This is a genomic window from Butyrivibrio sp. INlla18, from assembly GCF_900103635.1.
In the GTDB taxonomy this organism is placed as follows: domain Bacteria; phylum Bacillota; class Clostridia; order Lachnospirales; family Lachnospiraceae; genus Butyrivibrio.
In genome coordinates this window covers 230686-288356 of record NZ_FMXK01000004.1, presented here as the reverse complement: position 1 = coordinate 288356, position 57671 = coordinate 230686, and the positions used below count along the sequence as shown (strand labels likewise).

The following is a 57671-nucleotide window of genomic DNA, read 5'->3' as shown; positions in this document are numbered from 1 at the left end:
GATGTACCTTGAGTGGATGGCTCAGCCAGACAACCTCTTCACAATGCAGTGGGGTATCGAAGGTAAGAACTTCAACTATGAAGATGGCAAGCCAGTTGCAGTTGGTGATCAGTCAGGTCTTGAAGAGCAGCAGGGTCACAACAACAACGTTGACTATTGGATGGTTGTAACAGCTATCAAGGTTCTTGGAAACATCGAAGATGATATCGCAGCAATCAATCCTCAGGGACTTCCTCAGGACTTCTACGATCAGATCCTTGCTAACTACAACGGACAGATGGCTATCTACAACGCTGGCAAGTGCAATGTTGACTGTATGTTTGGTGCAGCTCTTGAGTCTGTAACAGAGTATGGTAACACACTTAAGGAAGAGCTCTATCCAGAGTATCGTGACCAGCTTGTAATGTGCAAACCAGAAGAGTTTGATGCTCTTTATGATGAACTTTCACAGAAGTATCTTGATGCAGGATACCAGGAGATCATCGACGAGAGACAGCAGCTTCTTAATGATGGTCTTTCAACAAGACTTCAGTAATAAATAATCTTTTAGATGAAGAGTGCCGCTTGGGAAACCAGGCGGCACTTTCTGTATACAGAAGTTCTCCGGAATGTATTATAATAAGTAAAGTAGCGTTAGCAGAAAGGGGGACTTATGGAGGAAGAAGCAAAAAAACTCATAGAGTGGATGGACGATTCTAAAAGTGTTGTATTCTTTGGCGGCGCAGGAGTTTCTACAGAAAGTGGAATTCCTGACTTTAGAAGCAAAGATGGATTATACAATCAACATGATGTCAGGTTTGATAAATATCAGCCAGAATATCTTTTGAGCCATAGCTGTCTTGTGTATGAGCCAAAGGTATATTACGAGTTCCATAGACAAAAGATGGACACTCGAAGTATTGAGCCAAACAACGCTCACAAGTATCTCGCGGCCCTGGAAGAGACTGGGAAGCTAAAGGGGATAGTAACTCAGAACATCGATGGACTTCATCAGAAGGCTGGCAGCAAGGTTGTATATGAGATTCACGGAAGTGCGCTTAGGAACTATTGCATGAGCTGTGGCAAAGAGTATCCTGACGACTATATCTTTGAATCTGATGAGCCAATTCCAAAGTGCTCATGCGGCGGAACCATCAGACCAGATATCACTCTTTACGAAGAGGGACTTCCAGAGGATCAGGTAAGTGGGGCTATAGATGCTATTTCTAAGGCCGACATGCTCATAATCGGCGGCACATCACTTACAGTTTATCCTGCAGCTTCATTTATCAACTATTTTAGAGGAAGGTATCTCGTAATAATCAATGAGAGTGATATTCCTGTTAAAAGAGCTGAGAACACTCTTATAATTAAAGAAAGAATCGGAAAATTATTTACCGAAGTAGCAAAGTTACAAGGAATAACATTATAAAGAATGGATATTCAGGTAGGAAATATAGTTAAATTAAAGAAACAACATCCTTGCGGTAGCTTTGAATGGGAAGTTCTGCGCGTTGGAGCCGACTTTAGACTCAAATGTACAGGCTGCGGGCACCAGATCATGATCCCTAGAAAAACCTTAGAAAAAAGTGTTAAAGGGATACGATAAAAAGCTTGCAATTATCACGTGGATATGATAACATACCATTCTGTGATAAATTCCTTGCTGCCTGACTGATACAGGTAGCCAGAGACCAAAAGGAGGTAACAAAGCATGAACAAATACGAATTAGCCGTTGTTGTTAGTGCAAAGATCGAAGACGATGCCAGAACAGCAGTCATCGAGAAAGTTAAGAAGACTATCGAGAAGCATGGTGGTCAGATTACTAACGTCGATGATTGGGGAAAGAAGAAGCTCGCTTATGAGATCGAGAAAATGACAGAAGGCTTCTACTATTTCATCCAGTTCGACGGTGAGTCAACTTCTCCAGCAGAGATCGAAGCTCGCATGAGAATCATGGACGGCGTCATCAGATATTTATGCGTTAAGAACGAGGCTTAAATAGAAGAGGACGAAAATATGAATAAAGTTATACTATGTGGACGTTTAACAAGAGACCCTGAAGTAAGATATTCACAGGGAGAGAATTCAATGGCAATCGCAAGATACACTCTTGCAGTTGACAGAAGAGTTAATAGAAGCAACCAGCAGGATGGACAGACAGCAGATTTCATTGGAATCGTTGCTTTCGGTAAGTCAGGCGAGTTTGCTGAGAAGTATCTCAAGAAGGGCACTAAGGTTATCGTAACAGGACGTATCCAGACTGGTAGCTATACCAACAAGGATGGCGTTAAAGTATACACAACTGACGTAGTTGCAGAGGACCAGGAGTTTGCAGAATCCAAGAATTCATCTGCTGGTAACGGCGGAAGCTTTGGCGGATCTGCTCCATCAAATGAGCCTGCACCTTCTGCAGCAGGGGATGGCTTCATGAACATTCCAGACGGAATTGACGAGGAGCTTCCTTTCAATTAATTAGGAGGTAAAATAACATGGCTTTCACAAAGTCTGAGAAGTCCGATGCTCCTGTAAGGAGAAAGGGCGGAATGCACAGAAGAAAGAAAGTTTGCGTATTCTGTGGCAAGGATAATGTAATCGATTATAAGGATACAGCTAAGCTTAAGAAGTTTGTTTCTGAGAGCGGCAAGATTCTTCCTAGAAGAATCACAGGAAACTGCGCTAAGCACCAGAGAGAGCTTACATCAGCTATCAAGAGAGCAAGACATCTTGCACTTATGCCTTACGTAGCTGAGTAATTCAGTTATCCGATAAAGATAATAAATAGGACACTTTTTAGAAGAAATTCTAGAAAGTGTCTTTTTTTGTGTGTTAAAATAGTTGCTGTAAATGGGGAGTATGGCAAAAGTAATGCCTGGCAAGGCATAGGGGACTACAATATGCATTCTAAAAAGATTACTGACTATATTTATGGATGGCTAAATGGCTTAAGTATCAGAAATAAGCTGATTCTAGTTTATGTCATATGCATGGTGATACCTCTTGTTTTAACTGATGGTATCGTATTTGGGCTTCTGGAACATTATGAAAAGATAGAAGAAAATTATCGAATGCAGAGTGTGGCAGATTCAGTTCGCTACCTGGTAAACAGCTCTTTTGATGAGGCGGTTACAGCCATCAATAAGATATATCTGGATGAAAATGTCTATAAATTCCTTGATGATGATTTTGAGTCAGAGTATGACTTTTTTGAAAAGAGGATCAAGATTCAGGAGAATATAATCAAACCTCTTGATGGCGGTAGAGAATCTGCCCTAAGTAGCATCATTCTTTGTAGTGATAATGATGGAATAGTCAATGGTGGCAATTTCTATAACATCAAGGATCTCCAATTCATCAAATGGGATGATCTCTTGGCATCTAAGAATTCAATAATAGTTTTTTTCTATTATCCCAAGGATGCTATCAAGAATATTTCAAATAAAAAGAAAGTTGCTGTCATCCGAATGCTGGATCATTACTCTTGGTATGACAGAGATATGATGGTATACGTGGATCTGGACTTCAGTGTTCTTCAGCGCAAGATGAAGGCGATGACTTATGAGTACTCAGTATATTTGTGTGAAGACGACAGAATACTTCTCTCTAGTCCATTGCAAAAGAGTATTAATGTAGATTATGAAACTTTAAGTGATGACGTCAATATCGGATTGGAAGTACCCTGGGACATATATGGAAGGAATTTAAGGATCATCGTATCAGGCGATGGCACAAGCTTTAAAAAGGTCTTTAGCGATCATGTTTCTTTGATAGTACTACTGATCATATTTAACCTCTTGGCGCCTATCATAGTGATATGGTTTATCAATAGGTCTTTTGCTGTGAGACTATATAGGATCTCTAAGGCATTTGATGAAGCGGACATTGATAACAACAAAGGAATTGATGAGGAAAATCCTGGTGGCGACGAGATAGGTCTTTTGATAAGAGGTTATAACCGAATGGTTGAGAGGCTTAATACTCTTATAAGGACTAACTACACTGCCAGATTGGAGCGGCAGGAAATTGAGCTTGCAAGGCAAAACGCGGAGCTGTCGGCACTTCATTCTCAGATCAACCCACACTTCCTGTTCAATATGCTTGAAAACATCAGGATGAGAAGCGTTATAAAGAGCGAAAGAGAGACTGCTTCAATGATAGAGAAGCTGGCAGTTCTCATAAGGCAGAATGTAAGCTGGTCTACGGACAGATCGACTATAGAAGATGAAGTAAACTTTATAAGGTCATATCTGGAACTTCAAAAGTATCGATTCGGAGAAAAGCTTAAGTTTGATATCAGCTTGAGAGAAGACTGTAAGGATTTCCTGGTACCGAAGCTTACGCTTGTAACGTTCGTTGAGAATTCATGCGTGCATGGAATGGAAGGGAAGACGGCGGCTTGTTACATATATGTAAGAGTATATAGGAATGAAGACAAGCTTGTCATGGAGATAGAAGATACAGGAAGCGGAATGCTCGATGAAGATGTCATGTATCTAAATGACAGGATGAATAATTGCACTTTCGAAGACGTAAAGAAAGGCTCACATGTTGGTATCTTGAATGCGTGCCTTAGACTTCGCATGAATACAGGTAATGCGGCTGTCTTTAGTCTTGAAAGTGAGAAAGGTGTTGGAACGTATATCACGATCACGGTTCCTACAGACAGGCTTAAGATAAACGATGATAAGAGTGATGCTAGTAGATGATGAACCATTCATATTGGAAGGACTTTCGGTTCTCATTGATTGGGAAAAATACGACTGTATGATAGTTGCCAAGGCCTCCAACGGTGAAGAGGCCTTTGAGTATCTAAAGCAGGGCGATATAGATCTTGTGATCACAGATATCAAGATGCCGGTAATGACAGGTATGGAGCTGTTACAAACGGCTCGCGAGGAAGGATTATCCTCTGCTTATTTTGTGATATTAAGTGGTTACAATGACTTTCAGTATGCGCAGACGGCTATTAAATACGAGGCTCTCGACTATCTCTTAAAGCCAGTAAGTGCTGATGGACTCATAGAGGTCATTGAAAAGGTAAAGAACAAGAAAAAAGCTGCCCAGGGCGGAGATCTTGCTGATTATGAGAAAAAGGATAAGTCCGAGGCTGCAACAGCTCTTTTCAAGGATGAGCTTGATGGAATGACCTCAGGAATAGAGCACAATGACAAAGATGTGATCAACAAGAATATTGACGAGCTCTTTATAAAAATGGGCGGAGATGGAACGGCTCTTTCTAAAAAAGCTCTTGATGTGAACAAGAACTACCTTGTTTTCAGGCTCCTTCACTTGGCTGTAGAGCTTGATAAGACCATAGATCAGGAAGTTGTCATGATGTACATCTCTGATAATATCCTGATGAGCGGCACAGAAATGGGAACTATACTTCACTTAAAGCAGTTTGCCAGTGAATATGCAGGGTACCTTGCGAGTCTTCGCGGCACAGTTTCCAAGGGCGTTCTTCATGACATAGAAAAAGAGCTTGATGTAAATTATGCACAGAATATAACTCTTAAGGACTTTGCAGCAAAATACTATGTGAACAGTTCTTATTTGGGACAGCTTTTCCGTAAGCAATATGGTATGTCTTTTAGAGAATATCTGAACATGGTCAGGATAAATAAGGCAGCTACCATGCTGATCAAGACTGATGAAAAGATAGGCCGCATAGCGGAAGAGGTTGGCTATCACGACACGGACTATTTTATCAATAAATTTATCTCTATTAAGGGCTGTACACCGTCAAAATACAGAAAAAATGGAAATGGTCAGACAGAAGTGTAAATTGACAGGACAAATCACTAGAATTTGTCCTGTTATATTTTTGAGTTTGTAGGGGGAAAAGATAAGTCGTCAGTATTAGACTTGAAAGTAACAGATGGTATGCCCTTTGTGGGGGGCAAATAAAAAATGGGAGGATTACAATGAAATTCAAAAAAGCAGCATCACTATTGTTGAGTGTCTTGATGATGGCATCTGTTGTCGCAGGTTGTGGCAACGCATCAGAAGGCACAACATCAGGTGGAGACACAACAGCGTCAACAGAGACTGGCAGTGAATCAACAGATTCTGCAGCTTCAGGTGAAGTATCAGAGTTCACAATGTTCATCACAATGCCAGGTTCAGAGATCAACGATGATAACGAGATCGCACAGATCATCGCTGACAAGTATGGGGTTAAGGTAAAAGAGACATGGCTTACAGGTCAGACAGCATCTGAAGCAACTGGTACACTTATCGCTGGTGGTGAGTACCCAGACTTCATCGATTCTGATGAAATGAACCTTTTGATAGACGCAGACGCACTTGTTCCTCTTGATGATTACATCGACAAGTATCCTGAGTTCAAGAATACTTGGTTCACAGAGGAAGAGTGGGAGAAGTTCCGTCAGCCAGACGGACACATCTATTGGATCAATCCTTTCGGTAACACAAAGGGTGAGTCCAAGCAGACAACTCACAATGACGAAGCTTTCTGGATTCAGGTAAGAGTTCTTGAGTGGGCTGGATATCCTAAGATTCAGACATTAGATGAGTACTTCAAGCTTATTGAAGATTACATTGCTGCTAACCCAACTATGGATGATGGAACAGAGAACATTGCATATACTATCCTTTGCGAAGACTGGAGATATTTCTGTCTTGAGAACGCAGGTCAGTTCCTTGCAGGATATCCAAATGATGGTTCTGTAATCGTTGACAAGACAGATATGACAATTAAGGATTACAACACATCAGAGGATACAATCGCTTACTTCAAGAAGCTCAACGAAGAGTACAACAAGGGCTTTGTAGATCCTGAATCATTCACACAGACATATGATGAGTACATCGCTAAGCTTTCAACAGGTCGTGTACTTGGTATGGTTGACCAGTGGTGGGATTTCGCTAACACAGTTAACGATTCATTCAAGCAGACAGGCCTTGATGCAAAGGGATGCAACTACGTTCCTTTAGGACTTACAACAAAGGCTGGTATGGAAAACAGATGGCACACATATGATGACACAGTAAACCAGGCTTCTGGTATTGCTATCACAAAGGATTGTAAGGATCCTGAGAAAGCATTCAAGTTCATCGTTGATTGTGCTATGGATCAGGAACTTCATGATCTCAGATTCTGGGGTGTTGAAGGTGTAGATTATCAGGTTGATGAGAACGGATTATACTATCGTACAGATGAGCAGAGATTGAACTGGGCAGACACTTCTTATCAGGCTTCACACAGATGCCAGTATTCATACTTCCCACAGTGGAGTGGAACATCTGATGATGGCAAGAACGCTAACAAGCCAGAAGAGCAGCCTTCAGAGTTCATGATCGATATGGCAGCTCCTCTTAAGGCATGCTTCGATGCTTATGGAGTAACAACATATCCACAGATGATCAATTCTGTAGTAGAGACAAACGGACCTTGGTTCCCAATGTACTCATATTCAAACAACTTCACAACAGAGACACCTGGTGGTGTAGCTTGGGCTAAGATGGGTGAGTGCAAACACGAGTGGCTTCCTAAGGTAGTTATGGCTAAGGACTTCGAGCAGGGATGGGCTGAGTACATGGAAGCATACAATGCTTGCAAGCCTGAGGACTTCCTTGGAGAAATGCAGGAGATCTTAGATACTTTTAAGTAATCAGTTAGCGAGGTTTTTTCGAGCTTACTGTACTACTTAGTTCGATCGAGCGATAGCGAGAGTCGAACTTCCTTGTAAATACTTGGCGAGGTTTTTCCGAGCATAAATAACATGAAAAGGCAGCAACTGCGCCACAAACAATGTTGCTGCCTTTTTTTTAAGAAAAAACAGTAAAATTCCTTGAGAAAAGAGCAATAGGAGAGAGTTTATGGCCCGCAATAAAACGCATAAAAAAATGGATATGAAGGCCACACTTAAAGAGATGAAGCGCCAGAGCTTTCTGATGGTTGTATCGCTCGCTGTTGTTGTGTACGGTATCATATTCTACTACTGGCCTTTAACAGGCTGGATCATGGCTTTCCAGAATTTTAAGCCAAAGAATGGACTCCTTGGATCCAAATTTGTTGGACTAGATAAGTTTAGATTCTTATTTGAAGATGAAGTTTTTATCAAAGTCATCAGAAATACATTTGCAATGGGTGTTATCAACCTTGTTGCAACAACCATAATGGCAGTACTTTTTGCAATCATATTAAATGAAGTCAGAAGGGCATGGATCAAAAAACCTATTCAGACAATATCATATCTTCCACATTTCCTTTCATGGATCGTTGTTACCAGTATTCTTCACGTATCTTTGTCATCAACAGGTATCGTCAACGATCTGCTCATGAGATTTGGAATTATTGATCAGGCAATCAACTTTTTTGCGCATACTGAATATTTCTGGCCAATCGTAGCATTTGCTCACTGCTGGAAAGAGACAGGATGGAATGCGATTATCTATCTTGCAGCCATCACAGCTATCGACCCTTCATTGTATGAAGCAGCTTCTATCGATGGTGCAGACAGATTACAAAAGATAAGATATATTACGTTCCCAGGCATCAAGCCAACATTTATGATCCTTCTTCTCATGAATGTAGGTAACGTATTAAATGCAGGTTTTGAAGTACAGTATTTGCTTGGAAACGGACTCGTACAGTCAGTATCACAGACAATTGATATCTACGTTCTGAAATGGGGTATTTCACAGAACGACTACTCACTTGGTACAGCTGCGGGATTATTTAAGAGTGCTGTAAGTATCGCGATCATCGTTATAGCCAACGCCATAGCCAAGAAATACAGCGAGCAGAGACTATTCTAAAGGAGGGGCGAGACGATGAATGAGAAGGAATACAAAGTAAGAAGACCAGTCAGCGACGTCATATTCGAGATATTTGTCGTATTGTTCCTGGCTATTTTCGTAGTAGTAACACTGTACCCAGTTCTTAACACAGTAGCCCTGTCATTTAACGATGGTATCGATGCTGTAAGAGGCGGAATCTACTTATTACCACGTAAGTTCTCTATGAAGAACTACCAGACAGTATTTGCAATGCAGAATATCTGGGTTGGTGCTAAGATCACAGTACTTAGAACAGTTGTAGCGACTGCCACATCTCTTTTTGCAAATGCCCTTCTTGCATTTGTAGTTAGTAGAAAGAGATTCCTATTTAAGTCACAGCTCTCTCTGTTCTGGGTTATAACAATGTATGTAAATGGTGGAATGATCCCAGTCTTCCTGTTATACAAAAACCTTGGCCTTACAGGAACATTCCATGTATACTGGGTTCCTGGAATGATCAGTGCATTCAACATGCTAGTTATGAGAACATACATGGAAGGAATTCCAGAGAGCTTGGAGGAGTCAGCTCAGCTTGATGGTGCTGGATATTGGGTAATATTCAAGGACATCATTTCTCCTCTTAGTAAGCCAGTATATGCTACAGTAGCTCTTTTCATTGCTGTATGGCAGTGGAATTCATGGTTCGATGCAATGCTCTATAACAGAATGAAGACAGAGTATACAACACTTCAGTACGAGCTCATGAAACTTCTTTCATCAGTAATGCAGCAGAGTGGTAGCGCTGAAAACGCCAAGAACGGCGCAAACACCATTACACCTATAACGATCCGTGCAGCAGTTACGGTTGCAACTATGCTTCCTATCGTATGTTTGTACCCATTCCTGCAGAGATATTTCGTTACAGGTCTTACGATCGGTGGCGTAAAAGAATAATTGGTAACGAAGGCACTTTTTGGAGAAATCTAAAAAGTGTCTTTTTGTTTACAAATTTGCACATATAGCGTTATGGCGTTAAAATATATACATGATATTGTGCTTTGTTTTAGGCGATGTATATTGCGAGGCGCTATGGGGAAAAAGAAACGTAGGCTAAAAAGCCTTTTACTTATCATATTTCTATTGATATCGTCATGCTTCTGGCTTGATAGGGGAAGTGTCATCGTTTATGCAGCTACCGTAACCGTTACTGGCTCTGGGGATGCGGATACTGACACAGATGCGTTAAAAGATGCCATCACAAACGCAAGCTCTGGCGATACCATCAGCCTTTCTGGCACTCTTTTGATCAATGACCTTATAACTATATCAGGAAAAGAGCTGACGTTTTCGGGTGGGACTTTGTCTGGAGACATAGATGGCGACAGCACTCATAGTACTGGAGATACTCCGAGGTTATTTAGGATCAGCGGAAGCGGCACAGAGGTTACCTTTAGTGGCGTTACTGTGGAGTATTTTGATTGCACAAAATCTGGAGACGCCAATAACTATGAATATTCTCCAATTGAGATAAAAGATAATGCGAAAGTTACAGTAACCAGCGGAACATTCCAGAATAACGTAGGTGGCGAAGGCGGTGCTATGCACGTCTATGACGGCGCTGAACTTAATATCAAGGGTGGCACCTTCCAAAATAATAGAGCTGAGAACGGAGGAGCAATTCTTTCTGGAAAATGGACAGATTTTAATACAACAGATCCAAGTCAGATACTTCCTGGAAAACTAATAATAGAGGGTGGAAGTTTTCTAAATAATATCGCAGGAATATCCAATGAAACAGCGGATGGGTTTGATGAAGGTGGATTTAGAGATATTGCCACAGTAGGCAACCACGTAAGCTTTGGAGGCGGCGCTATTTGGACAAATGGCGGCCTTGTAATAGCAGATGGTGAATTTAGTGGAAATAAGGCCCTTAGAAGCTTTGGCGGCGCTGTATTTATAAACCATGGAGATGATAACAAGATATTCAAAGGCTCTTTTCATGATAATGTAGCTTATAAGCTCGGTGGAGCCATCTATTCTGAAGAAAACTCCAATACCTATTTTGGAAAGACTTCCATATACGAGAATAATGCGGGTCACTTTGGCGGAGGCTTGTGGCTCTGCCCTTCTGGAATAGGAGACTTTAACACACTGGGGTTTGCTGCGATATTTGATAATGACGCAGATCTTTCACATGATGGCAACTTAAATGCGGCAAAAGATGATTATATTCATCCTGACTGGTTCCCTGCAAGCGATAACACTGATCCTGATGCAAGCCATATTGGAGGAGCAGCTGGTGATGATTTTGCTATCATGTATCCCAATAAGCCTTATTATTCAGCATCTTCTAGCATTAGACTTGCTCATCAGTGGTTCAATTACACAGAGATCAAATGGCAAGATGATGGAAGACCGACCAACTACGCATCTGGTTATTATTATAAAGGTGTCAATTCACAAACTGGTACGTCAGACTATAGCCATAGTGGATTTGAAATCGAGAGTAGTATAAGTGAATCTTTTGAAACTAATGGCGAAGACGTGATCTTTAAGCCTGGCGGAACTGATGCAGATGGAAATCCAACGGATTATGCGCTGGCTCTTGAATGCGTTGTGGTCAGTGGACCTGGAAAAGACAATGCTAAAAGCAATGCAAATCTTAAGATTTATAATAACACCGCCTATTGGTCTGGTGGCGGTGTTGGAACAGATGGAACAGTAACATTCCAGCAGTTTGGAATTTTATCTTGGAAAAAGAGAAAAGGCGTGGCTAACTATGACGCCCTCGCCGGAAGTTCTTGGGAACTGACATTTCCAGATGGAAAGACTTATATTATCAATGACAATTCATCAGTTGATGACAATACATACAAACCAGACAGTGATAGCACTGATGGTATTTTTAAAGTAAAGGGACTTCCTGCTGGAAATTATACGCTCAAGGAAAAAACAGCACCTTCTGGATATCTTTTAAATCCTTATGAGTATACGGCAACAATTACTGATGAACAGGCCTTTGGTATGCCTGAAGTTACGGTATACATAGGCGATGAAGCAGATGGAAGTATTTACGATTATGAAGCCCCAAAGGTTGTAGTTGAGCTGTATAAAAAGCTTAGTGATCCAACTCTTACGGTAGACTCCTATGACTTCACCATAACAGCAGTAAGTGCCATCGACCCTAATGGCCTGCCGATCACACCAATTCCAATGCCTACACCCGTTACAGAGTCTAGCTCAACTGCTCCGGCTGGAGGGCAGGGATATGCTTCTTTTGGTGAGATCACATATATTAATCCGGGAACATATACCTATACGATAACAGAGGATGTAGATACCACCAAGAAAGTAACCGTAGTAGTAACGGTGTACTACGATACTGCGCATCACGGTCAGCTTAAGACGACGGTCAAATATAACGGCTCAACAGCAGTAGCCACCATCGTAAATGGTGAAACGCCGCCATCACCTCCTCCGCCAACACCACCAAATCCACCGGACAATCCGCCGGATAATCCCCCAGATAATCCACCGGATAACCCTCCAGATAGTCCGCCGGATACACCGCCAACACCACCAGGTACGCCTCCAGGTACACCACCTAAAACTCCACCAGGTACGCCTCCTGGAACTCCACCTGGTACACCTCCAGATGGTGAGGAGTTTGAAGAGGTTGATGCATACAAATTTTCCCAGGGCGCAGCTATGGGAAGAGACAGAAACACAAGTGATAGACTAGAACTGGTTTTCATATTCAGAGGACTTGTGATAATTGCTACAGGATGCTTTCTTGTATTTATCATAAAAAGAGATAATGCTAACTGACTTGGCACTGTGGTATACTATACAGTGAAATGTCTAATTAGGAAAAGAAGGTTGATTTCATGGCAAATAAGTCCAGAGTTAAATTAAAGGGAAAGCTGAAGACATACCTTACTATATTCACAATATTAGGTGTTCTTCTGATCTTCATAAACATAGGGATATTCACAGTAAACTTCACAGCAGGTTTGGTGCTCCTTGCTTTTACAGCACTTTACTTTGTGGCTGTAGTTTATCTGAATTTCTATAACAGGCCTATCATCATGAATGAGCTTGTTAGCTTTGCTACGCAGTATGGACAGATCCAGAAAAAGCTTTTAAGAGAGCTCGACCTTGCACATGCTGTCCTTGATGATACTGGAAAGGTTGTGTGGTCTAACATAGCCTTTGAGAGGATCGTTCATCAGGAGAAAGGCTTCAAGAAGAATATCACAGCTCTTTTCCCAAGTATTACTCAGGACAAGTTCCCAGAAGGATATGATGAAGTATCCTATGATATCGACCATGAGGATAGCAATTACACTCTCAAGATGAAGAGGATCTCTCTTCAGGAGATGGCTAATAACAGCGATATCATCGATGCTAACGGATACGAAGGTAGCCTTATAGCAGTATATCTTTTTGATGAGACTGCACTTAAACTTGCTATCCAGGAAGTAGATAACCAGTCACTGGCAGCAGGTCTTATCTATCTTGATAACTATGAAGAGGCCCTTGATAGTGTTGAAGAGGTTAGAAGATCTCTTTTGACAGCTCTTATTGATAGAAAGATCAATAAGTATATTGCCGGATGTAACGGTATTGCCAAGAAGATCGAGAAAGATAAGTACTTCGTTGTAATGCCAAAGAAGTCCTGCGAGATGCTCAGAGAGCAGAGATTTGATCTTCTTGAAGATGTTAAGACAGTTAATATCGGTAATGAGATGGCTGTTACCCTCAGTATAGGTATCGGACTTAATGGTCTATCCTATGCTCAGAACTATGAATTTGCTAGAAACGCTATCGATCTTGCCCTTGGACGAGGCGGAGATCAGGCGGTTGTTAAGAGCGCTGAGAATATTTCTTATTACGGCGGTAAGAGTCAGCAGGTTGAAAAGAGTACAAGGGTTAAGGCAAGAGTTAAGGCTCATGCCCTTCGTGAGATCATTTCCGGTAAGGATTCAGTTATCGTAATGGGTCACAGACTTGGCGATGTAGATAGCTTTGGTGCTTCTGTAGGTATTTACAGGATAGCCAAGACCCTGGATAGAAAGTGCCATATCGTACTTAATGATGTGACAACTTCTATGCAGCCACTTGTGGAATTATTCAAGAATAATCCTGAATATGAAGATGATATGATCATCAATAACCAGCAGGCCATCGATATTGCTGGTAACAATACAGTTCTTGTAGTAGTTGATGTCAATAAGCCAACTATCACAGAGTGCCCAGAGCTCCTTAGATTTTGTAAGACCATCGTGGTACTTGATCATCACAGAGCAGGAACAGAGGTTATCGAGAATGCTACACTTTCTTATGTAGAGCCTTATGCTTCATCTGCATGTGAGATGGTTTCTGAGATCCTTCAGTACATTGGCGAGAACGTCAAGATCAAGAATGAAGAGGCAGATTCACTGTACTCAGGTATGATCGTAGATACACAGAACTTTATGAACAAGACTGGTGTCAGAACCTTTGAGGCAGCAGCATTCCTTCGTAGAAACGGTGCTGATGTCACAAGAGTACGTAAGCTCTTTAGAGAGGACGCCAATGAATACAAGGCTAAGGCTGATGCAGTCAGCCAGGCTGAGGTTTACCAGAACAGATATGCTATTTCAGTACTTATAAATGATGATATACAGAGCCCTACTATCATAGGAGCCCAGGCAGCCAATGAACTCTTGAACATCAAGGGCGTAAGAGCAAGCTTTGTATGTACAGAGTACCAGAATCAGGTATATATAAGTGCCAGATCCATCGATGAAGTCAACGTTCAGGTTGTAATGGAGAGACTTGGCGGCGGCGGACATATGAGTTCAGCCGGATGTCAGATGGAAGGCATGTCAGCTGCAGAGGCAGTTGAAGTTGTTAAGAAGACGATCGATCAGATGATCGAAGAAGGAGAACTTTAATAGATGCAGGTAATTTTATTAGAAGACGTAAAGAGCCTTGGTAAAAAAGGCGAAGTAGTAAAAGTAAGTGATGGTTATGCCAAGAACTATGTTCTTCCAAAGAACCTTGGCGTTGAAGCTACACAGAAGAATTTAAACGAGCTCAAGAATCAGCAGAAAAGAGATTCCATCGTAGCCAAGCAGCAGCTTGATGAAGCTAAGGCTTATGGCGAGAAGATCGCAAAAGAAACTGTACAGCTTACAATGAAAGCTGGCGAAGGCGGAAGAGTATTTGGATCAGTATCATCCAAGGAGATTGTTACAGCAGCCAAGCAGCAGTTCGGATTTGATATCGACAAAAAGAAATTACAGATGCCTGAACCGATCAAGGCATTCGGAACATATGAGATTCCGGTTAAGTTACACCCACAGGTTACTACTACATTGAAGGTAAGTGTAAAGGAACAGTAAAAAATGGCAGATGAAACACTGTTAAAAAGGGTGGCGCCCAACAGTCTCGAAGCTGAGCAGTCTGTTGTCGGTGCCATGCTTATGGATAAAGATGCTATCGAGATAGCAGCTGAGATAGTAACGGCAGATGACTTCTATAACAGACAGCTCGGCACTATCTTTGAGGCTATGGTAGAACTTAATAGAGAAGGCAGTGCAGTTGACGTTGTAACCTTGCAGAACAGACTTCGTGAAAAGAATGTTCCACCAAACGTCAGCAGTGTTGAATATATTGGTGAGCTGGTTTCAGCAGTGCCAACTTCTGCCAATGTTAAGTACTATGCCAAGATCGTGGCAGACAAATCTACTCTCAGAAAACTTATTCGTGTCAGCGAAGATACAATAAATAACTGTTATGCTGGCGGTGAAGATATGGAAGGCATTCTCAATGATGTTGAAAAAAATGTTTTTCAGATCACTCAGAAGCGTAACACTGGCGATTTCGTACCTATCGATCAGGTAGTTATGAATGCCCTCAACAGAATTGAGACGGCCAGCAAGATGAAGGGTAATGTAACAGGTCATTCAACAGGCTTTATCGATCTTGATTACAATACCGCTGGATTCCAGCCTTCTGACCTTATTCTGATCGCTGCCAGACCTGCTATGGGTAAGACAGCCTTTGTCCTTAATATCGCAGAGCATATGGCATTCCATGACAACAAGTGTGTTGCAATGTTCTCACTGGAAATGTCAAAGGAGCAGTTTGTTAACCGTCTCCTTTCCATGGAATCACACGTGGATTCTCAGCATATCAGAACCGGTAATATGTCAGACCTTGACTGGGAAAGACTTATCGAAAGTGCTGATGTAGTTGGATCTTCCAAGCTGATCATTGATGATACACCTAGTATCTCAATCCAAGAGCTTAGATCTAAGTGCAGAAAGTACAAGATGGAATATGACCTTCAGGTTATCATGATCGACTATTTGCAGCTTATGTCTGGTGGATCTGGAAAGAGCTCAGAATCAAGACAGCAGGAGATTTCAGAGATCTCAAGATCTCTTAAGGCTCTTGCCAGAGAGTTAAATGTTCCTGTAGTAGCTCTTTCACAGCTTTCTCGTGCGGTTGAGCAGAGACCTGATCACAGACCTATGCTTTCAGACCTTAGAGAATCTGGAGCCATCGAGCAGGATGCCGATATGGTAATGTTCATCTATAGAGATGATTATTATAACAAGGATACCGAAAAGAAGGGCGTAGCCGAGATCATTATTGCCAAGCAAAGACACGGCCCTATTGGAACCGTAGAGCTCCTTTGGCTTCCTGAATATACTAAGTTTGCAAACCTTGAAAAAGGCCACTGAGCAAAATAAAAAAGGTGTAGTTTTCGATAGAATCGAAACTACACCTTTTGTTATTTCTGTTGATTGTACTCAACCCTGTGTGATAGCACCAACAGGACACTGAGCTGCGCAAGAACCGCAGTCGATGCATGTGTTAGCGTCGATAACGAACTGTGAGTCTCCCTGAGAAATAGCTGAAACAGGGCACTGTGCAGCACATGAACCGCAGCTAATGCAACCATCATTAATAACGTATGCCATAATAAATCTCCTTCCACTATTTGTTTTAGAATAATAAATGTAACAAAAACAGACTGGCTTTGCCGTTACCAATCTTTGATACAAAGTTATCATATAATACTGATACTTATTTATCAATACTTTTAACGAAAACTTTTATCAGATGAAATCATTAAATAAGTATAAATTGCGTGACAATACCGATAAAAACGATATGTGTAAGCGCTTACACAAAATGGCTTCAAAGCCTTGAAAACATTGACACGAGTGCGGTTTAAGTGGTACTATTGAAATCGGCAGAATATGAGTAAAAGTCTCCGTCACATCTGACTTTTCACGGGAGGAAAAGAGTGTGGACGGAATTTTTGCGCTATTTCAAAGGTTTTCTATACAATTTAATATAAAAAGCCAAACAATCCAATAAAAAAGGTAGGAGGAAACAAAATGGCAAGAAACATGAAAACCATGGACGGTAACGAAGCAGCTGCATATGCTTCATATGCGTTTACTGAAGTTGCCGCTATGTACCCGATCACACCATCATCTGTTATGCCTGAGCATGTAGATGAATGGGCAACAGCTGGAAAGAAGAATATTTTCGGCCGTACAGTTCAGATTACAGAGATGCAGTCTGAAGCCGGTGCAGCAGGTGCTGTACACGGATCACTTGTAGTAGGTGCTCTTACATCTACATACACAGCTTCTCAGGGACTTCTTCTTATGATTCCTGATATCTACAAGGTTGCTGGTGAGAGACTCCCTGGCGTATTCAACGTATCCGCTCGTTGCGTAGCTTCTCATGCCCTCAACATCTTCGGTGATCACTCAGACGTTTATGCTTGCCGACAGACAGGTGCTGCAATGCTTTGCGACTCTAGTGTACAGGAGGTTATGGACTTAACACCTGTAGCATACTGCGCAGCAATTGAAGGAAGAATTCCTTTCATTAACTTCTTTGATGGTTTCCGTACATCACATGAAATTCAGAAGATTGAGGTTTGGGATTACAAGGATCTCGATGAGATGGTTAACCACGATGCAATCGATGCATTCAAGGCTAACGCTCTTAATCCAAATCATCCATGCCAGATGGGCTCAGCTCAGAACCCTGATATCTTCTTCCAGACAAGAGAAGCTTGTAACACAGGTTACAATGAGCTTCCTGATATTGTTCAGAAGTACATGGACAAGGTTAATGCAAAGATTGGTACAGACTACAAGCTCTTCAACTACTATGGTGATCCTAATGCAGAAGTAGTTATCGTAGCTATGGGTTCTGTAAATGATACTATCGAGGAGACAATCGATTACCTTGAGAAGCAGGGCAAGAAGGTTGGTGTAGTAAAGGTTAGACTTTACAGACCATTCTCAGCTAAGGCTCTCGTTGATGCTATTCCTGCATCAGTTAAGAGAATCGAAGTTCTTGATAGAACAAAAGAGCCTGGATCATATCGTGAGCCTCTTGCTCTTGATGTTATCGCAGCTCTTAAGGGAACAAAGTTCGAGTCAGTTCCAGTATTCTGTGGACGTTATGGACTTGGTTCAAAAGATACAACTCCAGCACAGATCGTTGCTGTATTCAATAACGACAAGAAGGAAGAGTTCACAATCGGTATCGAGGATGATGTAACAAATCTTTCACTTGATGCAGGTGCTCCTCTTGTTACAACTCCAGAAGGAACAACAAACTGTAAGTTCTGGGGACTTGGTGCTGACGGTACTGTTGGTGCTAACAAGAACTCAATCAAGATCATTGGTGATAACACAGACATGTATGCTCAGGCATACTTTGACTATGACTCAAAGAAGTCTGGTGGTGTTACAATGTCTCACCTTAGATTTGGTAAGAAGCCTATCAAGTCAACATACCTTATCAAGAAGGCTGACTTCGTAGCTTGCCACAATCCTTCATACATTCGCAAGTTCAACATGGTTCAGGAACTTGTTGATGGTGGCTCATTCCTTCTCAACTGCCCATGGACAGTAGATCAGCTTGAGACTGAGATTCCTGGACAGGTTAAGAAGTTCATGTATGATCACAAGATCAACTTCTACATCATGAACGGTTCTAAGATTGGTGTTGAAGTTGGTATGGGACCTACAAGAATCAATACAATCCTTCAGTCAGCATTCTTCAACATCACAAAGATCATTCCTGAAGAAGATGCTATCAAGTTCATGAAGGATGCAGCTCAGAAGACATACGGCCGTAAGGGCGAAGATGTCGTTAAGAAGAACTGGGATGCTATTGATGCTGGTGCAGATCCTAAGAATCTTATCAAGGTTGAGATTCCTGAGTCTTGGAAGGATGCTAAGGACGAAGGACTTGACTTCAAGAAGGCAGAAGGCTCTAGAAAGGATGTTATCGACTTCGTTAACAACATCCAGGCTAAGGTTAATGCTCAGGAAGGTAACACACTTAAGGTATCTGATTGTCTTCCATATGTTGATGGTGCTACACCTTCAGGATCAGCAGCATACGAGAAGAGAGGTATCGCTGTTAACGTTCCTAAGTGGGATGCTACAACATGTATCGGATGTGGATTCTGCTCACTTGTATGTCCACACGCTGCTATCAGAACAGTAGCTCTTACAGACGATGAGATCGCTAAGGCTCCAGAAGGACTTCAGACAAAGCCACTTGCTGGAATGGATGGATATAAGTATTCAGTTGTTATTTCTGCTCTTGACTGTACAGGTTGCGGATCTTGCGCAAATGTATGTCCTGGTAATAACAAGGGTGAGACACTCAAGATGGGTGCTATCGCAGCTAACAAGGATGAGCAGAAGTACTTCGACTATGCTGTAACACTTCCTATCAAGGAAGACGTTGTTGCTAAGTTTGGCGAAGCTTCAATCAAGGGCTCACAGTTCAAGCAGCCACTCCTTGAGTTCTCAGGCGCTTGCGCAGGTTGTGGTGAGACTCCTTATGTTAAACTTGTTACTCAGCTCTTTGGTGACAGAATGTACGTTGCAAACGCTACAGGATGTACATCAATCTGGGGTAACTCTTCACCATCAACACCTTACACTGTAAATGCTAAGGGACAGGGTCCTGCATGGGATAACTCACTGTTCGAGGATAACGCAGAGTTTGGTATGGGTATGGTACTTGCTCAGAACGCACTCCGTGATGCAATCAAGGAGAAGGTTGAAGAGATCGTAGCTGCTGGCGGATCTGCTAAGGATGCTGCTCAGAAGTGGCTTGATACATTCAACGTTGGTTCAGAGAACACAGCTGCTACAGAGGCTCTTGTTGAGGCTCTTAAGGGCGACAGCTCAGATGCAGCTAAGTATATTCTTAAGAATAAGGACTTCGCTGCTAAGAAATCACAGTGGATCTTCGGTGGTGACGGATGGGCATTCGATATCGGATTCGGTGGTCTCGATCACGTACTTGCATCTGGTAAGGATGTTAACGTCCTCGTTGTAAACACTGAGGTTTACTCAAATACAGGTGGACAGTCATCAAAGGCTACTCCTACAGGTGCTGTTGCACAGTTCGCTGCAGGTGGTAAAGAAATCAAGCAGAAGGATCTTGCTTCTATCGCAATGAGCTATGGTTATGTATACGTTGCACAGATCGCAATGGGTGCAAATATGCAGCAGACAATCAATGCGATCAAAGAAGCTGAGGCATATCCAGGACCTTCACTTATCATCGCTTATGCACCATGTATCAACCAGGGTCTTAAGGCTGGTATGAACAAGGTTATGGACGAAGAGAAGAAGGCTGTTGCTACAGGATACTGGGATATGTTCAGATTCAATCCTCAGGCAGAGAACAAGTTCACACTTGATTCTAAGCCAGCTACAGAAGACTTCCAGAGCTTCCTTGATGGTGAGGTTAGATATCTTTCACTTAAGCTCAAGAATCCTGAGAGAGCTGCAGAACTTAATGCTAAGGCTGCAGAGCATGCTAAGGAGCACAGAGCTTATCTCGAGAAACTCGTTAGCCTCTACGGCAAGAACTAAAAACATAATAAAAGGACCGGTTCGAAAAGAACCGGTCCATTTTTTTGCAATGATCAAATTTTTGAAAGAGACTGAACTGCATTATCTTTAATAACTATTGTGTAATGCTCATCAAGATATTGCTGCTCTGCAGTGCTTCCAATCTCAGTCTTGCCATACTCAGTAAGAACTGAGCAGATATTGGCGAAGATATTATCTTCTATTTCACCCTGATGAAGTATCAGATAGAACTTACCACTTACTTCATTTTTGTAGAGTGTATTCAAACCATTGAATTTCCTGCTAACTATATGAGAAAATCTCATAACCTCGTGTAGAGAATCAAATGAGAATATTCTCGAACCTTTTCTACTAGGCTGTCCCTTTTTGCGAGTGCCAGATGTTTTTTCTTTGACTTTCTTGGCATCAGATGAAGGAGCTCCCATAGGTGATTCCATGAAGTCTATCATGTTGCTATGCTGGAGTCTCTTGAAGAGGCTTGAAACGTCTTCGTCTTCATCCTCATCATAGTCGCCATCTTCGTAGTCATCGTAATCTTCATCCTCGTCATCATCTTCCTCGTGGACAGATGGTGCGAAATTTGAAAAACGAGTATCTAACTCTTCTGGATCCTCGACTTTGGTAATGATGAGTACGATACATTCAGAATTGATAGGTATTGCTTCTATCATAAGAGGAGTATCTTCGGCATCAAAACCATATTCTAAATTGGCCTGCTGCATCATGTCCTGAAAAAGCTCTTTTGCTTTGTCAGTTCCATAAGCAAGCTCAGTTATTTTAAGGTCGCGCTTCGCAAGGTCATCTCTGGTAAGAGTGCATCTAATCTGGTGATCATTGACTTTTTCAATTTTCATGATGCTCACCTCCTGACTTTGGAATACATAGATACTAAGTGATACATGTATCTATGTCAATAGATGTATCGACATATTTTAATATTTTTTGATGTAACTATGTCATCTTAAGGAAATCTTAAGAAAATTCGTAGGTAAATCTTAAGAATTATATGCTAACATAGTTTCTTGTGAGATGCCTCTCCAATGTGTGAATCGTGAAGGGAGGCGATCGGTAATATCATAAGGGAATTTAAACGTCTATTTTTTCAATTTTTCTGTGGCCTATCACAGAATGTCTTACAATAGTTTCTTTTTAAATCCCCCTGAATACATCAAACATATTTTTAGAGCATTAACAATTTTTAGTTATTATTGTGTATTAATTATACCATATTTTGTGAGCTCATAAGGCCGCAAGATAGTAGATTCGGTGCAGGTATCTCGCAAATATTAAATAATGTCAAAATCTGAAGGAGCAAAATAAGGCTGTTGCAAGGATTTGTCACATAAAAAGACCTTTTGGCCGTCTTCAGATCAAATTTGGCTATAAAAATCCTTAAAAAACATCAATTGTATTATTGAAGAGGACCCCGCCTTGGACATACACAAGATTGTAAGAGGATATTAGCTAAAAAATGGCATAATGTGAATAATTCCGATAAAGTCTTTAATGAATGAGGAATTATGTTATAATAAAGGGCGATTGTAAAGGAGCTAGAACATGAAAAAAAAGGTGATTCCAGCGCTTATTATAATCGCCCTTATTTTTATTATGGGCGGAATATATGCGCTTCAGCTTTTACAAAAACGCTATTCATATAGTACAGAAAGAGCTGATCTTAACAACTACTTTAGTATTACTTCAGACACAGATGTGGCAATTATCTATGGAGATGAGATGCTTGCAGAAAGAGCATTTCTCCTGGATGGAACATATTATCTTGATTTTGATTCAGTACAGAATTATCTCAACGATAGATTTTATTATGGAGTGCAGGATGGAAGACTTATCTATACAACTGCCTCCAAGATCATCACAACTGAGATAGGATCAACCTCTTGGTATGACTCAGAGGGAGGAAATGGGGATGAAGGATATGTTATCGCGCAGATGAACGGCGATACACTTCTTGTGGCCCTTGATTATGTCAAGAAGTTCACTAATTTCTCATATGCTGGATATACAGATCCTAATCATATTCAGATCACAACAAGCTGGGATGATCAGCAGGTAGCTACAGTCAAGAAAGATACTCAGCTTAGGATACGCGGCGGAGTTAAGAGCGAGATCTTAGAGGATCTACACAAGGATGATACTGTAGTGATCCTTGAAGAAATGGAGAACTGGGTAAAGGTTAAGAGCCCAGATTCATATATCGGCTACGTTGAAAAGAAAAAGTTAAGCGACGTAACAACAAAGAGCCCAATTCCAGTTACAGACTATGTGGAAGAGGAATATACCTCTCTTACAAGAGACCACAAGATAAATCTTGGCTTCCACAATATTGGTGGTCCTGCTGGCAATGATACACTTTCAAGCGTAGTGTCATCAGCTAAGGGGCTTAACGTTATTTCTCCAACATGGATCAAGCTTTCAAGCGAAGATGGTAGTATCAAGAGCTTTGCTTCATCTTCTTATGTAAATACAGCTCATAGTATGGGCATGGAAGTATGGGTACTTGTTGATAACTTTACAAGTGACAACAAGGTATCAACTGGACAGATGATGGGAAGTGCATCAGCAAGAGCTAACTTCATTAGCAATGTGATAAATGAAGTAACAGCTTGTGGTGCAGATGGAGTCAATTTTGATTTTGAGCTTATCGCAACAGAGGATGGTCAATCATATATTGAGCTTGTTCGCGAGCTTTCAGTTGCATGCCGTAAGGCAGGACTTGTGCTTTCAATCGATAACTATGTACCTATGAACTTCAATGATCACTATGATCTTGAAGAGCAGGGAACAGTAGCTGACTATGTAGTTATCATGGGATATGATGAGCATTATGCAGGTTCATCAGAAGCTGGTTCAGTTGCTTCTTTGTCATATGTAGAAAATGGTATCATCAACACCTTAAAAGAAGTTGATGCTTCAAAAGTGATCAACGCAGTGCCTTTTTATACTAGAATATGGCACACTTCAAATGGCAGCCTTTCAAGTGAAGCTGTCAGCATGAAGACTGCGCAGGAATATATTGCAAATCATCAGATCAGCATGGAATGGGATGCTGAGGCAGGACAGAATTATGGTGAATATACATCTTCAGATGGAACTCTCAATCAGATCTGGAATGAAGATGTAACATCCATCGGACAGAAAATCGATTCCATGAAGGCACACAACATCGCCGGAATTGCAGAGTGGTCACTTGGCATGGAGACAAGCGATGTGTGGGATGTGATTGCAAGTTTTACCGAGGGATAAGGAATTGGAAACAGAAGTTATAGTTGTAAAAGAAAATAACATAGATGATAAGGCTCTTGAAGGCATCAAAAGAGCCGGAGACATCATCAAAAGAGGCGGACTTGTAGCTTTTCCTACTGAGACCGTATATGGCCTTGGCGGTGATGGCCTCAATCCTGAATCTTCCAAGAAAATCTACGCTGCTAAGGGTAGACCCTCAGATAATCCTCTTATAGTACATGTTTCAAATATGGATGATGTCAAGGATATAGTAAAAGAGGTACCAGAGAGCGCAATTAAATTGGCAAATGCCTTTTGGCCAGGACCTCTTACCATGATCATGAACAAGAATGACAAGGTGCCATATGAGACAACAGGTGGCCTTGATACAGTTGCCATTAGGATGCCAAACAACAAGATCGCACTTGCTCTGATCGAAGCATCAGGCGGATATATTGCGGCTCCAAGCGCTAATATATCAGGTAGACCTAGTCCTACACTCGCCAAGTATTGTGAGGAAGACCTTTCTGGCAAGATAGAGATGATAATTGACGGTGGACAGGTTGGAATCGGACTTGAATCCACTATCGTAGATCTTACATCTGAAGTTCCAATGATCTTGAGACCAGGGTATATCACAGCAGAGATGCTAAAGGATGTCCTAGGAGAGATCAGTATAGATAAGACAATAATAGATTCAACATCGACAGAGCGTCCTAAGGCGCCTGGTATGAAGTACAGACATTATGCCCCAAAGGGAGAGCTTACTATCATTCAGGGCGATCAGGACAAGGTTGTGAGCTTCATCAATTCCAAGGCAAAAGAGGCTAAGGCTACTGGCAAGAAAGTTGGAGTTATCGGTACAGATGCTACAAAGGGCCTTTATGATGCAGATGTAGTCAAGAGCGTTGGAAATAGAGAAGATGAGAGCACCATTGCTCACGAGCTTTTCAAAGTTCTAAGAGAATTTGATGATGAACAGATAGATATCATGTATTCAGAGTCTTTTGATGACAGCGGAATTGGACAGGCTATCATGAACAGGCTTTTGAAGGCAGCAGGTCACAATGTTATAACACTCTAAATTGAGTTGTATTATAATAGGATAAGGAAGGTACTAGAAATGATAGCATTAGCAAGTGATCATGGCGGATTTGATCTTAAAGTGGCAGTGATCAAGCACCTCGAAGAGAGAGGCCTTGAGTACAAGGACTTTGGTACATATGACAAGAATTCCTGCGATTATCCAGATTTTGGAAGAGCAGCTGCAGAAGCTGTAGCACAGGGAGTATGTGACAGAGGAATCGTTATCTGCACAACTGGAATTGGCATCTCAATTGTTGCCAATAAGGTTAAGGGAATCAGATGTGCCCTTTGCTCTGAGAAGACATCTGCAAGACTTACAAGAGAGCATAATGATGCGAATATGCTGGCTATGGGGGGAGGAATGATCGGCGAAGTTCAGGCACTTGAAATTGTCGACACATTCCTTGATACACCATTCTCAGAAATGGAAAAGCATAGTCGCAGAATTAAAAAAATAGAAGAATAATTTTTAGGAGGTAGCTATGGGAAAAGTAGTTATTATGGATCATCCACTGATTCAGCACAAGATTGGATACATTAGAAGAACAGATACAGGTACAAAGGATTTTAGACAGACTATCAGCGAGATCGCTATGCTTATCTGCTATGAAGCAACTAGAGATCTTCAGCTTCAGGACGTTGAGATAGAGACACCTATCTGCAAGACAACTGTTAAGGAACTTAAGGGAAGAAAGCTCTGCGTAGTTCCTATCTTAAGAGCTGGTCTTGGTATGGTAGATGGTATGCTGGCACTTATTCCAGCAGCTAAGGTTGGACACATTGGTCTTTACAGAGACCCTGAGACACTTAAGCCAGTAGAGTACTACTGCAAGATGCCTGCTGACATTACAGAAAGAGAAATTTTTGTAGTAGATCCTATGCTTGCTACAGGCGGATCTTCAGTGGCAGCTATTCAGATGCTCAAGGACAGAGGATGCAAGCACATTCATTTCCTTTGCATCATTGCAGCTCCAGAGGGACTCAAGGAAATGCAGGAGTCACATCCAGATGTTGACGTATATGTTGGATCACTTGATGAGAGACTCAATGAGCATGGATATATCGTACCTGGTCTTGGAGATGCTGGAGACAGAATCTTTGGAACAAAGTAATATTCATGTGACAGGGGGTGCAGCATGAAGAGAGAAGATTACATAACATGGGATGAGTACTTCATGGGCGTTGCCAAGCTTGCAGCCATGAGATCCAAGGATCCTAATACACAGGTTGGAAGTTGCATCGTCAGTGAGGACAATAATATTCTTTCCATGGGATACAATGGCTTTCCAAAGGGATGTTCAGATGAGGATTTTCCATGGGAAAGAGATGGCGAAGATGAGCTGTCTACCAAATATCCATTTGTAACACACAGCGAGCTCAATGCAATCTTAAATTATCGCGGCGGAAGTCTTGTGGGTTCCAAGATATATGTATCTCTTTTCCCTTGTAATGAGTGCGCCAAAGCTATAATACAAGCCGGAATTAAGACTGTTGTTTATGATAGCGATAAATATAGTTCATCTGCGTCAACAAGAGCCTCAAAGAGGATGTTTGACGCGGCGGGAGTGAGATATTATCAGTATCAGCCTAGTGGTAGAAATATAAAGATTACTATTTAATAAACAGAGCCTATGACAAAAAGAGGGGTAAGGGGAAAAACAATTAAATATTTCAAGGGAGCTATTCTCTTTGTTATTTCTATAGCTCTTTTGCTAAGACCATTACCCGTAATGGCTACACAGACCACCAAGCAACAGCTTGAGGAGGCAAAAGAGAAAAAGAAACAATCTCAGGATGAGCTTGATAACACCAAGGAAAATATTGCTGAGATGAATGAGGAGAAATCCTCACTTCAGGGACAGCTCAACTCGCTCAACAATCAGCTGACAGAGGTTAGTAATAACCTTGCTGAGATTGAAGAGCAGATTGGTGACAAGGAAAATGAGATTGAGAACACTCAGACGGAGCTTGAAGCTGCTAGGGAAACAGAGGAGCAGCAGTATGCTTCAATGAAGAAGAGGGTTCAGTTCATATATGAGAAGCAGAACTTCATGCTTCTTGATATGCTTTTGGGAGCTACAAGTTTCTCAGGTTTCCTTAATCAGAACAATTATGTTGAGAGCTTATCAGCCTATGACAGGCAGAAGTTTCAGGAATATATTGAGACTAGAAAGCTTATCGAGGAAAAAGAGAAGACCTTAGAAGAAGAGATGGATCAGCTTGAGGAGTATCAGGTCAAGCAGCAGGCTGAGCAGAGCCGTGTAAATGGGCTTGTAAGCCAGACCTCAGGATCTATCAAGCAGTATGCCAATGATATTTCTGATGCAGAAGCCAAGGCCGATGAGCTGGAAAAACAGATCAAAGCTCAGGAGAATGACATCAAGATTCTAGAAGCCAAGCTTGCAGAAGAAATGAGAATGTCAAAGCTGGCTGCATCTTCAAGTTGGAGAGATATTTCAGAAGTTAGTTTTGCTGAAGGCGATAGATACCTTTTGGCTAATCTTATATACTGCGAAGCAGGCGCGGAGCCTTATGAAGGCAAGGTTGCTGTAGGAGCAGTAGTTATCAACAGGGTGCTTAGTTCTGTATATCCTGACACCGTTGTGGGTGTTATTTATCAGAACAAGCAGTTTTCACCTGTTGCCAGTGGTAGACTGGCACTTGCCCTTGCTGAAGGCAGAGCATCTACATCCTGCTATCAGGCTGCAGATGAAGCCATGAAGGGCTATTCAAATGTAGGGTCATGTGTATATTTCAGAACTCCGGTTCCGGGACTTTCTGGAACAACTATTGGAGGGCATGTATTCTACTAATATCAGTCAGTATATTTTCGTATTGGCTGAGTAAGGGATTCAATTCCATGATCGTAGATTTCTGTGAGGAGTCTGTTCAATGAGAGCAGACTCTTTTTAAGAAGGGTATTATCGATGAGGCCTTTTTCAAAGGCTTCCGACAATTCATCAAGGTCAACAACCTTGACCTTGCCGTCTGGATAGATGATCACGTCTGCCAGAAGGTCAATAGTATAGAGTATATTTGTTTTTTCATCATAGTCATAGGTGACTATGTCGCAGTACCAATAATGCAGTGAGCCATCAGCTTTGATAAATTTGCTCACTTTTATGCCGCGGTCGAGATAATAGCATGAATATCCGCTTGAGAAATCTTCTTTTGCCCGGATAGCAGACCATTTAGTAACGATCATAGAATCTGTACGCTCAAGGATGATGTCATCTTTAAGTTCAAAGCATTCATCTGGGATAAAGCGTTTACGATAGAGAACAGGATTTTTCATAGTAAAATCCTCCTTTGAAAAATCTTACTATTATTAAAATTGAAAGTCAATTATGCGCGAAAGATCAGTAAAAATAACAATATTAAAAACTGTATACGCAATTTTGGTGTTTGTTCTGGCACTTTTTGTCATCAGCAAGCTCTCCAATGGGGATAATGCGGATATGACTGCCAAGATGCCTTCGGCAACGCTTCCAATAGTGACTCTTATTAATGGTGACCAGGAAGTTAACCCCATGCACGGTTATCTTTCAGACGTTGACGTTAATTATCAGAGAGGCGCTGTATTTCCAATTGGTCAGGATAGAACTCTTTCATACAAGATCAACACCTTTGGAGAGACTGTATGGGATATCAGCTTCGAAGTCAGAACAATTGACGGCAAGGGACTTGTTGAGAATACGGCTATTACTGACTATGTAGAGTCAAGTGATGCCATCACAGGAACTATTCAGATAAAAGACCTGATCACACCGGGAAATGAGTACGTTCTTGTGTTTATCATGGAAACAAATAGTGGAAAAGCTAAGTATTATACGAGATTTGTGTGGACAGAGGATGACAGCAGATACAATCTCGACGAAGAGCTTTCCTTTGTCCTTGGTTTTTCAAAGGCTACCTTCAATAAGACTGAAGCAAAGGAATATTCTAAGTACCTTGAGTCTAATTCAGAAGGTGACAACACAACCTTTAGCAATGTGAATATTCACAGTAGTTTTAACCAGGTTACATGGGGGGATCTTAATATCACTAAGCACACGGCTCCAGATGTGTATGTGACAGACCTCCATGGTCAGACAGGTAGCTTTGAACTTCAGTACAGAGTTACCTTAAAGGATAGCTCGGTTACCAAGACATACAACGTATGCGAATATTTCAGAGTCAGATTTACATCAGACAGGATCTATCTTTTGAACTACGAAAGGACAATGGATTATATATTTGATTCTGGCTCATATTCAATAGGCTCTAATACCATCAATCTAGGAATTTCGGACCCTGATATTGAGCTTGTTGAAAGTAGTAGCGGAACCGCATTTGCCTTTGTAAGTCAGAACAGATTGTATTCCTTTAATCACGCAGAAAATAAGCTAGCTTATCTTTTTGGCTTCTATGATACTGACAATGATGATATCAGGACCAGATGGAACAGACACGTTATCAAGATATTAAATGTGGATGAAGCTGGCAATGTAAAGTTTGCAGTTGCAGGTTACATGAACAGAGGTCTTCATGAAGGAAGAGTAGGAATTGCGGTTTATGATTACAATGCTTCTTTAAACGCAGTTGAAGAGGAAGCCTTTATCGAGAGCACAAGGTCCGCGGAGATCCTCACAAGCTACATAGATGAGCTTGCCTATGTTAGCAATAGTAATATCTTTTACTGCATGCTGGATCAGAATATCTATGAGATAGACCTTATTGATAAGGAAGCCAAGTCTGTTGTAGATGATATCGGCGCTGGACAGTACAAGATATCTGATTCAAAAAGAGTTATCGCTTGGCAGAGTAGTGACTTAAAGAGTCTTCATGTGATGAACCTTAACACCAGGGCTGTATCTGAGATAGAAGCAGAAAAAGGTGATTTCATAATCCTTTTGGGATTCATGGGAGAGGACCTTATCTACGGAGTTGTTCACTCTGATGACGTACTAAGCGATCAGATGGGCAATCCAATCTATGCAATGTATTCACTTAGGATCGTTGATGTAGAAGGAAACGTTCTTGAGAATTATAGTCCTGACGGAATTTACATTACGGGCATAACAATAAATGACAATCAGCTCAAGATCAGCAGAGTAGTCAAGAATGAAGAAGGTACAGAATATGAGAGTACCTACGATGACCAGATCATGAACACGCTTGAAGTTCATGGCGGCAGCAATGTAGTTACCGTGGCTTCTGTTGATGTATTTGAAAAGATAGTTCAGATCACGACCAAGAATGAGATCAAGACCAAGCAGCTAAGAGTTCTGACTCCTTATCAGACGTTGTTTGAGGGAGATAGGAACGTTGTGGTGGATATAGAAAGAAATCCTGACAGCAATCCATTCTATTATGTTTATGATCTCGACGGAGATGTAAGAGTTTATTCAGATCCTTCAAGTGCGGTGCTTGATGCTTATAATGCTCCGGGCGTTGTAATGGGAGATAATAACAGATATGTATGGGTTAAGGGTAATCTCTCAAGATCAAATCAGATAATGGCTATTACTCGAAATGCAGAGAGCTATGATAACATGACATCCAATAGCTCTGTGGCAGTATGTCTTGATCTGATATTACAGTTTAATGGAACAAACCGAGATGTAGAAGGTATGTTAGAGAGCGGCGCGGGAGCCATGAATATTTTGCAGAGTTCCCTTGCAGAAGCAAAGGTTCTGGACCTTGATAAATGTCCACTGTCAGCTATGCTCTATTATGTTAATCAGGATATTCCTGTCATGGCTCTTTTGAACAATGGAGATGCCATGCTGATCCTTGGCTTCAATGAGCTCAATACAGTATTACTTGATCCAAAGACTGGACAGGTCTACAAGTGCGGAATGAATGATTCCGAAGAGCTGTTTGAAAATAACGGTAATCATTTTATTACATACATTACGGAGGATTAACTATGGGAAGCTTTAACTATGAGAATGTAAAGAACCCCGAATTTTTTAAGGAAGGAGTGCTTCCAGCTCATTCAGATCATAGAGCATATGGCTCAGATGATGAATTAACAGAGGGCGTAAGTTCGCTTGAACTTTCACTTAATGGACTTTGGAAATTTCACTATGCCAGAAATTATGGCTCTGTGATTCCTGGCTTTGAAAAAGAAGATTATAACTGCAATATTTGGGATGATATTCATGTGCCAGCTCACATTCAGATGGAAGGCTATGATATTCCAGCATATATCAATACTCAGTATCCATGGGATGGACACGAGGATATCTGGCTTGGCGAGGTTCCTGAGAAGTTCAATCCAGTGGCAAGCTATGTTAAGTACTTTGAGCTTCCTGTTAATTGGGAGGGAAAAGAAGTACACGTAGTTTTTGACGGTGTAGAAAGTGGATATGCTCTTTGGCTTAATGGAAGCTATGTGGGTTACAGCGAGGATACTTTCACACCATCAGAATTCGACCTTACTCCATATATAAAGAGTGGTCTTAATAAGCTTGCTGTTCAGGTATTTAAGTGGACTGCAGGCAGCTGGATGGAGGACCAGGATTTCTTTAGATTCTCAGGTATCTACAGAAATGTATTCTTAAGACTTGTGCCAGATGCGCATCTTGAGGACCTCAAGGTTAGAACTATCTTAAATGACGAGTTTACAGAGGCTGAGCTTGAAGTAACACTTAAGCTTGGTAAGAGCACAGGTACAACAGATTATGTGCTTCTTAGAAATAATCATCCTGTTGTTAAGGGAACAGTTAATAACGCAGAAGAAGTTGTTATTTCTGAAAAGGTTATGGATCCTATTCTTTGGAGTGCCGAAGATCCACAGCTTTATCAGCTTCTTTTACATGTAAATAATGCTTCAGGAGAGAACACTGAGGTTATCAGACAGAACGTAGGATTCCGCCGCTTTGAGATGAAGAACGGTCTTATGCTCATCAATGGTAAGAGAATCGTATTTAAGGGTGTAAATAGACACGAATTCTCATGTGATGTAGGTAGAGTGGTTTCTGATGAGGATACTCTTACAGATATCATCACAATGAAAAAGAATAATATCAACGCGATCAGAACAAGTCATTATCAGAACTCAGCTCGTCTCTATGAGCTCTGCGATATCTATGGTCTTTACATGATCGCAGAAAATAACATGGAGACTCACGGAAGCTGGGCTGGATTCCCTAGAGAAAAGCAGGTAGAGATGACACTTCCTGGCAGCAGAGAAGATTGCATGGCTGCAATGCTTGATAGGATCAACACAACATATCAGCTTGATAAGAACCATCCTTCTGTTCTCATCTGGTCAATTGGTAACGAGTCTCATGGTGGTAAGGTTCCATTTGAGATGAGTAACCTCTTTAGAAAGCTTGATCCAGACAGACTTGTTCATTATGAAGGTGTTTGCCATGACAGAACCTACAATGACACAAGTGATATGGAAAGCCAGATGTATCCTTCAGTAGAGAGCATCGAGAAGTTCCTTAAGGAGCACGATGACAAGCCATATATCTGCTGTGAGTACACACACTCTATGGCTAACTCTACTGGTGGTATGTTCAAATATACAGATCTTGCCAACAGAGAGCCACGCTATCAGGGTGGATTTATCTGGGATTATGTGGATCAGGCAGTTAGAACCAAGAACTGCTTTGGTGAAGAGTATCAGGCATATGGCGGAGATTTTGGTGAGAGACCTACAGACTACAACTTTAGTGGAAATGGTATTGTAGATAGCCTTCGTCAGCCATACGCCAAGATGCAGGACGTTAAGTTTAACTATCAGGGCTTAGAAGTATTTGTTTCATCAGATAAAGTAAAGGTTATCAACAGAAATCTTTTCACAAATTCTAATGAATATAACTGCGTAGTGATCCTTGAGAGAGACGGCAAGAAGATTGCAGAAAAGCTCATGGCTACAAATGTAGAGCCACTTACAGAAAAAGAGTATGAGCTTCCTGAAGAGATCAGAGCCAAGATGGCGGTCATGCCAACTGGTGTATTTGATGAGAACGGACCATTCCCTCTTGATGAGTATGTTGTAACAGTATCTTTCAGACTTCGTGACAAGACATCTTGGGCTGAGGCTGGACACGAAGTGGCATTTGGTCAGGGCGTATTTAGAAAGTCAGCTTCTACTTATGTTTCATGCGCTCCACTTACTGTTGTTAAGGGACTTTACAATGTTGGCGTAAAGGGAAATCATTTCTCAGTTCTTTTTGCTAGAGAAAGAGGTCTTGTATCTTATAACTATGCAGGAAAAGAGCTGATTGAAGCCCTTCCAAGACCAAACTTCTGGAGAGCACCTGTTGATAATGATATGGGTAATGATATGCCACAGAGATATGCTCAGTGGAAGGTTGCAAGCTCATACCTTACAACAAAAGTAGTAAAAGAAGAGAGCAATGGCTATGTAAACGGAACACCTGAGGACAGAAGCCAGTATCCTATCATCAAGGAAGAGAATAACAGCGTAAGCCTTACATTTAAGTATTATCTTCCTACAACACCAGCATCTTCTGTTCTTGTGACATACACAGTAACAGGTGATGGAAGAGTTTGGATCAAGGAGGAGTACGAGCCAGTTAAGGGACTTACTCCAATGCCAGAATTTGGTATGATGTTCAGATTTAACCCAGACTTCAAGAACGTTGAGTACTATGGAAATGGTCCTGAGGAGAACTATATCGATAGAAATCGTGGAGCAAAGCTTGGTATCTTCAAGACAACAACTACTGATGCCATGGAGAATTACCTTGTCCCTCAGGAGACAGGCAATAGAACAGACGTTAGATGGGCTAAGATCACAGATAGAAAGGGAAGAGGATTATTATTTGAAGCTCCTGATTCAATGAACTTCAGCGCTCTTCCATATACTCCAGATGAGCTTGAGGCTGCACAGCATCCTTATGAGCTCCCTAGAGTATTCAAGACAATCGTTAGATGTAGCCTTGTTCAGATGGGTATCGCAGGTGATGACAGCTGGGGAGCTAAGACTCATCCAGAATTCCTGCTTCCAAATGACAAGAAGCTTGAGTTTACAATGAGCTTTAAGGGAATTTAATCATTCAGCAAAGGGAGGACCAAAGATGGAACCAATACACAGCATTGATGCAGAAGACGATCAGTTTGCCTACAGATATGACACACAGCTTCTCATTGACAGAAGAGATAAGGATCTTGATGAAGATGAGATAGCAGATTATATCACAGCTCATTTTGAGGGCAATTCACTTATTGCAGCAGGTGATGAGGATCTTGTTAAGATCCACTTCCATACAAACGAGCCATGGAAGGTGCTTGAGTATTGCAATACAGTAGGCGAGATCTATGACATTGTAGTAGAGGACATGATCCGTCAGTCAGCAGGACTTCAGGGCTAAGGGAGAAGTTTGAAATGAAACTTATTTTTATTAGACATGGAGATCCTGATTACGTACATGACAATCTCACAGATAAAGGTAAGGTAGAAGCGACTCTTTTATCAGAGGATATAGAGAGATACAAGATAGATGATATCTATCTCTCTCCTCTTGGAAGGGCCCAGGCAACAGCTAAATTCAGTATGGATAAGCTTGGCAAAAGTGGAAAGACCTATGACTGGCTCATGGAATTTCCTGCGCAGTTTGATCCAAACTTAAGTGAGACAGCAAGAATGGCTTATGAGAATGAGCTTGTTCTTAATAAAGAGACTGGCAAGTACGAAAAGCGAATAGTTTGGGATCTACTTCCTGCCTATTATAATGAGCACCCAGAATTATTAGATAGAGTAGCTTGGAGAGAATCTGAGATTGCTAAAGCATCTGATGCAGTCTCAAAGTATGACTATGTCGTAGAGTCTTTTGATAAGCTACTTGCTGAGTATGGATATGCAAGAGACGGACTTATCTACAAAACAGAAAATGGTAATGACAAAACGATTGCCTTCTTTTGCCACTATGGAATAACATCAGTCCTGCTGTCACATTTGTGGAATATATCACCATTTGTAATGTTCCAGTCAATGGCCACAGCTCCTACGTCAGTTACTATGGTTGCTACAGAAGAGCGTCAGAAGGGCATTGTAAGCTTTAGAACACTTAGATGCGGAGATGTTACTCATTTAAACATTGGCAATGAGGAGCCTTCTTTTTCTGCCAGGTTCTGCGAGAGGTATGAAAATGATTGGGAAAGACATTAAGGCAGTTCTTTTTGATATGGATGGTACCCTGACAGATACTGAGAAGTACTATCAGCAGGCTTGGCCTAAGGCCATGGCTCACTTTGGACATGAGATGACAAAAGAGATGACTCTTAGTCTCAGATCTCTTGGAAGGCCCTATGCTCCTATTCAGTTCAAGGAGTGGTTTGGAGAAGATCTTGACTACTTTGAGGTCCGCGAGTATAGAAGAGGACTTGTGGAAGAACTTGTAAGAGAGCATGGAATACCCCTTAAGCCTGGAGCCAAGGAGATACTTACCTGGCTTCGTAAAAATGGCATTTTCACAGCTCTTGTTACAGCCAATGAATATCCAAGGGCAGAGAGGTATCTAAAAAAGATCGATCTCTTTGGATACTTTGACAAGATCATCTGTGCCAACATGGTGGAAAAAGGAAAGCCTGCGCCAGACATCTATGCATTCGCCTGCAAGGAGCTAGGGCTTGATCCTAGTGAGACCTTTGCAGTTGAGGATTCACCAAATGGTGTTACAAGCGCTTATGATGCTGGATGTAATGTCATTATGGTTCCGGACCTTACACAGCCAGACGAAGAGTTATCAGGAAAACTGTTCAAAAAACTGGATTCTCTTGTGGAAATCAAAACATTATTTGAATGATCTTGTGGATAACATAATAAAAAGCCGAGATTCAAATCTGAATCTCGGCTTAAATAATGCCATTAAGTTTAGTGAATCAAAGCTTTTTTTCTGCTTCGAGAGATGCCTTGAGCTCACCGCTGTTGTAACGCTCAATAATGTTGTTGATACGCTCAACAGGATTAAGAAGATCGCTGATTGATGCATCGTGGTTAAGAGTATCGATAAGGTAAGCAATGTACTTACTCATATCGCAGCTGATATACCATTCACGAGAAAGAAGCTCAGGAGTCTGATATACAAGGTTTGTAGTAAGGACTCTGTCAATGATTCCTTCTTCGTAAGCTTTATCAAAGATCTCAAGTCCGCTTGTGAATAAGCCAAATGTTGAGAATGCATAGATTCTGGCAGCCTTACGCTCCTTAAGAGCTCTAGCTACGTCGATCATGCTCTCGCCAGATGAGATCATATCGTCAACGATGATAACTGACTTGCCTTCAACACTTGTTCCAAGGAACTCATGTGAAACGATAGGATTACGTCCATCAACTACCTGTGTGTAGTCACGTCTCTTGTAGAACATTCCTACATCGAGACCAAGTACGCTGGCAAGGTAGATTGCACGGCCCATTCCACCTTCATCTGGAGAGATGACCATCATGTGATCTGAATCGATCTTGAGATCCCAAACATTTCTAAGAAGAGCCTTGATGAACTGATATGTTGTACGAACGGTTTCAAAACCGTTAAGTGGAATAGCATTCTGTACTCTAGGATCGTGAGCATCGAAAGTGATGATATTATCAACACCCATATTCACGAGCTCCTGAAGAGCGATAGCGCAGTCAAGAGATTCTCTTGAGCTTCTCTTGTGCTGTCTTGACTCATAGAGGAAAGGCATGATAACTGTGATTCTTCTGGCCTTACCACCTACGGCAGCAATAATTCTTTTGAGATCCTGATAGTGATCATCAGGAGACATATGATTTTCCTGTCCAAATAGAGAATAGGTCTGTGAATAGTTACAAACATCAACTAAAAGATATAAGTCATCGCCACGAACAGAAGTCTTGATAACACCCTTAGCTTCACCAGTTCCAAATCTTGGAACATCTGCATCTAAGATATATGAAGGACGCTCATAACCTGTAAAAGCTAAGCTTCCTTTGTGCTCATTTTCTCTTTCTGCTCTCCATTTAACGAGATAGTAATCGACTTTCTCTGCTAGAGACTTTACACCCTTAAGTGGGATAATTCCTAAGGAACCAACAGGAATTGTCTCCAGATTACGTTTCTCTTCTCTTTTTGGCATTACTGAAAATCCTCGCTTTCTTTTCTTGCAATCTTCTTTATTTTACGAATATCCTGACCAGATAATTTCAAGAGCTTGTAATTACTTGTGACTCTTGAAAAGATTCTGTCTGAATAAGTCATTTGCAATTCTTCAAGAGAAAGATTAGTGGTAATTATAGTGGCTTTCTTTCGGATATCCCTTTCATTCAGGCAAGAGAAAAGCTCGGAAGCAACAAAGGAATTGGTGCGCTCAGTACCAAGGTCATCGATAATGAGAAGCTCGCATCCATAAAGGTCATCATAAATGCTCCTGAGTTCTTGCTTGTTACGATAGTCGAAAGAGTTCTCGGCCAGTAGTTCAAATAATCCTGTGGAACTGAAATATATTACAGAATGTCCCTTTTTAAGGAGTTCATTTGCAATACAAGTTGACAGGAAAGATTTGCCAGTACCAACTGTACCATAAATGAATAGATTTTGGTAGTCAGAGTTAAAATTATTAATAAAATCTTCAGCAGCATTAACTGCACCATGAAATCTCTTTAAGTCTTCGCCCTGATAATATTTATCAGACATGAGCTTAAAGTTAGCAGTTTTGGTAAGCATCTTAAGATTTGATTTATCATAGAGAGTTTCAATGATCTTTTGTTTGAAACAATGACATTTCTCATTACCTATATAACCGGTATCCTTGCAGTCCTGACAGGTATAACCCATATCAAGATAATCAGAAGAGAAGCCGGCTTCAGTTAAAAGAAGGAGTTTTTGCCTTGCGAGTTCAGCCAGTTCCTGTCTAAGGGCTGATCTATCAAGGCGCTCTCCTGAAAGAAGTCTTTTACCGAAAGTTACGCTTGCTGTAGCTGTCTGATCTTCAAGATCTTTGTAGCCAGGAACATTCTCATAGACATAGCACTGTCTCTCTTCAAGTTCCTGTCTGTGCAAGGCGCGTCTTTCTTCATATTCATGCATTATCTGATCATATTGTGCATTTGTTAATGGCATAGTGATCTCCTTAAATGCTAATGTGTAAATCACAAAAGTATGCCCTGTACGTGCTTTGGGGAAGGCAAATGCCGCCGCCAAACCAAAAGTACAGGGCTTAACTTTTATGTGGCTCTTACAAGATTCCCCAATCCTATAAGAGTTAGTTGTCCAGAAGCTTTTCTTCTAGTTCAGCAAAATTATATGTATTCTGCTGGAACTGATTGAAACGGTTCTGGTTGCCGCTTTGGCGAATATATGATTCGTCAGAGCGGAGTTTACTATTGATGGATGATACAGAAGCCATTGATCTCTTTTTCTTGAGATCAGCGGTGAAATCAGCATCTAATCTGGCAATATCCTCCCTAGTTTCAACCTTTTTCTCATGCCAGCTGCGAAGAATGCTATCACAATATTTCAAGCGATTCTTCTGGGTTGCCATAACAGTGCGGTCGCAGGCTTCTGCAATGATATCCATCGAAAATCCCAACTCCCCTCGCCACGAGCTGATGAAGTTCCCCTCCTTCTCAGTAGGACTGTTGTCCATTCCCAAGGCTTTCATGATACTGATGACTTCAGGATCATGTTTGTAGATTTCCGCGCGTGCCTGTTTTGGCGTTTTGATGCCTTCCTGACTCCAGGATAATGCTACCTTCTCAACATACCTGAAATCAGTTTTATGATTATCGACGCAATACTGCATCAGATAGTCCAAAAGATCATCTGAGAACTTGAGCTCATCATGGATGTAGTACAAAGTAAGCATCTCAGTAGAAGCAAGAGGCCTTCCAAAATACTGCTCAGCAAGGAACGCTATGTTTGCACCTTCTGTCTGCTTGAAAGCACGAAGCTGAGCTGCAGAATACTTTGGCTTGCTAGGTGCGACAACTTCAGGAAGCTCTTCCTTGTGATCCTCAAAGCTGCTCTCTCTATGAGAAGAAACAGTTCTAAGAACAGTGTCGCTCTTTCTACGTCCAAGGTTCTGTGGAGCCACAATGTCTTCCATATGGATTCCAGTGAGGTTACCGGAAACGTCATACTCAAGACTGATAAGCTCTTTCTTTTCCCAGTACTTAAGGGCGCGAATTACGTCCTTCTCAGTATGATTAAATTTATCTGCCAATGCTGAAACGCTGGTTGGCAGATTGGCGCTCATCATACGCAGTAAAAATAAGTAAATCTTGATCTGCGCATCATTGGCGTCCTGCATGTATTCATCAATAAAGATATTGGAAACATTGGTAGAATCCTCCCCCAAATTATGACTAATAGTTACTCGCCCCATCATATACTTTTATCACCTGCTTTACAAATTATCCGAGAACATTTTTGAGTACCATCATCGGTCACTTCTTTTTATGTTCCTCAGAACAATTCAAATCTTACCACACAAAAATTGTAAAAGATATGGGTAAAAGTAACGAAGAAGTCCAGCACTGGTGCGGTGTTTCACGTTTTGTGAAACATTGTGGACAATGTGGATAATGTGGATTAATCGATATAACAAATAAAAAAACAGCCAAACCATCGGCACTTATGATTTCAAAAATAAGTGACAATTTTTTGGCTGTTATCCACCAAGATTGATTTACATAAATCCATTTCAAAAAGTGGATATGTGGATAAGTGTTACTGACCTAAGAGTTCATTACCGATTTTAACAACATCTCCGGCACCCATGGTTATCAACAAATCTCCTTTAGTGCAATTTTGCAAAAGGAATTTTTCAATTTCAGCAAAGTTTTCATAAGTTGGAAAATAATTACACTCATGTCCAAGTTCAATGATCTTGTCTCTAAGAGTACGTGAGCTGATTCCAAGGTTGTCAGTCTCTCTTGCGGCGTAGATATCAGCAAGGATAACGTGATCTGCAAGTGAAAGAGCTTCTGCAAACTCATTCATAAGAGCTTTGGTTCTGGTGTAAGTATGTGGTTGGAATACGCACCAGATCTTGCCGTGTGGATAATTCTGAGCTGCTGTAAGAGTAGCCTTTATCTCTGTTGGGTGATGAGCATAATCATCGATGATAGTTACGCCGTGAATCTCACCCTTGTACTCGAAACGTCTGCTTGTTCCGCCAAAGAGACTAAGAGCTGTAACCACATGCTCTTTTTCTATATCTAATATAGTAGAAACAGCAATTGCTGCCAGGGCATTATATACGTTGTGGATACCTGGAACAGCAAGCCTTATATCAAGTACACTGCCATCTTTGAGATGAGCCTTGAAGGCTGGATTGCCGTGATCATCATAAGTAATATCTGTTGGATAGAAATCGCAATCAGATGTAGAACCATAAGTGATGATGCTGCACTTAAGTCCATCAGTAATATATGAAAGATTGTCTATGTCGCCGTTAATGATAAGGCTTCCGTCTGCTGGAAGAAGCTCTGCAAATTTCCTGAATGAATGTCTGATGTCATCAAGGTCTTTGAAGAAATCAAGGTGATCAGCATCTATATTAGAAATAACACTGATCTTAGGGAAAAAGCTAAGGAAGCTGTTGGTATACTCACAAGCCTCTGTTACAAAGTACTCTGACTTACCAACTCTGATGTTGCCTCCGATATCCTTGAACACTCCACCGATTGAAAGAGTAGGATCTGTATCTGCCTCCAAAAGAATCTTTGAAAGCATTGAAGTTGTAGTAGTCTTACCGTGTGTTCCGCTGATGGCGATTGGAAGACCGTACTGTTTCATGATCTGTCCAAGAAGTTCTGCTCTTGTGAGCATTGGAATACCTGCATTCTTGGCAGCAACAAATTCTGGGTTATCAGGATGAACAGCTGCAGTATAAACAACAACGTCTATAGGCTGCATCTTTTCGATATTTTCTGCCTTCTGACCATAGAGAATAGTAACACCCTGGTTCTCAAGGTTTTCAGTCATTGCAGATTTTTTGGAATCTGAACCTGAAACTTTGAAGTTTCTTTCTATTAATATGCTTGCAAGTCCGCTCATGGAAATTCCGCCGATTCCCATGAAGTAGACATGGACCGGTTTATCAAAATCAATTGTGTACATAACAATCCTCGATTCATTAGTATCATTGTAAAGTATAACGCATTATATTCTAACACTATTTCCATCAATGTCAAAAAAGCCCTTTGTAAAATAGTTTATGATATTGTGTAGACATAAATATCTAAATTGTGTTTTTTTAATGAATTCTTTATGTTATACTTTAATATAAGAAAGAAGCGATTTTCTGTGACATGTAAAAGCATGTATGGTGTATCAAAGTTACTAGACTATAATGGCGTAAAATGCAACGAGGTGGAACATGATAAAGAAAGAGATGATCGCCATGCTGCTGGCAGGGGGCCAGGGCAGCAGACTGGGAGTTTTGACAGCTAAAATGGCAAAGCCCGCAGTTTCATTTGGGGGAAAGTATAGAATCATAGATTTCCCGCTTAGCAATTGCATCAATTCTGGAGTAGACACTGTTGGTGTTCTTACACAGTATCGTCCGCTCCGACTCAATTCTCACATTGGCATTGGTATTCCATGGGATTTGGACCGAAACTTTGGTGGAGTAACAGTACTTCCTCCATATGAAAAAAGTTCAAACAGTGAATGGTATACCGGTACTGCTAATGCAATTTACCAGAACTTAGAATATATGGAAAATTATAATCCAGATTATGTTCTGATCCTTTCCGGTGATCATATATATAAGATGGATTATGAAACTATGCTCGATTTTCACAAGGCAAGTCATGCTGATGCTACTATCGCTGTTATGCCTGTTCCTATGGAAGAGGCCAGCAGATTCGGTATCATGATCACTGACGACGACAAGAAGATCGTAGACTTTGAGGAAAAGCCAGAGCATCCACGCAGCAATCTTGCTTCTATGGGTATATACATTTTCTCATGGGAAGTTTTGAAGCAGGCGCTTATCCAGAATAAAGATCAGGCTGGTCTTGATTTTGGTAAACATATCATTCCTTATTGTAAGGAACAAGGTAAATCTCTTTATGCTTATGAATTCGATGGATACTGGAAGGATGTAGGAACACTTACTTCTTATTGGCAGGCCAACATGGAGCTCATTGACATAGTTCCAGAGTTTAACCTCTATGAGGAGTATTGGAAGATCTTTACATCAAGCGATGTTCAGCCTCCGCAGTACCTTGGACCAGAAAGCACAATTGAGAGGAGTATCGTAGGCGAGGGATGTGAGATATACGGTAAGGTATATAACTCAGTCATAGGTCCCGGCGTTAAGATAGGAAAAGATACAGTAGTCAGCCACTCCATTATCATGAATGAGACGGAGATTGGTGAAGGCTGTAACATAGAAAAAGGTATCATTGCCGAGAAGGTTAAGATTGGAAACGGTGTTCAGATCGGAGCCTTCGAGGAAAAAGAAAATGAGACTAAGCCGAGCATTTATTGCGAAGGTCTCTGCACTGTCGGCGAGAAGTCAGTTATTCCTGACAACGTACAGATTGGAAAGAATACCATGATCTCAGGTAGCACCACTGCGAAAGATTATCCAAATGGAGTTCTCGATAGCGGTAGGACATTAGAGAAGGCAGGTGATGAGACATGAGAGCGATTGGAATTATCTTAGCAGGTGGAAGTAGCAGCAGGATGCATGAGCTCTCCAAGAAAAGAGCGGTCTGCGCTATGCCTGTGGCTGGTTTTTACAGAAGTATCGATTTTGCACTTAGTAACATGACTAACTCACACATACAGACGGTTGCAGTGTTTACCCAGTACAATGCAGGTAGTCTTAATTCACACCTTAGTTCTTCCAAGTGGTGGGACTTCGGTCGTAAGCAGGGTGGTCTATATGTCTTTACCCCAGCTGTTAAGGCTTCTGGCAATCTGTGGTACAGAGGAACAGCAGATGCCATTGCGCAGAACCTTGATTTCCTTCGTAGCTGCCATGAACCGTATGTCATCATTACTTCCGGTGACTGTGTATACAAGATGGATTACGGCAAACTTCTTGAATATCATATTCAGAAGCAAGCTGACATCACAGTTGTTTGCAAGGACATGCCGGCAAGTATAGATACCGAGAGATTTGGTACTATCAGGATGAACGAAGAGAGCAGGATTGAGGAATTCGAAGAAAAACCTGTGGTATCAAGGTCAAATACAATCTCCTGTGGTATATATGTCATCAGACGTAGACAGCTGATCGAACTTATTGAAAGAGCTGAAGAGGAAGAAAGATACGACTTCGTTAGGGATATTCTTGTTAGATACAAGGATATGAAGAGAATATACGGATACAAGATCAAGGAATATTGGAACAACATTGCTTCTGTTGAGGATTACTTTAGAACTAACATGGATTTCCTCAAGCCAGAAGTAAGACAGTATTTCTTCCGCGAGTATCCTGGTATATACACCAAGGTAGTTGATCTTCCACCAGCCAAGTATAACGTAGGTGTGAATATCAAAAATAGTTTGATCTCCAGTGGATGCATAATAAATGGTGCAATAGAAGATTCCGTCATATTTAAGGGGGCTTTTGTTGGGAATAACTGTTACATCAAAAATTCGATCATCCTGAATGATGTATACATCGGAGACAATTCTCATATAGAAAATTGCATTGTTGAAAGCCATGGAACCATTCAGGCTAACTCCTACTACAAAGAAGAAAACGGCATAAAGATCGTAGTAGAGAACAATGAAAGATACGTAATCTAACAACCAAGTCTAATTAACCAAAGAGGGGGTTAAAAAATGAAGATAACAGACGTAAGAGTACGCAAAGTAACTAAGCAGGGTAAGATGAGAGCAGTTGTATCAGTTACATTTGATAATGAATTTGTAGTTCATGATATCAAGGTAATTGAGGGTGAGAGAGGCTTGTTTATCGCAATGCCTAGCAAGAAGTCATCAGATGGCGAGTACAGAGATATCGCTCATCCTATCAATTCTGACACTCGTAAAGTCCTTCAGGATACAATTCTTGAGGCTTATGACAAAGCAGCTTTAGAAGAGCCTGCTGAAGGAGAGGCAGAAGTTTAATAATTTAGCTTGTTGCCAAGGTAAAATAATGTTAAATTAATGGGGCTTAGAATTTAACTTTCTAGGCTCCATTTTATTTCTATGTCCAGATTTTTGGAGGAGTTATGTGGGGAATATTTACAAAGCTTTTTGGCAAAAGAGAAGAGGAAACAGGAAAGATGTATGTAATAGCGGGACTTGGAAATCCTGAGAAAAAATATTTTGAAACAAGACATAACGTGGGCTTTGCTACAATAGATGCCCTTTCAGATAAATATAATATCGAACTTACAGAAACTAAGTTTAAGGCAGCCTTTGGTAAGGGCAGAATAGGAAACGAAAGGGTTATCCTTGTTAAGCCACTTACATATATGAACCTTAGCGGAGAGGCCATCAGACCAATCTGCGACTACTTCAAGGTTGATTCCAAGGAAGAGCTCATCGTCATATCTGATGATGTGGATCTTGATGTAGGCAAGATAAGAGTCAGACCAAAGGGAAGCGCCGGCGGTCACAACGGCCTTAAGAGCATTATCGCACAGCTTGGTCACAGCGAGTTTAACCGCGTGAGAGTTGGCGTTGGCAAGAGACCAAAGGAATACGATATGGTGGACTGGGTACTTGGACACTTCCAGGGAGAAGACGCAGTCTCTATCAAAGAAGGCATTAACAAAGCTGTAAACGCTGTTGAGGAGATCATCTCAACCGGTGTAGACAGCGCCATGAATGATTTTAACGGTAAATAATTAATGAGAGCTATCACTACTCCTTTACATGAATTAAAAGAATTTGAAGAGATAAATAAATATCTTGAAAAACCTTTTGCCTGCGCCGAAGTTACTGGATGCGTTGATTCTCAAAAGCTCCACTTCATCGATAGTCTAGGCGCAGACTTTAAGTATAGGATCATCGTTACATATTCTGATCTCAGAGCAAAAGAGATCTACGAAGATTACAAGTTCTACGACAGAAATGTAACAGTCTACCCAGCCAAAGACCTTATTTTCTATCAGGCTGATGTTCACAGTAATGAGATCGTAAGACAGCGTATCAGGTGCATGAGAAGACTTATCGAAGGCAGACCTGTTACTGTCGTTACGACCTTTTCTGCCCTTATGGCACCACAGATCCGCCCAGAGATCATAAAAGAGAATATTCTTTCTATCGACAAACACAAGCCTATCGATGAGTTAGAGATTTCCAAAAAGCTCATAACCATGGGCTATACCAAGAATTATCAGGTTGAAGGACCTGGTGAATTTTCTGTCCGCGGAGATATTGTGGATGTCTTTGACCTCACTGAGGAGAATCCTTATAGAATCGAGCTTTGGGGAGATGAGATACAGTCAATTCGTAGCTTTGATATCCTTTCTCAGAGATCTCTTGAAAAGCTTGAATCCATTGAGATCTATCCAGCATCTGAGATCATTCTCGATGAAAAGAGACTTGAAGAAGGTATGGAGAGGATCCAGGAAGAGACTGATAGATGCGTTGAGACTCTCCGCTCTGAGTTCAAGACCAAAGAAGCTCATCAGCTAAAGACTCAGACAGAGGAGCTTAGAGAGCAGCTCTTTGAACTTAAGACCACAGTTAACTTAGAGAGCTATATCAGATACTTCTATGAAGATACAGTAACAATGCAGGAGATGTTCCCTAAGGGAAAGAGCTGCATCTTTATTGACGAGCCTGGCCGAGTAGCTGAGCACGCCATGGCAGTTGAGGCTGAGTTTAGAGAGAGTATGACCCATAGAGCAGAGAAGGGCTATGTTCTTCCAGGCCAGATGGGACTTTTATATAGTACAGATAACTGCGTAGCCAGAATGGAAAATGGCAGACGAGTTATCCTGTCTACGCTTCAGCTTCCCAAGAGCCAGAATATCTTTTCACCAGAAAAGAGCTGGGACATCAAGACAAGAAGCGTTGCTCCTTACAACAACAGCTTTGATGCACTGGTAAAAGACTTAAAGAATTATGTTAAACAGGGCTACAGAGTACTGATCCTCTCTGGCTCTAGAACAAGAGCAAAGAGAATTGTTGAGGACCTTAGAGATAATCTTGTTACAGCATTTTATAGTGAAGACCCAGGAAGAGTGTTAAAGCCTGGTGAGATCATGACCTACTACGGCAGGATCCTTAAGGGCTTTGAGTATCCTGATATCAAGTTTGCTGTAATTGCTGAGTCAGATATTTTCACAGAGCATGTAAAGAAGCGCAAAAAGAAAAAGAGCGCTTATCAGGGCGAGAAGATATCTAATTTTGCAGATCTTAAGATTGGTGACTATGTAGTTCACGAAGACCACGGTCTTGGAATCTATAGAGGTATCGAGAAGATCGAGACTGATCACGTGGTTAAGGATTATATCAAGGTAGAGTACGGTGATGGCGGCAATCTCTATATTCTCGCTACAGGCCTTGGAGTTATCCAGAAATACGCTTCTGGCGGAGATGACAACGAAAGGACCCACAAGCCAAAGCTCAATAAACTTGGAAGCGGCGATTGGAGTCACACCAAGAGCAAGGTCAAGGCAGCAGTAGAAGAGGTTGCTCAGGACCTTGTGGAGCTCTATGCCAAGAGGCAGCAGGCGCAAGGGTATCAGTTCAGTAAAGATAATGTATGGCAGCAGGAGTTTGAGGATGCCTTCCCATATCAGGAGACAGAGGACCAGCTCACTGCCATCGAAGATACCAAAAGAGATATGGAATCCTCTAAGTCCATGGACAGACTTGTCTGCGGCGACGTAGGATTTGGTAAAACAGAGATTGCTATTCGTGCAGCCTTCAAGGCAGTTCAGGATGGCAAGCAGGTTGCAGTGCTGGTTCCAACCACTATCCTTGCTCAGCAGCACTACAATACATTCTCAGAGCGTATGAGGGATTTCCCTGTACGTGTTGACTTGATGTCTAGATTTAGGACAGCAGCAGAGCAAAAGAGAACTATAGCAGATTTAAAGAAAGGCCTTGTGGATATTGTTATTGGAACCCACAGACTTCTTTCTAAGGATGTTCAGTACAAGGACCTTGGCCTTCTAATAGTAGATGAGGAGCAGAGATTTGGCGTAACCCACAAGGAAAAGCTAAAGGTATTAAAAGAGAACATCGATGTTCTGACTCTTTCTGCTACACCTATTCCTAGAACTCTTCATATGTCCCTTGTGGGAATCCGTGAGATGAGCGTTCTGGAGGAGGCTCCTAATGACAGAATGCCTATTCAGACCTATGTTATGGAGTACAATGACGAGCTTGTCCGCGAAGCTATCGTAAGAGAACTTTCAAGAAACGGTCAGGTTTATTACGTATATAACAGAGTCAACACCATAGCGGATGTGGCTGCACAGATCCAGAAACTGGTTCCGGAGGCTAACGTTGCCTTTGCCCATGGCCAGATGAAAGAGTCTGAGCTTGAGAGGATCATGTATGACTTCATTGATGGAACTATTGATGTGCTTGTTTCTACCACCATCATCGAGACAGGTCTTGATATTCCAAACGTTAACACCATGATCATTCATGATTCAGACAAGATGGGACTTTCACAGCTCTATCAGCTCAGAGGCCGCGTAGGTAGATCTAATAGAACTGCTTATGCTTTCCTTATGTACAAGAGAGATAAGATGCTCAAAGAAGTAGCAGAAAAGCGTCTTTCTGCCATCAGAGAGTTTACAGACCTTGGTTCTGGCTTCAAGATTGCCATGCGAGATCTTGAGATCAGAGGCGCAGGAAGTCTCCTTGGAAGAAAGCAGTCTGGACATATGCAGGCTGTAGGTTATGACCTTTACTGCAAGATGCTAGGCGAAGCTGTTAGGATCAAGAAGAATGAGATTCCAGATGGAGATTATACTCTTGCTGAGATCAACACAAATATTGACCTTGATGTAAGTGCCTTCATTCCTGATACCTACATCATGAACGAAGAGCAGAAGCTTGAAATATATAAGAGAATCGCAAGCCTTGAGAACAAGCAGGAATGCGATGATATGAAGGATGAGCTTATCGATAGATTTGGTGAAGTTCCTGAGTCAGCAGACAACCTTCTTAGAATATCTCTTTTACGCTCCAAGGCACATGGCCTCTATGTATTAGAGATTAAGGGCGGCGATGGAACAATTGAGATAAAGGTTAGTCCAAGTGCCAAGATCGATGCTGGCAAGATTCCTGGATTTATATCAAGCTACAAAGGAAACATGGCATTCCACAGTACCACAGTGCCAGTATTTGTCTACAAGTACAAGAAAGAAAGTAATCCGAACAAGGCTGAGAAACAGCTCTTGGAGGAAGTTGAGGCTGTAGTTGAGAAGATGACTACGCTTGTTAAGGAGTAATGGGAGGAGACTACTAGATGAAGCTGATAAAGAAATTTATTCCTTACTACAAACCATATATTGGAGTGTTTTTATTTGACCTATTTTGCGCGTCAGTGCTTTCAATCATAGACCTGACATTTCCTCAGTTTTTGAGAATTCTTAGGAGTACTCTTTTTCTAGAGGAACCCAAGGTTATTCTTGGAAGACTTGGCTTTATCGCTGTTGCGCTTCTTGTTATGTACGTGGTGAGATATCTTTGCAGATACTATGTAACTTACCAGGGACATATGATGGGAGCCAGGATGGAATCCCAGATGAGAAAAGAGCTTTTTGACAGGTATGAAGCATTTTCTTTTTCTTATTATGATACCCACAATACAGGCGAGATGATGAGTAAGCTTGTGTCAGATCTTTTTGATATATCTGAGCTTGCACATCATGGTCCTGAGAATATATTCATTTCTGTAGTTAAGATCGTAGGATCTTTTATCCTTCTTATGCGAATAAATGTGCCTATGACGCTGTGCCTTGTGACTGTAGTTATATTAATGGCTATATTTGCTATTACTCAGAATAAAAAGATGAGAGCTACATTTGCTGATAATAGGCGCAAGATTGCCGGAATCAACTCATCTTTACAGGATACACTTGGTGGAATCCGTGTCGTTAAGTCTTTTACTGGAGAAGACATCGAGGCTGAGAAGTTTGATAAGTCAAACCTGGCCTTTCTTGATTCCAAGCAGGCCAACTATAGGAGAATGGCTTTCTTTCACTCAGGAAATAACTTCTTTGAGGGGCTTATGTTTGTGACAGTCCTTGTGGCAGGCGGATTCTTCATTGCAAAGGGACAGCTAACTGGAGAAGACCTTGCAATCTATGCTCTTTACATCAATATCTTCATTAACCCTGTAAACGTGCTGGTTGAGTTTACAGAACAGCTCCAAAAAGGTCTCGCAGGCTTTGAAAGATTTGTTGAAGTAATTGATACAATGCCTGAGATCGTAGATAAAGAGGGTGCAGGAGAACTTAAGGATGTTAAGGGTGTTATAGATTATGAAGGCGTATCTTTTGCCTATGGTGATGAAGAGGCAGTATTAAAAGATATTGACCTTCATGTAGAAGCTGGAAAGTCCGTGGCGATCGTTGGACCATCTGGCGGTGGCAAGACTACACTTTGCTCACTACTTCCTAGATTTTATGATGTTACCGCAGGAAGCGTTAAGATTGACGGAACAGATATCAGAGATGTTACTCAGAAATCTCTTAGATCCTTTATTGGTATAGTTCAGCAGGATGTATATCTTTTTAATGGAACGGTAAAAGAGAATATTGCTTACGGTAAGCTTGATGCCACCATGGAAGAGATTGTAGAAGCTGCAAAAAACGCAGATCTTCTTGAATTTATTGAGAGCCTTCCAAATGGCTTTGATACTCAGGTTGGTGAGCGTGGAGCTAGGCTTTCTGGCGGACAGAAGCAGAGAATTGCTATTGCAAGAGTATTCCTTAAGAATCCACCAATACTGATCCTTGATGAAGCTACAAGTGCTCTTGATAATGAGAGTGAGAGATATATTCAGGAGAGTCTTGATAAGCTCTCTGTTGGTAGAACTACTATTACTATTGCCCACAGACTGTCTACAATTCTAGGAGCAGATGAGATCATTGTTTTGGATGAGGATGGTATCAAGGAGAGAGGCAATCACAAGGAACTAATCAAAAAAGGCGGACTCTACGAGAAGTACTATCGAATGCAGCTTGGAGCAGTCTGATAAACTATAGGGTGCAACAGTTTTGAATTTTAATTTGTATATTAAATATACAAATACTTCTAAAGGAAGGTAAGAAATATGGATTACAAAGACGGTGGAATCCCAAAAACCATTGAAGAACTAAAAGATTATTGTGAACGAAACGGTTTCACATCCAGTAAGACTAGATTCTTTATTGGCTTTAATTATCAGGGAGCCAGAGCTTTTGGTATCTATAAAGATGAGGAAACTGGAGAGTTCGTTGTTTACAAGAACAAAGACGACGGAACCAGAAATGTTCGTTACAGAGGAACTGATGAAGAGTTTGCTGTAGTTGAGCTCTATGACAGGCTTCAGAAAGAAATCGACAATCAGAAACTTCACTATGCTGCAGAGATGGCAGAACGTGAGAGAAATAAGTACGAGGGCAGAAGCTCTGGTACATATTGCACATTAGATGATCATGCTGACAGCTATGAATATATGAAGAATTTCCACGCTTCAGATTACCCGATCAATTCTTTTGTGGATGACGCAAAGGAATATTTCAATAATGCTGGAAATGATAGCTATCATGGCTATGATGAATATGGCAGCCATAGAGGACATTCAAATTCACAGGGCGGTGGCGGACTTGGCGTCGTTATCAGTATCATAATCCTGATCTTATCAATGCTCTTTGGATTTGGTGGTGGCGGCGGATATAGTAGCTATGATCATTATGATTCAGGTTATAGCAGCTATAGTAGCTATGACAGTTATGATAGTGGATGGAGCTCAGATAGCTGGGATTCAGGCTCAACAGACTGGGGTTCAGACTGGTAATTTATCTATAAAAATAATTTTTTAATGTTTTTCGATAAAAATATGTTGACACCCACATAATCGTATGATATAAATAATTTAACGATAAACGTTAACGTTTTAAACTGATTCATTATTAATCATACAAATTATGTGAGGTGACAACATGAAAAATTCAAAGTTAAGAAACATAACAGCAGTTTTGGCAAAAATCATTGAGGTACTCAGTTGGATCGGTGCAGTATGTATTATTTCTTCTATGATAATTCTTTTTGCGACAAAGGATATGATCGCAGAAGCTTACAAAAGCGGGACATTTGATTCACAGAGCATATCTGTTACAGGAGTAGATTCAGAGGCATTTATCAATTCCCTTATGAATGGCTCAGGAATTTTGGCTCTTATTCCTTTCGTATTCTTTTGTGCACTCTCAGCACTGATTTTCAGAAATATATACAAGATTTTCCAGAAGGCTAATGGAGATTCTCCTTTTTCAGTGGCCAATGTCAAGAGAATCAAGAATATCGGTTATTATGCGCTGGCTATTCCTGTGAGCAAAATTGTTATGTATGCAGTTTTTGCTGTAACCGTAGGAATAAACAATCTTAACATCTCAATATCATTATCAGAGGTGGTATTTGGATTAGTGGCTCTTTGCCTTGCTCAGTATTTTGCTTATGGCGCAGAACTTCAGAATGAAGTAGATGGATTACTGTAAGGAGGCGCTTATGGGAAGAATAGTATTAGAGCTTGACGTTATGATGGCTAGACGTCACATGTCTTTGAATGAGCTTGCTGATAAGGTCGGAATATCTAACGTAAATTTATCCAAGATCAAGAATAATAAAGTTAATGCAGTTCGCTTTGGCACACTTGCAGGAATCTGTGATGCCCTTGAATGTGAACCTGGAGATATCTTAAAGTATGACCCTAATGGCGAGGCACAGGAATGAATTTGTTTATTAGTACACTTTTAAGTGCTGTCATTCAGGTAGTATTATTTTCACTTGTGCCTTTTATCTGGTGGCTTATATTCCATAGAAAAAAAGAAAGCTTCTTTTCTTTCGTAGGAATAAAGAAGCCAGATAAGAGCAAGGTGAAATCGATATTTATAGCAATGATAGGAGTCCTTTTAGTCTGCGAAGGACTAGGAATCATTGAAAAATTATGCCTGAGAGGATTTGAGACAGCTGACAGTACTTTTTCGGGAATGGGTATTTCTGCTATAGGTAGCGTAATTGTATACGCTTTTATTCAGACAGCACTTTCTGAAGAGATTTTCTTTAGAGGATTTTTGTTGAAAAGATTAAGTGCAAAGCTAGGATATTATGTGGGCTCAATGATTACAGCTGTTATCTTTGGGGCTATGCATGTAGCCTTGGTATATGCCACAGGCAGAACTCTTGGTATAATATCTTTTGTAGCATTATTGGTTTATCCAATAGTAGTTTCATTATTGCTTGCATGTGTGAATGAGAAAAAAGCTAATGGATCAATATTACCTGGATGGTTTATCCACGGAATTATAAATTTGATAGAGGGAATTGGTAAATTATCCCTATAAGCGCCCTAAAATAGCGCATTTGCAACCGCTAGTTGACAAATTTCAAAGCTGACTTTATAGATAGCAACTGATATTTTTCGTAATCTGAATACATCAAAAAACAAATTTCAGATACGGAGGAAAATAAAAATGATATTAGCAGACAAAATTATCAATGAGAGAAAGAAACTTGGATGGTCCCAGGAGGAACTTGCTGATCAGCTTGATGTTTCAAGACAGTCAGTTTCAAAGTGGGAAAGTGCACAGTCAACACCAGATCTTAATAAGATAATCAAGATGGCAGATCTTTTTGGTGTAAGCACTGATTACTTATTAAAGGATGAGATCGAGGTTGTTGATACATCTGAATATAAGGAAGACGTTGCTTCTTATAAAGAAGATACAAGAAAAGTTTCATTAGAAGAAGCTACAAAGTTTTTAGAGGTTGTTAAGAGAACTGCTCCTAAGGTGGCATTTGGTGTTTCTCTTTGCATCGCTTCACCAGCACTTCTCATGTTCCTTTTAGGATTTTCTGAGATGGGTTACATAGGTGAAAACCTTGCTGTTGCTATTGGTATAGTTGTACTTCTTGTGATGGTAGCAAGTGCTGTATTCATGTTTATCATGATCAATCAGGAGCGCAAGCCATTTGAATTTCTTGAGACAGTTAAGATTGATACAGCTTACGGCGTTGATGGTATGGCCAAGGAGAGAAAGGCTGAATTTGAGAGTAGACGTACCATGATGGTTGGCTTTGGTGTTATGTGCTGCATTCTTTGTAGTGTTCCACTTATCATCTCAGCTCTTTTCTCAGAGAAATGCGGAAATGAGTCACTTGTAGTATTTATGGTTGGAGTTCTTTTGATCTTGGTTTCTACTGGCGTAAACCTTATCATAAACGGTAGTGAGTATTCTACAGCATGTGACAAGCTTCTTCAGAGCGGTGATTATACACTTGCAGGCAAGAAAGCTTCTAAGAGAATCGGTAAGATTGGGGCTATCTATTGGCCTGTAGTTGTTGCAGCATACCTTGGAGCTAGCTTTATTACAGGAATGTGGGAATATACATGGATCATCTGGCCTGTTATGGCAGTCTTTTTCGGGGCTGTTGCCGGTATCGTGCGAGCTACAATGAAGGATTGATTATAGATGAATTTTGCAAAGAACCGTTTGTTGAGGCAGACGGTTCTTTTTTTATTGTATGAAAAAGGTGAGTTATCAAGCAATCAATATTGGTGGTGTCAATAATATATTAGACAATCAAATCATATTGACTCGAAAATAAAAATATGCTATTTTATGTTTATAATAATTCTTTTTTATGGAGGTAAAAGAATATGAAAATGTCACAAAGTATCTTGGGAAGGGCAAAGATTACAATGGGAGCCATTGCAATAGGGGTTATTGCTTTGACTTCAGTAACTAGTGTGTATGCGGCAACAACGGTAGATACTAAACTTTTAGCTGCATGTGATTTAAAAGCTGAAGGTTGGTCTGGGGCAAGAACTATAGCAAAAATGGCGAAAGATGAAAAGATAGTTTTCTATCCAGAGAAATTTGGTACTGATACGGAGTACAATTATATGAAAAGAAAGAATAAATCACAGTATGGTTATGTGGATCATAATTATGTGGATTATTAATTACACTTTGGAGGCTATAGCAAAAGGGAGTATTTCACTCCCTTTTGCTTATCTTGAAGAAATATGAAGAAAAGTATTTGCATCATTCTAGGTATTATTACATTTTTGGGGGCTATAACTGGGTGTTCAAAAAACAATGTGGGTAGCACAGGGAAAACGCAGATTGTTTTGGCGATGGTATATGCTAATGAAGATATGGTAAGAAAAGATACATTATTGGAGGATCAAGTAGCTCTTTTTAACCAAAAACATGAAGACTGCGAAATAGTAATAAAAAACTATTATAGATCAGAAACGCTTTTTGAAGACGGAGTAAATTTGATTGAGCGAGAAATTGTATCGGGAGAAGGTCCGGATATTATTGATTATCAATATGAATATAACAAATCAGACATTATAGGTCAGTATACAGAAGATTTATATCCTTATATAGAAGCGGATACTGAGTTAAAAGAATCTTTATATACTAATATATTAGATTCTTTTGCTATAGATGAGAAATTATATGCAATCCCATTATCTTATAGTCTTAGTACGTACGTAGGAAGAGAATCTGAAATAGGCAATGTAGAGAATTGGGATTTTGAAACGATGGTTGATACTTTTGATAGACTTGGGAAAAAGTATCCGATGGGGTATAACACAAAAGCAGACATATTAGCAAATATTCTCTATGATTCATTAGATGATTTTATTGATTGGGAACAAGGTGAGAATTATTTTGATAGTGAAGACTTTAGGAATATGGTGGAGTTTGCAAACACTTTTGACTATGAGTATAACCAAAATATGAGCTCGTATGAATTACAGGACTGTGTAGTTCAGCAATTATATATTAGTGGTGTGTTTGATACTGCTATTGCAGAAGGTGAAATGCAAACGAGTGATGTAGTATATGCAGGATATCCAAGCAAAACAGGATGTGGGACACTAATTACACCTGATTCAGATGTTATGGCCATAAGTATGGCTAGTAAGAATAAGGAGCGTTCTTGGGAGTTTATTAAGCAGTTATTACTTCCAGACTTTCAGGAAAAACTAAATGATCGTGCGTCTTTATCGGTAAATAGAGATGTCATTAATTCGCAATTAGATAGAGCCATGAAAGTTGAAATGGAGAATGGTAAAGATGTTGTAAAAGAAACATATTGTACTAGTTACGAATATGAGCGTCTGCCTATATATTCAATAACTGAGAAGCAGCGAGATGATTTTGTCAGGTTGTTAGAAAACGCAAAAGTGTCTTCTACTAACAATGAAAAAATCAATGAAATAGTTTTTGAAGAAATTGATGGATATTTTGCGGGACAAAAGTCTTTAGATGAATGTATAGATAATATTGAAAATAGGGTGTGGATTTATATCAGCGAAAAGGGAAAATAATGAATAAAAGACAGCAGATCGGTATTACAGTAGGAATTATAGTATTATTTTTTTTTATTGCATTATTAGGATTAAATTTTTTGTGTGATGATTGTAGCGTTTTTGTTGAAGAAAGCTTTGCATACAAGAAAGATGGGACTGAAAAATCTGCTTTCGCATCTAATGGCGAAGAGTCATATCTTTGCTGTAGCAAAGGTGAAGAGTTTTATTTGTATTATGTTGATAAAAAAGTATTCAGGAAATTGCCATATTCATGTGGGAATAATGAAAGAATTATTCGAATGGCAGTCGATGATAATGGACAGTGCAGTTTATTAGTATATAGTGCTGAGACTGAATTCGTGGATAATCAGTTAATAAGCACAATAACTGACGAAGCTGCTAGGATAGACGTAATTGATTGTAATGGCAATATAGTAAGGCGCTATGATGGGAGTTTTTTGCTTTCTAGCACTAATATACCGAGTAGTTTCCTGACACATGACTCACTTGTGTATGCTATGAATTGCGGCGGAGAGGCTACTATTGTAAACATGGCTGATAAAAGTGTAAGTACCATTCCGACAGAAGGAAGAGTATCATCGGTAGATGTTTATGGAGATAGAGTTATTGTTACATATTACGGAGCAAACAGAAGCTATTATCAAGAGCTATCTATTGAAGGAGAACCACAGAACTCAGTAAAGCTACCTAAAAGTAATTGCAAATATGGAGTTTGTAAAATTCTAGGTGATCACGTATACATATATAACAAGGATGAAGGAGTTTTTGAATATAAAAAAAGTTTGAACAAGATCAAACAGATTGAGAATGAGTGGAATAATACAGATGGTATCGGTTTTGGAGAGAAAAAGATTTGTGTAATGGTAGAGCAAGATGATGAATACGAGTTTCATTTTTTGACTATGAACAGTTGATTGCGTGAGAATGTATCAAAAAATGTTGACTGCATAGAAATGAGGTGTATTATTAATAATGTTAAGAGTTGTTGTAGTTAAGGAGAAAAAGATGTACCTTACACAAAGTGAGATGGAGATAATGCATGCGTTCTGGCAGGAAGATCGGTCAATGTCATTAAATGATTTAATTTTGGCTAGCCCTGACAGATGCTGGAAGGACCGATCAGGTTTTTCGATAATAAACAGTTTGATAACTAAGGGCCTTCTAAAAGAAGATGGATATGTTCATAGCGGAAAGACAATAGCTAGAACATTTTCGCCGGTGATTAGTTATACAGATTTTATGATAGGCCAGCTCAATTCTTTTGAAGGTAAGATTGAAGTACCTCAATTAGTATCTCATCTTCTCGGTGAAGGAGATGTTGATGCAAGAGATATTAAAGAACTAGACAGGATGATTTCGGACAAGAAAAAGGAACTTAAAGATAAATGATACAAGTAAGTCGTTGGTCTTTATTTTACGCAATTATTTTAGGAAGTGTTCTTTTATTATTATTTCATTTTGGAATATGTAATAGAAAAAAGACAATTAAAGATGCTATAACTCCGTATATTACTCTGTTATTGCTGATTTTTATCAGAGTGATTTTTCCTGTAGACTCGGATGCTTTTTATGTGATCAGGTCAACTAAGCTTCTTAATGCAGTTCATGATTTATTAATGATTACTTTACTGTATGACCTATCAATAGAAAAAGTACTTGTTTTAACGTGGATTATTGGGGCTATAGTGTCTCTTTTTATATGGAATTGTTCTATAAAAAAAGATGTTCAAAAGACAAAGATTATAAAGGAATGTGCTAGTAGACTTCCTGAAAGACAGGCTTATATTGCCACGAAGGCAGGATTAAATGCAAATTGTGTATTTGTGACTGATAAGATTGATGAAGTTGTTACAGTTGGAATTAGAGAATATATGATTTTGCTTCCACAAACTGATTATTCTGACATAGATCTTTATAATATTTTTGTTCACGAAGCTGCTCATGTAAAGCATAGAGATATTAGAAATAGAGTGTTGTTACATGCCTTTTGTTGTATCTTTTGGTGGAATCCTATTTTTAGGTTGTTTGAGAAAGACTATTCCATTCTTATGGAATATCGATGTGACGAGAATGCAGTACAATCCTATACGTTATCTGAAAAAATAGCCTATGTGGAAACTATGAAGAAGATGACAGTAGTGAAGCTAGATTATTGCTATAGATATATGGAAGCTGGTTTTGCTATTGCATCAAGGAAATCGATGCTTATTTCAAGAGCTGACAGAGTTTTTATAAATGAAAAAAAGAATATAAAAAGGATAGCTGTT

Annotated in this window: 50 protein-coding genes (2 of these 50 only partly in view); 43 read left to right on the top strand and 7 right to left on the bottom strand. The window is 40.5% G+C overall.

Annotation, left to right across the window (positions count from 1 at the left end; translation table 11 throughout):
- The 15 genes from BLS24_RS02680 to dnaB form a co-directional block, all read left to right on the top strand.
- Positions 1 to 535, top strand: partial view of an extracellular solute-binding protein gene (locus BLS24_RS02680; RefSeq protein WP_091755914.1) — the 3' end only. 1175 nt of this gene lie to the left of the window's left edge; only the last 535 of its 1710 coding nucleotides appear in the window; its start codon lies beyond the left edge, outside the window; the stop codon is at positions 533 to 535.
- Positions 536 to 652: 117 nt separating this feature from the next.
- Entirely contained in the window at positions 653 to 1411 is a 759-nt protein-coding gene (locus tag BLS24_RS02675; protein ID WP_091755913.1) for an NAD-dependent protein deacylase, read from the top strand.
- Positions 1412 to 1414: 3 nt separating this feature from the next.
- Complete coding sequence (locus BLS24_RS02670) at positions 1415 to 1588, top strand: DUF951 domain-containing protein (protein ID WP_091755912.1); 174 nt, start codon at positions 1415 to 1417, stop codon at positions 1586 to 1588.
- Positions 1589 to 1693: 105 nt separating this feature from the next.
- Entirely contained in the window at positions 1694 to 1981 is a 288-nt protein-coding gene (gene rpsF, locus BLS24_RS02665; RefSeq protein ID WP_091755911.1) for a 30S ribosomal protein S6, read from the top strand.
- Positions 1982 to 1999: 18 nt separating this feature from the next.
- Positions 2000 to 2455 carry a single-stranded DNA-binding protein gene (locus tag BLS24_RS02660; RefSeq protein ID WP_071177161.1) on the top strand — a complete coding sequence of 152 codons (456 nt, stop codon included), beginning with the start codon at positions 2000 to 2002 and terminating at the stop codon, positions 2453 to 2455.
- A 17-nt stretch (positions 2456 to 2472) separates the two neighbouring features.
- Positions 2473 to 2736: a 30S ribosomal protein S18 gene (gene rpsR / locus BLS24_RS02655; RefSeq protein ID WP_071177160.1), complete on the top strand. Its 264-nt coding sequence runs from the start codon at positions 2473 to 2475 to the stop codon at positions 2734 to 2736.
- A 141-nt stretch (positions 2737 to 2877) separates the two neighbouring features.
- Positions 2878 to 4686: a sensor histidine kinase gene (locus tag BLS24_RS02650; protein ID WP_091755909.1), complete on the top strand. Its 1809-nt coding sequence runs from the start codon at positions 2878 to 2880 to the stop codon at positions 4684 to 4686.
- Complete coding sequence (locus tag BLS24_RS02645) at positions 4673 to 5764, top strand: response regulator transcription factor (RefSeq protein WP_242872215.1); 1092 nt, start codon at positions 4673 to 4675, stop codon at positions 5762 to 5764. The genes BLS24_RS02650 and BLS24_RS02645 overlap by 14 nt, the downstream gene beginning before the upstream one ends.
- Positions 5765 to 5904: 140 nt before the next feature.
- The gene (locus BLS24_RS02640; protein WP_091755901.1) at positions 5905 to 7614 is read left to right on the top strand and encodes a type 2 periplasmic-binding domain-containing protein; all 1710 of its coding nucleotides are present in this window, start codon (positions 5905 to 5907) and stop codon (positions 7612 to 7614) included.
- A gap of 208 nt (positions 7615 to 7822) precedes the next feature.
- Positions 7823 to 8764 (top strand): ABC transporter permease, encoded by a 942-nt coding sequence (locus tag BLS24_RS02635; RefSeq protein ID WP_091755894.1) that lies wholly within the window; start codon positions 7823 to 7825, stop codon positions 8762 to 8764.
- A gap of 15 nt (positions 8765 to 8779) precedes the next feature.
- Positions 8780 to 9679 carry a carbohydrate ABC transporter permease gene (locus BLS24_RS02630; RefSeq protein ID WP_091755892.1) on the top strand — a complete coding sequence of 300 codons (900 nt, stop codon included), beginning with the start codon at positions 8780 to 8782 and terminating at the stop codon, positions 9677 to 9679.
- A gap of 135 nt (positions 9680 to 9814) precedes the next feature.
- Complete coding sequence (locus BLS24_RS02625) at positions 9815 to 12553, top strand: SpaA isopeptide-forming pilin-related protein (protein ID WP_176764310.1); 2739 nt, start codon at positions 9815 to 9817, stop codon at positions 12551 to 12553.
- Positions 12554 to 12612: 59 nt separating this feature from the next.
- Entirely contained in the window at positions 12613 to 14664 is a 2052-nt protein-coding gene (locus BLS24_RS02620; RefSeq protein ID WP_091755888.1) for a DHH family phosphoesterase, read from the top strand.
- A 3-nt stretch (positions 14665 to 14667) separates the two neighbouring features.
- Positions 14668 to 15114, top strand: coding sequence for a 50S ribosomal protein L9 (rplI, locus tag BLS24_RS02615; RefSeq protein WP_071177152.1), 447 nt, complete (start codon positions 14668 to 14670; stop codon positions 15112 to 15114).
- 3 nt (positions 15115 to 15117) lie between these two features.
- Entirely contained in the window at positions 15118 to 16461 is a 1344-nt protein-coding gene (gene dnaB, locus BLS24_RS02610) for a replicative DNA helicase (RefSeq protein ID WP_071177151.1), read from the top strand.
- Between the two features lie 69 nt (positions 16462 to 16530).
- Here the strand turns inward: dnaB and BLS24_RS02605 are convergent, their stop codons facing one another.
- On the bottom strand, positions 16531 to 16701 hold the full coding sequence (locus BLS24_RS02605) for a DUF362 domain-containing protein (RefSeq protein WP_026656525.1): 171 nt from the start codon (positions 16699 to 16701) through the stop codon (positions 16531 to 16533).
- 423 nt (positions 16702 to 17124) lie between these two features.
- Here BLS24_RS02605 and nifJ point away from each other — a divergent pair, with 423 nt between their 5' ends.
- Positions 17125 to 20655, top strand: coding sequence for a pyruvate:ferredoxin (flavodoxin) oxidoreductase (nifJ, locus tag BLS24_RS02600; protein WP_091755885.1), 3531 nt, complete (start codon positions 17125 to 17127; stop codon positions 20653 to 20655).
- Between the two features lie 53 nt (positions 20656 to 20708).
- On the opposite strand, the gene BLS24_RS02595 is transcribed toward nifJ, so the two are convergent.
- A complete protein-coding gene (locus BLS24_RS02595) occupies positions 20709 to 21509 on the bottom strand; it encodes an adaptor protein MecA (RefSeq protein WP_091755882.1) in 801 nt (266 codons plus the stop codon).
- Positions 21510 to 22212: 703 nt separating this feature from the next.
- Here BLS24_RS02595 and BLS24_RS02590 point away from each other — a divergent pair.
- Genes BLS24_RS02590 through BLS24_RS02565 form a run of 6 tightly spaced genes read left to right on the top strand, consistent with a single transcriptional unit; the run spans position 22213 to position 27794 of the window.
- Entirely contained in the window at positions 22213 to 23916 is a 1704-nt protein-coding gene (locus BLS24_RS02590; protein ID WP_091755880.1) for a glycosyl hydrolase family 18 protein, read from the top strand.
- A gap of 4 nt (positions 23917 to 23920) precedes the next feature.
- The gene (locus BLS24_RS02585; RefSeq protein ID WP_091755879.1) at positions 23921 to 24979 is read left to right on the top strand and encodes an L-threonylcarbamoyladenylate synthase; all 1059 of its coding nucleotides are present in this window, start codon (positions 23921 to 23923) and stop codon (positions 24977 to 24979) included.
- Between the two features lie 39 nt (positions 24980 to 25018).
- Positions 25019 to 25447: a ribose 5-phosphate isomerase B gene (gene rpiB / locus BLS24_RS02580; protein ID WP_091755878.1), complete on the top strand. Its 429-nt coding sequence runs from the start codon at positions 25019 to 25021 to the stop codon at positions 25445 to 25447.
- A gap of 16 nt (positions 25448 to 25463) precedes the next feature.
- The gene (upp, locus tag BLS24_RS02575) at positions 25464 to 26093 is read left to right on the top strand and encodes a uracil phosphoribosyltransferase (RefSeq protein ID WP_071177145.1); all 630 of its coding nucleotides are present in this window, start codon (positions 25464 to 25466) and stop codon (positions 26091 to 26093) included.
- Positions 26094 to 26117: 24 nt separating this feature from the next.
- Entirely contained in the window at positions 26118 to 26600 is a 483-nt protein-coding gene (locus tag BLS24_RS02570) for a deoxycytidylate deaminase (RefSeq protein WP_071177144.1), read from the top strand.
- Positions 26601 to 26612: 12 nt separating this feature from the next.
- Positions 26613 to 27794 (top strand): cell wall hydrolase, encoded by a 1182-nt coding sequence (locus tag BLS24_RS02565; protein ID WP_091755877.1) that lies wholly within the window; start codon positions 26613 to 26615, stop codon positions 27792 to 27794.
- Between the two features lie 2 nt (positions 27795 to 27796).
- On the opposite strand, the gene BLS24_RS02560 is transcribed toward BLS24_RS02565, so the two are convergent.
- Positions 27797 to 28276: a ribonuclease FAU-1 family protein gene (locus BLS24_RS02560; RefSeq protein WP_091755875.1), complete on the bottom strand. Its 480-nt coding sequence runs from the start codon at positions 28274 to 28276 to the stop codon at positions 27797 to 27799.
- A 52-nt stretch (positions 28277 to 28328) separates the two neighbouring features.
- Here BLS24_RS02560 and BLS24_RS02555 point away from each other — a divergent pair, with 52 nt between their 5' ends.
- The 5 genes from BLS24_RS02555 to BLS24_RS02535 are packed head-to-tail and all read left to right on the top strand — an operon-like array spanning position 28329 to position 35750.
- Positions 28329 to 30890 (top strand): hypothetical protein, encoded by a 2562-nt coding sequence (locus BLS24_RS02555; protein WP_091755872.1) that lies wholly within the window; start codon positions 28329 to 28331, stop codon positions 30888 to 30890.
- A 2-nt stretch (positions 30891 to 30892) separates the two neighbouring features.
- Complete coding sequence (locus tag BLS24_RS02550) at positions 30893 to 33997, top strand: beta-galactosidase, LacZ type (RefSeq protein WP_091755870.1); 3105 nt, start codon at positions 30893 to 30895, stop codon at positions 33995 to 33997.
- A gap of 25 nt (positions 33998 to 34022) precedes the next feature.
- A complete protein-coding gene (locus tag BLS24_RS02545) occupies positions 34023 to 34316 on the top strand; it encodes a hypothetical protein (RefSeq protein ID WP_071177139.1) in 294 nt (97 codons plus the stop codon).
- A gap of 14 nt (positions 34317 to 34330) precedes the next feature.
- Positions 34331 to 35113, top strand: a complete 783-nt coding sequence (locus BLS24_RS02540; RefSeq protein ID WP_091755868.1) for a histidine phosphatase family protein — start codon at positions 34331 to 34333, stop codon at positions 35111 to 35113.
- Positions 35094 to 35750: an HAD family hydrolase gene (locus tag BLS24_RS02535; RefSeq protein ID WP_091755865.1), complete on the top strand. Its 657-nt coding sequence runs from the start codon at positions 35094 to 35096 to the stop codon at positions 35748 to 35750. The genes BLS24_RS02540 and BLS24_RS02535 overlap by 20 nt, the downstream gene beginning before the upstream one ends.
- A 76-nt stretch (positions 35751 to 35826) precedes the next feature.
- Here the strand turns inward: BLS24_RS02535 and BLS24_RS02530 are convergent, their stop codons facing one another.
- The 4 genes from BLS24_RS02530 to murC all read right to left on the bottom strand — a co-directional run bounded on the left by BLS24_RS02530 (position 35827) and on the right by murC (position 41027).
- Complete coding sequence (locus BLS24_RS02530) at positions 35827 to 37041, bottom strand: ribose-phosphate pyrophosphokinase (protein ID WP_071177136.1); 1215 nt, start codon at positions 37039 to 37041, stop codon at positions 35827 to 35829.
- Positions 37041 to 38024, bottom strand: a complete 984-nt coding sequence (locus BLS24_RS02525; protein ID WP_091755863.1) for an ATP-binding protein — start codon at positions 38022 to 38024, stop codon at positions 37041 to 37043. Before BLS24_RS02525 ends, BLS24_RS02530 begins: the two co-directional genes overlap by 1 nt.
- Positions 38025 to 38166: 142 nt before the next feature.
- Positions 38167 to 39291 carry a DnaD domain protein gene (locus tag BLS24_RS02520; RefSeq protein ID WP_091755861.1) on the bottom strand — a complete coding sequence of 375 codons (1125 nt, stop codon included), beginning with the start codon at positions 39289 to 39291 and terminating at the stop codon, positions 38167 to 38169.
- A gap of 341 nt (positions 39292 to 39632) precedes the next feature.
- A complete protein-coding gene (gene murC / locus BLS24_RS02515) occupies positions 39633 to 41027 on the bottom strand; it encodes a UDP-N-acetylmuramate--L-alanine ligase (RefSeq protein WP_091755857.1) in 1395 nt (464 codons plus the stop codon).
- A 259-nt stretch (positions 41028 to 41286) separates the two neighbouring features.
- Here murC and BLS24_RS02510 point away from each other — a divergent pair, with 259 nt between their 5' ends.
- The 16 genes from BLS24_RS02510 to BLS24_RS02435 form a co-directional block, all read left to right on the top strand.
- Positions 41287 to 42561: a glucose-1-phosphate adenylyltransferase gene (locus tag BLS24_RS02510; RefSeq protein WP_091755855.1), complete on the top strand. Its 1275-nt coding sequence runs from the start codon at positions 41287 to 41289 to the stop codon at positions 42559 to 42561.
- Positions 42558 to 43676 (top strand): glucose-1-phosphate adenylyltransferase subunit GlgD, encoded by a 1119-nt coding sequence (glgD, locus tag BLS24_RS02505; protein WP_091755853.1) that lies wholly within the window; start codon positions 42558 to 42560, stop codon positions 43674 to 43676. The genes BLS24_RS02510 and glgD overlap by 4 nt, the downstream gene beginning before the upstream one ends.
- Positions 43677 to 43712: 36 nt before the next feature.
- Positions 43713 to 44000 (top strand): septation regulator SpoVG, encoded by a 288-nt coding sequence (gene spoVG / locus BLS24_RS02500; protein ID WP_071177131.1) that lies wholly within the window; start codon positions 43713 to 43715, stop codon positions 43998 to 44000.
- A gap of 104 nt (positions 44001 to 44104) precedes the next feature.
- Positions 44105 to 44725 (top strand): aminoacyl-tRNA hydrolase, encoded by a 621-nt coding sequence (gene pth / locus BLS24_RS02495; RefSeq protein WP_278289693.1) that lies wholly within the window; start codon positions 44105 to 44107, stop codon positions 44723 to 44725.
- 3 nt (positions 44726 to 44728) lie between these two features.
- Positions 44729 to 48298, top strand: a complete 3570-nt coding sequence (gene mfd, locus BLS24_RS02490) for a transcription-repair coupling factor (RefSeq protein WP_091755851.1) — start codon at positions 44729 to 44731, stop codon at positions 48296 to 48298.
- 17 nt (positions 48299 to 48315) lie between these two features.
- Positions 48316 to 50049: an ABC transporter ATP-binding protein gene (locus BLS24_RS02485; RefSeq protein WP_091755849.1), complete on the top strand. Its 1734-nt coding sequence runs from the start codon at positions 48316 to 48318 to the stop codon at positions 50047 to 50049.
- Positions 50050 to 50127: 78 nt separating this feature from the next.
- A complete protein-coding gene (locus BLS24_RS02480; RefSeq protein ID WP_091755846.1) occupies positions 50128 to 50853 on the top strand; it encodes a hypothetical protein in 726 nt (241 codons plus the stop codon).
- A 145-nt stretch (positions 50854 to 50998) separates the two neighbouring features.
- Positions 50999 to 51550 carry a DUF2975 domain-containing protein gene (locus BLS24_RS02475; RefSeq protein WP_091755844.1) on the top strand — a complete coding sequence of 184 codons (552 nt, stop codon included), beginning with the start codon at positions 50999 to 51001 and terminating at the stop codon, positions 51548 to 51550.
- A gap of 10 nt (positions 51551 to 51560) precedes the next feature.
- Positions 51561 to 51785: a helix-turn-helix domain-containing protein gene (locus BLS24_RS02470; protein WP_071177543.1), complete on the top strand. Its 225-nt coding sequence runs from the start codon at positions 51561 to 51563 to the stop codon at positions 51783 to 51785.
- A complete protein-coding gene (locus tag BLS24_RS02465; protein ID WP_091755843.1) occupies positions 51782 to 52396 on the top strand; it encodes a CPBP family intramembrane glutamic endopeptidase in 615 nt (204 codons plus the stop codon). The genes BLS24_RS02470 and BLS24_RS02465 overlap by 4 nt, the downstream gene beginning before the upstream one ends.
- Positions 52397 to 52525: 129 nt before the next feature.
- The gene (locus tag BLS24_RS02460; protein WP_091755842.1) at positions 52526 to 53518 is read left to right on the top strand and encodes a helix-turn-helix domain-containing protein; all 993 of its coding nucleotides are present in this window, start codon (positions 52526 to 52528) and stop codon (positions 53516 to 53518) included.
- A 194-nt stretch (positions 53519 to 53712) separates the two neighbouring features.
- Positions 53713 to 54018, top strand: coding sequence for a hypothetical protein (locus tag BLS24_RS02455; protein ID WP_091755841.1), 306 nt, complete (start codon positions 53713 to 53715; stop codon positions 54016 to 54018).
- 63 nt (positions 54019 to 54081) lie between these two features.
- Positions 54082 to 55401 (top strand): ABC transporter substrate-binding protein, encoded by a 1320-nt coding sequence (locus tag BLS24_RS02450; RefSeq protein WP_091755839.1) that lies wholly within the window; start codon positions 54082 to 54084, stop codon positions 55399 to 55401.
- On the top strand, positions 55401 to 56318 hold the full coding sequence (locus BLS24_RS02445) for a hypothetical protein (RefSeq protein ID WP_091755837.1): 918 nt from the start codon (positions 55401 to 55403) through the stop codon (positions 56316 to 56318). Before BLS24_RS02450 ends, BLS24_RS02445 begins: the two co-directional genes overlap by 1 nt.
- 58 nt (positions 56319 to 56376) lie before the next feature.
- The gene (locus tag BLS24_RS02440) at positions 56377 to 56793 is read left to right on the top strand and encodes a BlaI/MecI/CopY family transcriptional regulator (protein ID WP_091755835.1); all 417 of its coding nucleotides are present in this window, start codon (positions 56377 to 56379) and stop codon (positions 56791 to 56793) included.
- A gap of 182 nt (positions 56794 to 56975) precedes the next feature.
- Positions 56976 to 57671, top strand: the 5' portion of a protein-coding gene (locus BLS24_RS02435) for a M56 family metallopeptidase (protein WP_176764309.1). It continues 225 nt past the right edge of the window; only the first 696 of its 921 coding nucleotides appear in the window; the start codon lies at positions 56976 to 56978; its stop codon lies off the right edge, out of view.

Coding starts and splice junctions, on each gene's coding strand:
- BLS24_RS02460 (WP_091755842.1), top strand. CDS start 52,526: ATGATATTAGCAGACAAAATTATCAATGAGAGAAAGAAACTTGGATGG.
- BLS24_RS02560 (WP_091755875.1), bottom strand. CDS start 28,276: ATGAAAAATCCTGTTCTCTATCGTAAACGCTTTATCCCAGATGAATGC.
- BLS24_RS02570 (WP_071177144.1), top strand. CDS start 26,118: ATGAAGAGAGAAGATTACATAACATGGGATGAGTACTTCATGGGCGTT.
- dnaB (WP_071177151.1), top strand. CDS start 15,118: ATGGCAGATGAAACACTGTTAAAAAGGGTGGCGCCCAACAGTCTCGAA.
- BLS24_RS02595 (WP_091755882.1), bottom strand. CDS start 21,509: ATGAAAATTGAAAAAGTCAATGATCACCAGATTAGATGCACTCTTACC.
- glgD (WP_091755853.1), top strand. CDS start 42,558: ATGAGAGCGATTGGAATTATCTTAGCAGGTGGAAGTAGCAGCAGGATG.
- rpiB (WP_091755878.1), top strand. CDS start 25,019: ATGATAGCATTAGCAAGTGATCATGGCGGATTTGATCTTAAAGTGGCA.
- BLS24_RS02535 (WP_091755865.1), top strand. CDS start 35,094: ATGATTGGGAAAGACATTAAGGCAGTTCTTTTTGATATGGATGGTACC.
- BLS24_RS02530 (WP_071177136.1), bottom strand. CDS start 37,041: ATGCCAAAAAGAGAAGAGAAACGTAATCTGGAGACAATTCCTGTTGGT.
- BLS24_RS02675 (WP_091755913.1), top strand. CDS start 653: ATGGAGGAAGAAGCAAAAAAACTCATAGAGTGGATGGACGATTCTAAA.
- rpsF (WP_091755911.1), top strand. CDS start 1,694: ATGAACAAATACGAATTAGCCGTTGTTGTTAGTGCAAAGATCGAAGAC.
- BLS24_RS02525 (WP_091755863.1), bottom strand. CDS start 38,024: ATGCCATTAACAAATGCACAATATGATCAGATAATGCATGAATATGAA.
- BLS24_RS02590 (WP_091755880.1), top strand. CDS start 22,213: ATGAAAAAAAAGGTGATTCCAGCGCTTATTATAATCGCCCTTATTTTT.
- BLS24_RS02480 (WP_091755846.1), top strand. CDS start 50,128: ATGGATTACAAAGACGGTGGAATCCCAAAAACCATTGAAGAACTAAAA.
- BLS24_RS02645 (WP_242872215.1), top strand. CDS start 4,673: ATGCTAGTAGATGATGAACCATTCATATTGGAAGGACTTTCGGTTCTC.
- BLS24_RS02660 (WP_071177161.1), top strand. CDS start 2,000: ATGAATAAAGTTATACTATGTGGACGTTTAACAAGAGACCCTGAAGTA.
- BLS24_RS02635 (WP_091755894.1), top strand. CDS start 7,823: ATGGCCCGCAATAAAACGCATAAAAAAATGGATATGAAGGCCACACTT.
- rpsR (WP_071177160.1), top strand. CDS start 2,473: ATGGCTTTCACAAAGTCTGAGAAGTCCGATGCTCCTGTAAGGAGAAAG.
- BLS24_RS02555 (WP_091755872.1), top strand. CDS start 28,329: ATGCGCGAAAGATCAGTAAAAATAACAATATTAAAAACTGTATACGCA.
- BLS24_RS02455 (WP_091755841.1), top strand. CDS start 53,713: ATGAAAATGTCACAAAGTATCTTGGGAAGGGCAAAGATTACAATGGGA.
- spoVG (WP_071177131.1), top strand. CDS start 43,713: ATGAAGATAACAGACGTAAGAGTACGCAAAGTAACTAAGCAGGGTAAG.
- mfd (WP_091755851.1), top strand. CDS start 44,729: ATGAGAGCTATCACTACTCCTTTACATGAATTAAAAGAATTTGAAGAG.
- BLS24_RS02605 (WP_026656525.1), bottom strand. CDS start 16,701: ATGGCATACGTTATTAATGATGGTTGCATTAGCTGCGGTTCATGTGCT.
- BLS24_RS02550 (WP_091755870.1), top strand. CDS start 30,893: ATGGGAAGCTTTAACTATGAGAATGTAAAGAACCCCGAATTTTTTAAG.
- BLS24_RS02510 (WP_091755855.1), top strand. CDS start 41,287: ATGATAAAGAAAGAGATGATCGCCATGCTGCTGGCAGGGGGCCAGGGC.
- BLS24_RS02465 (WP_091755843.1), top strand. CDS start 51,782: ATGAATTTGTTTATTAGTACACTTTTAAGTGCTGTCATTCAGGTAGTA.
- BLS24_RS02650 (WP_091755909.1), top strand. CDS start 2,878: ATGCATTCTAAAAAGATTACTGACTATATTTATGGATGGCTAAATGGC.
- rplI (WP_071177152.1), top strand. CDS start 14,668: ATGCAGGTAATTTTATTAGAAGACGTAAAGAGCCTTGGTAAAAAAGGC.
- BLS24_RS02540 (WP_091755868.1), top strand. CDS start 34,331: ATGAAACTTATTTTTATTAGACATGGAGATCCTGATTACGTACATGAC.
- upp (WP_071177145.1), top strand. CDS start 25,464: ATGGGAAAAGTAGTTATTATGGATCATCCACTGATTCAGCACAAGATT.
- pth (WP_278289693.1), top strand. CDS start 44,105: ATGTGGGGAATATTTACAAAGCTTTTTGGCAAAAGAGAAGAGGAAACA.
- BLS24_RS02625 (WP_176764310.1), top strand. CDS start 9,815: ATGGGGAAAAAGAAACGTAGGCTAAAAAGCCTTTTACTTATCATATTT.
- BLS24_RS02670 (WP_091755912.1), top strand. CDS start 1,415: ATGGATATTCAGGTAGGAAATATAGTTAAATTAAAGAAACAACATCCT.
- BLS24_RS02545 (WP_071177139.1), top strand. CDS start 34,023: ATGGAACCAATACACAGCATTGATGCAGAAGACGATCAGTTTGCCTAC.
- BLS24_RS02630 (WP_091755892.1), top strand. CDS start 8,780: ATGAATGAGAAGGAATACAAAGTAAGAAGACCAGTCAGCGACGTCATA.
- BLS24_RS02475 (WP_091755844.1), top strand. CDS start 50,999: ATGAAAAATTCAAAGTTAAGAAACATAACAGCAGTTTTGGCAAAAATC.
- BLS24_RS02440 (WP_091755835.1), top strand. CDS start 56,377: ATGTTAAGAGTTGTTGTAGTTAAGGAGAAAAAGATGTACCTTACACAA.
- nifJ (WP_091755885.1), top strand. CDS start 17,125: ATGGCAAGAAACATGAAAACCATGGACGGTAACGAAGCAGCTGCATAT.
- BLS24_RS02620 (WP_091755888.1), top strand. CDS start 12,613: ATGGCAAATAAGTCCAGAGTTAAATTAAAGGGAAAGCTGAAGACATAC.
- BLS24_RS02445 (WP_091755837.1), top strand. CDS start 55,401: ATGAATAAAAGACAGCAGATCGGTATTACAGTAGGAATTATAGTATTA.
- BLS24_RS02520 (WP_091755861.1), bottom strand. CDS start 39,291: ATGATGGGGCGAGTAACTATTAGTCATAATTTGGGGGAGGATTCTACC.
- BLS24_RS02565 (WP_091755877.1), top strand. CDS start 26,613: ATGACAAAAAGAGGGGTAAGGGGAAAAACAATTAAATATTTCAAGGGA.
- BLS24_RS02450 (WP_091755839.1), top strand. CDS start 54,082: ATGAAGAAAAGTATTTGCATCATTCTAGGTATTATTACATTTTTGGGG.
- BLS24_RS02470 (WP_071177543.1), top strand. CDS start 51,561: ATGGGAAGAATAGTATTAGAGCTTGACGTTATGATGGCTAGACGTCAC.
- murC (WP_091755857.1), bottom strand. CDS start 41,027: ATGTACACAATTGATTTTGATAAACCGGTCCATGTCTACTTCATGGGA.
- BLS24_RS02485 (WP_091755849.1), top strand. CDS start 48,316: ATGAAGCTGATAAAGAAATTTATTCCTTACTACAAACCATATATTGGA.
- BLS24_RS02640 (WP_091755901.1), top strand. CDS start 5,905: ATGAAATTCAAAAAAGCAGCATCACTATTGTTGAGTGTCTTGATGATG.